General features: G+C 57.7%; 53 protein-coding genes and 2 pseudogenes (1 of these 55 only partly in view). 13 read left to right on the forward strand and 42 right to left on the reverse strand.

The window, feature by feature from the left end:
- Positions 1–30: 30 nt before the first annotated feature.
- From yidD to rpmH, 3 genes are all read right to left on the reverse strand, one after another.
- Entirely contained in the window at positions 31–225 is a 195-nt protein-coding gene (yidD, locus tag GF1_RS12270; protein WP_353740465.1) for a membrane protein insertion efficiency factor YidD, read from the reverse strand.
- 80 nt (positions 226–305) lie between these two features.
- The gene (gene rnpA, locus GF1_RS12275) at positions 306–656 is read right to left on the reverse strand and encodes a ribonuclease P protein component (protein WP_267926838.1); all 351 of its coding nucleotides are present in this window, start codon (positions 654–656) and stop codon (positions 306–308) included.
- Positions 657–661: 5 nt separating this feature from the next.
- Positions 662–799, reverse strand: a complete 138-nt coding sequence (rpmH, locus tag GF1_RS12280) for a 50S ribosomal protein L34 (RefSeq protein ID WP_267926839.1) — start codon at positions 797–799, stop codon at positions 662–664.
- A 308-nt stretch (positions 800–1107) separates the two neighbouring features.
- Between rpmH and GF1_RS12285 the strand changes: the two genes are divergently transcribed.
- The 5 genes from GF1_RS12285 (at position 1108) to lgt (ending at position 7736) form a co-directional block, all read left to right on the forward strand.
- Positions 1108–1941 (forward strand): class I SAM-dependent methyltransferase, encoded by an 834-nt coding sequence (locus GF1_RS12285; protein ID WP_267926840.1) that lies wholly within the window; start codon positions 1108–1110, stop codon positions 1939–1941.
- Between the two features lie 133 nt (positions 1942–2074).
- Complete coding sequence (gene trkA / locus GF1_RS12290) at positions 2075–3418, forward strand: Trk system potassium transporter TrkA (protein WP_267929148.1); 1344 nt, start codon at positions 2075–2077, stop codon at positions 3416–3418.
- Between the two features lie 58 nt (positions 3419–3476).
- Positions 3477–4970 (forward strand): TrkH family potassium uptake protein, encoded by a 1494-nt coding sequence (locus GF1_RS12295; RefSeq protein ID WP_267926841.1) that lies wholly within the window; start codon positions 3477–3479, stop codon positions 4968–4970.
- A 48-nt stretch (positions 4971–5018) separates the two neighbouring features.
- The gene (gene mnmG / locus GF1_RS12300; protein ID WP_267926842.1) at positions 5019–6914 is read left to right on the forward strand and encodes a tRNA uridine-5-carboxymethylaminomethyl(34) synthesis enzyme MnmG; all 1896 of its coding nucleotides are present in this window, start codon (positions 5019–5021) and stop codon (positions 6912–6914) included.
- Between the two features lie 6 nt (positions 6915–6920).
- Positions 6921–7736 (forward strand): prolipoprotein diacylglyceryl transferase, encoded by an 816-nt coding sequence (gene lgt, locus GF1_RS12305; RefSeq protein WP_267926843.1) that lies wholly within the window; start codon positions 6921–6923, stop codon positions 7734–7736.
- A 64-nt stretch (positions 7737–7800) separates the two neighbouring features.
- Here lgt and GF1_RS12310 read toward each other — a convergent pair whose 3' ends face one another.
- The 3 genes from GF1_RS12310 to GF1_RS12320 form a co-directional block, all read right to left on the reverse strand.
- Positions 7801–8073, reverse strand: a complete 273-nt coding sequence (locus tag GF1_RS12310; protein ID WP_267926844.1) for an HU family DNA-binding protein — start codon at positions 8071–8073, stop codon at positions 7801–7803.
- Between the two features lie 190 nt (positions 8074–8263).
- On the reverse strand, positions 8264–8917 hold the full coding sequence (locus GF1_RS12315) for a response regulator (protein ID WP_267926845.1): 654 nt from the start codon (positions 8915–8917) through the stop codon (positions 8264–8266).
- Positions 8918–8994: 77 nt separating this feature from the next.
- Positions 8995–10449, reverse strand: coding sequence for an exodeoxyribonuclease III (locus GF1_RS12320; protein WP_267926846.1), 1455 nt, complete (start codon positions 10447–10449; stop codon positions 8995–8997).
- Between the two features lie 711 nt (positions 10450–11160).
- Here GF1_RS12320 and GF1_RS12325 point away from each other — a divergent pair.
- Entirely contained in the window at positions 11161–11751 is a 591-nt protein-coding gene (locus GF1_RS12325) for a carbonic anhydrase (protein WP_267926847.1), read from the forward strand.
- Here GF1_RS12325 and GF1_RS12330 read toward each other — a convergent pair.
- Positions 11738–12028 carry a hypothetical protein gene (locus GF1_RS12330; protein WP_267926848.1) on the reverse strand — a complete coding sequence of 97 codons (291 nt, stop codon included), beginning with the start codon at positions 12026–12028 and terminating at the stop codon, positions 11738–11740. The genes GF1_RS12325 and GF1_RS12330 overlap by 14 nt on opposite strands.
- 40 nt (positions 12029–12068) lie before the next feature.
- Here GF1_RS12330 and GF1_RS12335 point away from each other — a divergent pair, with 40 nt between their 5' ends.
- Complete coding sequence (locus GF1_RS12335; protein ID WP_267926849.1) at positions 12069–14231, forward strand: SulP family inorganic anion transporter; 2163 nt, start codon at positions 12069–12071, stop codon at positions 14229–14231.
- A gap of 86 nt (positions 14232–14317) precedes the next feature.
- Here GF1_RS12335 and GF1_RS12340 read toward each other — a convergent pair whose 3' ends face one another.
- The 3 genes from GF1_RS12340 to GF1_RS12350 all read right to left on the reverse strand — a co-directional run bounded on the left by GF1_RS12340 (position 14318) and on the right by GF1_RS12350 (position 17835).
- Positions 14318–15031, reverse strand: coding sequence for a CpsD/CapB family tyrosine-protein kinase (locus GF1_RS12340; protein ID WP_267926850.1), 714 nt, complete (start codon positions 15029–15031; stop codon positions 14318–14320).
- A gap of 132 nt (positions 15032–15163) precedes the next feature.
- Positions 15164–16204, reverse strand: coding sequence for an ExeA family protein (locus GF1_RS12345; RefSeq protein WP_267926851.1), 1041 nt, complete (start codon positions 16202–16204; stop codon positions 15164–15166).
- 47 nt (positions 16205–16251) lie between these two features.
- Positions 16252–17835, reverse strand: coding sequence for an XrtA system polysaccharide chain length determinant (locus tag GF1_RS12350; protein WP_267926852.1), 1584 nt, complete (start codon positions 17833–17835; stop codon positions 16252–16254).
- A gap of 62 nt (positions 17836–17897) precedes the next feature.
- Here GF1_RS12350 and GF1_RS12355 point away from each other — a divergent pair, with 62 nt between their 5' ends.
- Positions 17898–18569 (forward strand): metallophosphoesterase family protein, encoded by a 672-nt coding sequence (locus GF1_RS12355; RefSeq protein ID WP_267926853.1) that lies wholly within the window; start codon positions 17898–17900, stop codon positions 18567–18569.
- 38 nt (positions 18570–18607) lie between these two features.
- Here GF1_RS12355 and epmA read toward each other — a convergent pair whose 3' ends face one another.
- Both epmA and efp read right to left on the reverse strand, forming a co-directional pair.
- Complete coding sequence (gene epmA, locus GF1_RS12360) at positions 18608–19525, reverse strand: EF-P lysine aminoacylase EpmA (RefSeq protein ID WP_267926854.1); 918 nt, start codon at positions 19523–19525, stop codon at positions 18608–18610.
- Between the two features lie 2 nt (positions 19526–19527).
- Entirely contained in the window at positions 19528–20091 is a 564-nt protein-coding gene (efp, locus tag GF1_RS12365; protein ID WP_267926855.1) for an elongation factor P, read from the reverse strand.
- A gap of 220 nt (positions 20092–20311) precedes the next feature.
- Between efp and GF1_RS12370 the strand changes: the two genes are divergently transcribed.
- The 4 genes from GF1_RS12370 to GF1_RS12385 all read left to right on the forward strand — a co-directional run bounded on the left by GF1_RS12370 (position 20312) and on the right by GF1_RS12385 (position 26087).
- On the forward strand, positions 20312–20803 hold the full coding sequence (locus GF1_RS12370; protein ID WP_267926856.1) for a metallophosphoesterase family protein: 492 nt from the start codon (positions 20312–20314) through the stop codon (positions 20801–20803).
- Complete coding sequence (locus GF1_RS12375) at positions 20800–21306, forward strand: HIT family protein (RefSeq protein WP_267926857.1); 507 nt, start codon at positions 20800–20802, stop codon at positions 21304–21306. The genes GF1_RS12370 and GF1_RS12375 overlap by 4 nt, the downstream gene beginning before the upstream one ends.
- Positions 21303–23987, forward strand: coding sequence for a DNA mismatch repair protein MutS (gene mutS / locus GF1_RS12380; protein ID WP_267926858.1), 2685 nt, complete (start codon positions 21303–21305; stop codon positions 23985–23987). Before GF1_RS12375 ends, mutS begins: the two co-directional genes overlap by 4 nt.
- A gap of 210 nt (positions 23988–24197) precedes the next feature.
- Entirely contained in the window at positions 24198–26087 is a 1890-nt protein-coding gene (locus tag GF1_RS12385) for an N-acetylmuramoyl-L-alanine amidase (protein WP_267926859.1), read from the forward strand.
- 109 nt (positions 26088–26196) lie between these two features.
- On the opposite strand, the gene GF1_RS12390 is transcribed toward GF1_RS12385, so the two are convergent.
- The 23 genes and pseudogenes from GF1_RS12390 to alaS all read right to left on the reverse strand — a co-directional run bounded on the left by GF1_RS12390 (position 26197) and on the right by alaS (position 48768).
- On the reverse strand, positions 26197–27609 hold the full coding sequence (locus GF1_RS12390) for an NAD(P)-dependent oxidoreductase (protein WP_267926860.1): 1413 nt from the start codon (positions 27607–27609) through the stop codon (positions 26197–26199).
- Between the two features lie 157 nt (positions 27610–27766).
- Entirely contained in the window at positions 27767–28183 is a 417-nt protein-coding gene (locus GF1_RS12395) for a F0F1 ATP synthase subunit epsilon (RefSeq protein WP_267926861.1), read from the reverse strand.
- Positions 28184–28213: 30 nt separating this feature from the next.
- Positions 28214–29635, reverse strand: coding sequence for a F0F1 ATP synthase subunit beta (atpD, locus tag GF1_RS12400; protein ID WP_267926862.1), 1422 nt, complete (start codon positions 29633–29635; stop codon positions 28214–28216).
- A 46-nt stretch (positions 29636–29681) separates the two neighbouring features.
- On the reverse strand, positions 29682–30560 hold the full coding sequence (atpG, locus tag GF1_RS12405; protein ID WP_267926863.1) for an ATP synthase F1 subunit gamma: 879 nt from the start codon (positions 30558–30560) through the stop codon (positions 29682–29684).
- A gap of 21 nt (positions 30561–30581) precedes the next feature.
- Positions 30582–32105, reverse strand: a complete 1524-nt coding sequence (gene atpA / locus GF1_RS12410; RefSeq protein WP_267926864.1) for a F0F1 ATP synthase subunit alpha — start codon at positions 32103–32105, stop codon at positions 30582–30584.
- 4 nt (positions 32106–32109) lie between these two features.
- A complete protein-coding gene (atpH, locus tag GF1_RS12415) occupies positions 32110–32655 on the reverse strand; it encodes an ATP synthase F1 subunit delta (protein ID WP_267926865.1) in 546 nt (181 codons plus the stop codon).
- Positions 32652–33380, reverse strand: coding sequence for a F0F1 ATP synthase subunit B (locus GF1_RS12420; RefSeq protein ID WP_267926866.1), 729 nt, complete (start codon positions 33378–33380; stop codon positions 32652–32654). Before GF1_RS12420 ends, atpH begins: the two co-directional genes overlap by 4 nt.
- 8 nt (positions 33381–33388) lie before the next feature.
- Positions 33389–33820 (reverse strand): F0F1 ATP synthase subunit B, encoded by a 432-nt coding sequence (locus tag GF1_RS12425; protein WP_267926867.1) that lies wholly within the window; start codon positions 33818–33820, stop codon positions 33389–33391.
- Between the two features lie 153 nt (positions 33821–33973).
- A complete protein-coding gene (locus GF1_RS12430; RefSeq protein WP_267926868.1) occupies positions 33974–34225 on the reverse strand; it encodes a Rossmann-fold NAD(P)-binding domain-containing protein in 252 nt (83 codons plus the stop codon).
- Between the two features lie 44 nt (positions 34226–34269).
- Positions 34270–35010 carry an NAD-dependent epimerase/dehydratase family protein gene (locus GF1_RS12435; protein ID WP_267926869.1) on the reverse strand — a complete coding sequence of 247 codons (741 nt, stop codon included), beginning with the start codon at positions 35008–35010 and terminating at the stop codon, positions 34270–34272.
- Positions 35011–35024: 14 nt separating this feature from the next.
- Positions 35025–36680: a fatty acid CoA ligase family protein gene (locus GF1_RS12440; protein WP_267926870.1), complete on the reverse strand. Its 1656-nt coding sequence runs from the start codon at positions 36678–36680 to the stop codon at positions 35025–35027.
- A complete protein-coding gene (locus tag GF1_RS12445) occupies positions 36673–37548 on the reverse strand; it encodes an alpha/beta fold hydrolase (RefSeq protein ID WP_267926871.1) in 876 nt (291 codons plus the stop codon). The genes GF1_RS12440 and GF1_RS12445 overlap by 8 nt, the downstream gene beginning before the upstream one ends.
- Positions 37542–38588, reverse strand: a complete 1047-nt coding sequence (locus GF1_RS12450) for a 3-oxoacyl-ACP synthase III (protein WP_267926872.1) — start codon at positions 38586–38588, stop codon at positions 37542–37544. The genes GF1_RS12445 and GF1_RS12450 overlap by 7 nt, the downstream gene beginning before the upstream one ends.
- Before the next feature lie 30 nt (positions 38589–38618).
- Complete coding sequence (locus GF1_RS12455) at positions 38619–38852, reverse strand: YkvA family protein (protein ID WP_267926873.1); 234 nt, start codon at positions 38850–38852, stop codon at positions 38619–38621.
- 9 nt (positions 38853–38861) lie between these two features.
- A complete protein-coding gene (locus GF1_RS12460) occupies positions 38862–39662 on the reverse strand; it encodes an enoyl-ACP reductase FabI (RefSeq protein ID WP_267926874.1) in 801 nt (266 codons plus the stop codon).
- 5 nt (positions 39663–39667) lie between these two features.
- The gene (gene fabZ, locus GF1_RS12465) at positions 39668–40129 is read right to left on the reverse strand and encodes a 3-hydroxyacyl-ACP dehydratase FabZ (protein WP_267926875.1); all 462 of its coding nucleotides are present in this window, start codon (positions 40127–40129) and stop codon (positions 39668–39670) included.
- Positions 40130–40180: 51 nt separating this feature from the next.
- Complete coding sequence (locus GF1_RS12470) at positions 40181–40525, reverse strand: hypothetical protein (protein WP_267926876.1); 345 nt, start codon at positions 40523–40525, stop codon at positions 40181–40183.
- Between the two features lie 62 nt (positions 40526–40587).
- The gene (fabG, locus tag GF1_RS12475) at positions 40588–41325 is read right to left on the reverse strand and encodes a 3-oxoacyl-ACP reductase FabG (protein WP_267926877.1); all 738 of its coding nucleotides are present in this window, start codon (positions 41323–41325) and stop codon (positions 40588–40590) included.
- A gap of 244 nt (positions 41326–41569) precedes the next feature.
- The gene (locus GF1_RS12480; protein ID WP_267926879.1) at positions 41570–42976 is read right to left on the reverse strand and encodes a phytoene desaturase family protein; all 1407 of its coding nucleotides are present in this window, start codon (positions 42974–42976) and stop codon (positions 41570–41572) included.
- 97 nt (positions 42977–43073) lie between these two features.
- A complete protein-coding gene (locus GF1_RS12485; RefSeq protein ID WP_267926880.1) occupies positions 43074–44528 on the reverse strand; it encodes a phytoene desaturase family protein in 1455 nt (484 codons plus the stop codon).
- Between the two features lie 5 nt (positions 44529–44533).
- Complete coding sequence (locus GF1_RS12490) at positions 44534–44785, reverse strand: acyl carrier protein (protein ID WP_267926881.1); 252 nt, start codon at positions 44783–44785, stop codon at positions 44534–44536.
- A gap of 76 nt (positions 44786–44861) precedes the next feature.
- Positions 44862–46111 (reverse strand): annotated as a pseudogene (locus tag GF1_RS16525) (beta-ketoacyl-[acyl-carrier-protein] synthase family protein).
- Entirely contained in the window at positions 46108–48768 is a 2661-nt protein-coding gene (alaS, locus tag GF1_RS12505; protein ID WP_267926884.1) for an alanine--tRNA ligase, read from the reverse strand. The pseudogene GF1_RS16525 and the gene alaS overlap by 4 nt, the downstream one beginning before the upstream one ends.
- Positions 48769–48932: 164 nt before the next feature.
- Between alaS and GF1_RS12510 the strand changes: the two genes are divergently transcribed.
- A complete protein-coding gene (locus GF1_RS12510; protein ID WP_267926293.1) occupies positions 48933–49829 on the forward strand; it encodes an IS1595 family transposase in 897 nt (298 codons plus the stop codon).
- A 145-nt stretch (positions 49830–49974) separates the two neighbouring features.
- Here GF1_RS12510 and GF1_RS12515 read toward each other — a convergent pair whose 3' ends face one another.
- From GF1_RS12515 to GF1_RS12545, 7 genes and pseudogenes are all read right to left on the reverse strand, one after another.
- Positions 49975–50490 carry an isochorismatase family protein gene (locus GF1_RS12515; RefSeq protein ID WP_267926885.1) on the reverse strand — a complete coding sequence of 172 codons (516 nt, stop codon included), beginning with the start codon at positions 50488–50490 and terminating at the stop codon, positions 49975–49977.
- Positions 50491–50829: 339 nt separating this feature from the next.
- Positions 50830–52098 carry a group II intron reverse transcriptase/maturase gene (gene ltrA, locus GF1_RS12520; protein ID WP_267926322.1) on the reverse strand — a complete coding sequence of 423 codons (1269 nt, stop codon included), beginning with the start codon at positions 52096–52098 and terminating at the stop codon, positions 50830–50832.
- 813 nt (positions 52099–52911) lie between these two features.
- Positions 52912–54681: a sodium:solute symporter family protein gene (locus GF1_RS12525; protein ID WP_267926886.1), complete on the reverse strand. Its 1770-nt coding sequence runs from the start codon at positions 54679–54681 to the stop codon at positions 52912–52914.
- Positions 54682–54696: 15 nt separating this feature from the next.
- Positions 54697–54954, reverse strand: coding sequence for a DUF4212 domain-containing protein (locus GF1_RS12530; protein WP_267926887.1), 258 nt, complete (start codon positions 54952–54954; stop codon positions 54697–54699).
- A gap of 331 nt (positions 54955–55285) precedes the next feature.
- Complete coding sequence (locus GF1_RS12535) at positions 55286–55996, reverse strand: 3'-5' exonuclease (protein WP_267926888.1); 711 nt, start codon at positions 55994–55996, stop codon at positions 55286–55288.
- A gap of 69 nt (positions 55997–56065) precedes the next feature.
- Positions 56066–57445 (reverse strand): DUF294 nucleotidyltransferase-like domain-containing protein, encoded by a 1380-nt coding sequence (locus GF1_RS12540; RefSeq protein WP_267926889.1) that lies wholly within the window; start codon positions 57443–57445, stop codon positions 56066–56068.
- A gap of 221 nt (positions 57446–57666) precedes the next feature.
- A pseudogene (locus tag GF1_RS12545) lies at positions 57667–57671 on the reverse strand (Crp/Fnr family transcriptional regulator) (its annotated part continues 328 nt past the right edge of the window); the annotation flags it as partial.

Below are 57671 nucleotides of genomic sequence, written 5' to 3' on the forward strand. Positions count from 1 at the left end.
ATACACCCCGTATGCCATCCTGGGTCAAGATCATCGCACCGGGTCGTACCCGCCGCGGGCAAAGGGATGGCAGCGCAGAATACGCCAGAGGGCGAGGATCGATCCCCGGATCACGCCGTGGCGGCGCACGGCCTCAATGGCATATTCGGAACACGTCGGGGTGTACCTGCAGCTTGGCGGGAAGAGGGGAGAGATGAAATACTGGTATCCACGGAAGCATCCGATACAGAACCGGGCCGCGATTCCGGGCCGTTTCCCGGCCCCTTCCCGGTCCTGCCTTGAACGCATTGCACGAGCCATGGTGCCTATTCCCGTGCCTTGCCGGACGCCATCATGGCGGCCACGGTGGAGGTGACATCATGGGCACTGTCAAGACCGAAGTCGGGCCGGACAGTGACAACGATATCGCTGTTCAGGGGATAGAGATCCCTGTTGCAGCGAAAACTTTCCCTGATAATCCGTTTAATGCGGTTACGCCGAACCGCTCCGCCAGTCTTTCTGTGCACGCTGATACCCAGCCGGTTGTATGGCAGGTCGTTGGGCCTGAAGATGATCTGCATCCCGTGGCCACGCATCCTCCTGCCCTGCCGGTATACCCGGTCAAACTCCCGTGACTTCCGCAGAAGATGGGCCTTCGGGAGCCGGAACCGTTCCACCCGGGTCAGACGGCCAGGCGTCTGCGCCCCTTGGCCCGACGGCTCTTGATCACCGCCTGTCCCGCACGGGTGCGCATCCGGACACGAAATCCATGGGTACGTTTACGTCTGGTATTGCTGGGCTGATACGTTCTCTTGCTCATGACTTTTTCCTTGTGATCTTTTCTGGTCCAGGCAGGTCGTTGCCGCTCCCTTAATCCGTCTGTTATCGTGCATTCCGCGATGAATATATGGTGCGTTCTCCAGCCTCCCGGCACATGTCAGTACCGGAAATCTGCCGACGACCTGTCCGGAGATGTGGTTGCGTTGTGACAACAGGAGTGCAGCCATCTCCGTGCCTTTCGGAATGGGCGAGCGAACAGCGAGCTTGCCATTTACTTTATGAAAATTTTATATTTTAATCACAGCCGACCATCTCTGTCAAATTATTTCCGTCACAAACGGTGTTTCAATGAACATTACCTCTTTCGAAGACATAGACTGGAACGCGCTCTGGCACCTGGCCAGGAAAAAGAAATCATGGCGCTCCAAGGGAGCGGCGGACTGGGACAGGAGGGCGCCTTCCTTTGCCCGTCGTACGGCCAGCTCCATCTACACTGAAAAATTCCTCCAGCTGCTCCAGCCCGACCCGGGCTGGTCTGTGCTGGATGTGGGTTGCGGACCGGGCAGCCTCACCCTGCCCCTTGCCAGAAAGGTCCTCAGGGTCACGGCCCTGGATTTTTCCCAGGCCATGCTGGACATCCTTGAACGGGATGCGGTCCGGCAGGGTATCGACAACATAACTCCAGTCCATCTCTCCTGGACCGACGACTGGGCCTCCCACGGTCTCAAGCCCCACGACCTGGCCATCGCCTCCCGCTCCATGTCTGTCCCTGACCTGCGCGAGGCCCTGGAAAAACTCAACGCCTTTGCCACCAGGCGGGTCTGCTTGACCGACCGGGTGGCCCACGGTCCCATGGATCCCGATGCCTTCGCCGCCCTAGGGCGCAAGCTTGAATCCGGACCCGACTACATATATACGATCAACCTCCTCTACCAGCTGGGGCATCGCGCCTCGGTGAATTTCATCGAGCTGGAAAAAGAACTCCACTACAGCTCCTTTGCCGAGGCCATGGAAAGCTACACCTGGATGTTCAGGGACCTGACCGCCGGGGAGCGGCAGCGACTGGAGGACTACGTCCGCTCCATCGCCACTTTCCACGGGGACGGCTCGGTCACCACCCGGCGCCAGCACCCGCCCATCTGGGCCTTTATCAGCTGGAAACCACGCCAGGAGCGCAACTGAGGGTTTTCTTGCAAAGATTGTCACTTGGGCATATAATCCACCCCTGTCTGTGGGAACACGCTCCTGCTGCCCCGTAAGAGGCGGTTCCTGTACGACATTCGATACTCTCAAGGAGAAATTCCACGTGCGGATCATGATTGTCGGTGCCGGCCTGGTAGGCCAGTACCTGTGCGAAAAGTTTTCCTCAGAAGGTCAGGAGGTTATCCTCATTGACCGGGACAAGGAAAAACTGCAGCGCCTGGAGCGGGAACTCAATATTCTCGTGGTGCATGGCTCCGGCGCCTCAGCCCGGGTCCTGGCGGAAGCCGGTATTTCCAAAACCGACCTGTTCATTGCGGTCACCGACAGCGACGAGGTCAACCTGGTGGCCTGTTTCATGTCCCGCCAGTACGATGTGACCACCCGGATTGCCCGGGTCAAGAGTGAAGACCTGCTCATGCCCGGCTCGGCTCTGAACGAAGACGCTCTGGGCATTGATCTGATCATCAGTCCGGACTGGGCCATGGCCGAGGAAATCATCAAGCTCATCCATGTTTCCGAGGCCTTTGACACCGCCGAGTTCGCCGAGGGTCAGGTCATGCTGCTCGGCTACACCGTGCACGAGGACCATCCCTTCATCGGGTTGTCCCTTTTCGAGCTCGGCCGCAAGCATGGCACCCAGCAGTATGTAATGACCGCCATCATCCGCGACGGCGAGACCATCATTCCCCGGGGCGAGGACGTGATCCAGGCCGGAGATAAGATCTATCTCATGGTTCTGCGGCGCGACATGGCCCGGGTGGAACAGCTGTTCCATTTTGCCAGCCGACTGCCCAGCCGAGTCTTTATCATCGGTGGCGGCGATATCGGCTACATGGTGGCCCGTCAGCTCGAGGAGCTGCATATCGATATCAAGATCGTCGAGGTTGACGAGGAACGATGCGAGTTTCTGTCCGAGAACCTGGCCCACTCCATTGTCCTCAACATGGACGGGCTCGAGGCCCACGATCTGCTGGAGGAAGGGATTGACCGGGCCGACCTGGTCATCGCGGTGACCGATTCGGCCACCACCAATATCCTGGCCTCCCTGCTGACCAAGTACCATGGCACCAAACGGTGCATCACCAAGATAACCCGCCACGATTTCATCCCCATGCTGGACAAGCTCGGCATCGACGTGGCCCTCAGCCCGCGCCAGGTTGCGGCGGACATGATCCTGCGCTATGTTCGCCGGGCGGATATCATCTCGGTGGCCACTATCCTGGACACCGATGCCGAGGTCATGGAAGTAACAGTGCCGGACCGCAAGCGGTTCGACAACGTTCCACTCAAGGACCTGGGCTGCCCCCGCGGCTCCGTGGTCGGCGCCATTGTCCGGGACCGGGAGGTTTTCATCCCCTCGGGTGACAGTATCATCCGGCCCGGGGACAACCTGGTCATCTTTTTCACCAAGGACGCGGCCAGGGACGTGGAGAAATTCTTCAATCCCGATGCCTGAAACATCCTTTTCCTCCCAGATCCTTTCCAGGCACAAGGACAACTGAGACGTACCTGTTATGCGAATCGGTGGTGTACTCAATCTCCTGGGCAAGCTGCTCATCATCCTGTCGCTGATGCTGCTCACCCCGGTGCCTTTTTCCATCTATTACCAGGATGGAATGATGGCCACCTTTCTGGCCTGTTCCGGCCTGGGACTGGTGGCCGGCACCATCCTGGTGGCCATCTTCCTGCCGGAAAAGGAGCTGGGCTACAAGGACGGTTTTGCCATTGTCGCCTTCAGCTGGCTGGCCCTGGCCCTGCTCGGTGCCCTGCCCTATCATATTTCCGGCCACGTGGGCTCGTTTATCGACGCCTTCTTCGAGTCCATGTCCGGCTTCACCACCACCGGCTCGACCATCCTCAGCGACATCGAAATTCTCCCCAAGAGTCTTTTGTTCTGGCGCACCATGACCCACTGGCTGGGCGGCATGGGTATTATCGTCCTGACCCTGGCCATCCTGCCCCTGCTGGGGATTGGCGGCATGCAGCTCTTCCAGGCCGAAGTACCCGGCCCCACCAAGGACCGGCTGGCACCGCGCATCCAGGACACGGCCCGCATCCTCTGGTCGGTCTATCTGCTGATGACCGTCATGGAGACCGTACTTCTGATGCTGGGCGGAGTGGACTTTTTCAACGCCCTGACCCATTCGTTCGCCACCCTGGCCACCGGTGGTTTTTCCAACCACAACGCCTCCATCGCCCAGTACCAGTCGCTCTACATCCAGTCGGTGATTATCCTGTTCATGTTCCTGGCCGGGGCCAACTTTTCCCTCCATTTCCTCGTCCTGCGGGGCGATTTCAAAGCTTATTGGAAAAACGAGGAGTTCCGCCTCTACCTGTCGATTATCCTGATCGCCACCCTGCTGATCTTTACGGTCAATCACTTCTCCGGCCTCTACGTCGAAGCCGGCCGCAACCTGCGCGACGTCCTCTTTCAGGTGGTCTCGATCATGACCACCACCGGCTTTGGCACCGCTGATTTCGATACCTGGCCGCCCTTTTCCCGTATCATGCTGGTCACCCTGATGTTTGTCGGCGGCTGTGCCGGCTCCACCGGCGGGGGAATCAAGGTGGTCCGCTTTCTCCTCTTCTTCAAGTACGCCCGCTCCCAGCTGCATAAGCTGGTCCATCCCCGCCAGGTGGAAACCATCAAGCTGGGCAACACCCGGGTGCCCCAGGACGTGATGATCGCTATTTTAAGCTTCTTTGCCATCTACCTGGCCGTGTTTCTCATCGCCAGCCTGATCATCACCGCTCTCGGGGTGGACATCATCACCGGGCCAAGCGCGGTGATCGCCACCCTCAACAATATCGGTCCCGGGTTACACCTGGTGGGTCCGACCCAGAATTTCGGCCACCTGCCGGGCCTGGCCAAGCTGGTACTCATCTTCTGCATGCTGGCCGGCCGCCTGGAACTCTACACCATCGCCATCCTGCTCACGCCCTGTTACTGGGAGATGACCCGGCGGCCGAAGCTGCGCTGGCAGAAACGAACCACCGAACACAAATAAAAACAACGAGCTGTCCATTCCCATATCCAGAGAGACAAGAAAATTTCCATGCCATCCACTGACAACCAGTACGATATCTGTGTCATCGGCGCCGGTCATGCCGGATGCGAGGCAGCCCTGGCCGCTGCCCGCATGGGCTGCCGGACCCTGGTCTGCATCATCAATGCCGACACCATCGGTGCCATGTCCTGCAATCCGGCCATCGGCGGCCTGGCCAAGGGACACCTGGTCAAGGAAATCGATGCCCTGGGCGGCGAGATGGCAAAAAACATCGATGCCACCGGTATCCAGTTTCGCCGCCTCAATACCTCGAAAGGACCGGCGGTCCGTTCTTCCAGGGCCCAGGCCGACCGACTGCTCTACCGGCTGCGAATGAAAAACGTCCTGGAAAACCAGGCGAACCTGGAAATCCGCCAGACCGTCGTCGACGAGATCCTGCTCCGGGACAACGAGGTCACCGGGGTGCTGACCTCACTGGACGAGATCATCCCGGTCCGGGCGGTGGTGGTAGCCACGGGCACCTTTTTAAATGGTCTCATTCACATCGGCCTGAAAAACTTTCCGGCCGGCCGGATGGGAGATGTACCCTCCACCAGCCTGGCCCGCTGGTTTGCCCATGTCGGTTTCCGCATGGGGCGGATGAAAACCGGAACCGTTCCCAGGCTGGACGGCACCACCATCGACTACGCCAACCTGGAACCCCAGTACTCCGACGATCCGCCGGCCCTGTTCTCCTTTTCCAGCACCGGCAGCCCTCCCCTGCCCCAGCTGCCCTGTCACATCACCTACACCAACCACCGCACCCATGAGATCATCCGGGCATCCATTGACCAGTCCCCCATGTACGCCGGCATCATCGAGGGTGTCGGGGCCCGTTACTGTCCGTCCATCGAGGACAAGGTCATGCGCTTTCCGGACAAGGAACGCCACCAGATTTTCCTGGAACCGGAAGGGCTCGATACGGTGGAAGTGTACCCCAACGGCATCCCCACCAGCCTGCCGCTCCAGGCCCAGATCGACATGGTCCACTCCATCCCGGGGCTTGAGAAAGCCCGGATCATCCGGCCCGGTTATGCCATCGAATACGACTTTATCGATCCCCTGGAGCTTCGCCCCACCCTGGAAACCAAGCGGATCCGGGGGTTGTTTCTTGCCGGACAGATCAACGGCACCTCCGGGTACGAGGAAGCAGCGGCCCAGGGCCTGATGGCCTCCATCAACGCGGTCCAGTACGTGCGCGACGACAAGCCGGTGATTCTGGACCGGTCCCAGGCCTACACCGGAGTGCTCATCGATGACCTGATTACGCTCGGCACCCGGGAACCCTACCGGCTGTTCACCTCCAGGGCGGAATACCGGCTCCTGCTGCGCGAAGATAACGCTGACCTGCGGCTGCGGGAAATCGGTTACCGGCTTGGCCTGGTGGATAGGGAGACCTGGGACAAGTTCCAGGAAAAGAAACGCTCCATCGAAGAAGCGGCGCGACTGCTGCGCAGCACCCGACTGACGCCTCTGCCCACGGTCAATGAGCTGCTCGGCCAGCTCGGCTCAGCCCCCACGACCCAGCCCCTGAGCCTGGCCGATCTTCTCCGCCGCCCCGAAATCCACCTGGGTCATATCCAGGCCCTGGCCCGAAGGGCGGGAATCGAGCTGCCCTTTGATCTGGCTGAGCTGCCCTTTCGCGATGAAATAGAAATTGAAACCAAGTATGAGGGCTACATTCGACGCCAGGAAGAGCAGGTGGAACGGTTCAAGAAACTGGAGCATATCCTCTTGCCGGAAGACATGCCCTACGAGACCCTGCCCGGTCTCTCCAACGAAGTGGTGGAAAAGCTATCCACTGTCCAGCCCCGTTCCCTGGGGCAGGCCTCGCGGATTTCCGGGGTTACGCCGGCGGCCATTTCGGTGCTCCAGGTCCATCTGAAAAAAATGGGGAGGCTGTAGAGCGGTATGCTGCCCTATCCAGATATCGATCCGGTGCTTATCCACCTGGGCCCGCTCCAGGTCCGCTGGTACGGCCTCATGTACGTGCTGGGCTTTATCGCCACCTATTTACTGGTGGGCTTTCAGACAAGAAAATTTCACTGGCGGGAACTGGAGCAACGGCTCGAGAACCTCAACCTGGTCCTCATCCTCGGCGTGATCCTGGGCGGCCGTCTGGGCTATGTGCTCTTCTACAACCCCTCCTACTACCTGAGCCATCCCCTCCAGATCCTCGCCACCTGGCAGGGGGGCATGTCGTTTCACGGCGGCTGCATCGGAGTGATTATCGCCGGGGCGATCTATTGTCATCGGCACCGGCTCGACTTCTGGAAAACCGCGGATCTCTACGTGGTCACGGTCCCTGTCGGCCTCGGCCTCGGCCGGATCGGCAATTTTCTCAACGGCGAACTGTTTGGCCGGGTCACCGATGTGCCCTGGGCCATGGTATTCCCCGGCGGCGGCCCGGTGCCCAGGCATCCTTCCCAGCTCTACGAGGCCTTTCTGGAAGGAGTGGTCCTGTTTCTCGTTCTCTGGAGCCTGAAGAGCAGACCATGGCGGGAACAGTCCCCGTACTGGCCCCATGGATCCATGATGGCCCTTTTTCTCATCCTCTATGCGCTCGTGCGCATCTTTGTCGAACAATTCCGCGAACCGGACCCGCAGCTGGGAACCGTTGCCCTGGGGATGACCATGGGACAGCTCCTGAGTGTCTTCATGCTGATCGGCGGTACCGTACTCTGGCTTGTGCGGATACAAACAAAAAAAGCGGCCCGGATATCCTGAGCAGATATCCGGGCCGCTTCTTCTGGAGAAAACAGGTATCTGTACTGATGCAGATACCGGAAGCTTACTGAATCTTCTGAACCAGCTCCTTACCGGGCCGGAACTTCACCGCCCGGCGGGGAGGTATACGTACCGCTTCGCCTGTTTTAGGATTGCGACCGATACGGGGCGCCCGGTCGACGATGGAAAAGCTGCCAAAGCCCACCAAGGTAACCCTCTCTCCCTCTTCCATGGCCCTTGACATGGAAGCCAGCATTCCGTTAAGTCCCCTCTCTGCCGCCACCTTGCTGATATTGGCTGCACTGGCTATTGACTCGATAAGATCACTCTTGTTCATAACTCGTCCCTCCTATCGTGGTTTTCTTGACAGGCAATGCCTGTATCCACTCTTGCCCAGTCCTTTTGTTGATTTAATTAAACAGCGACGGGCTAAAAAAACAATTGTGGGAGTTACCCATTCTTCACTAGGTAAATATACCTATAAAGCACTGGAGCAGAAGAGATAGGGAGGAATGTGAAACAGAAAATCAGTCGGGGACGACTATGGAGTTACGGACCACGTAATTGACCAGATCGATAGTGTTTTTCATTTTGAACTTGCGCAGAAGGTTGGCCCGGTGATGGTCGATGGTCCGGGGGCTGAGACAGAGCAGCTCGGCCATCTTCTTGGAGGTATACCCCTTGACCACCAGGTGCAGCACCTGTTTTTCCCGGTCGGTCAGCGGCACCGGCTGGACATCCCTTTTTTCCCGGAAGGCGGTGATCATCTCGTTGGTTACCTCCTGGGCAAGCTGGGGGGACATATAGATCCTGCCCTCCTGAACCGTGCGGATGGCGTTCAAAAGCTCGGTATCAGAATCATCCTTCATCAGGTAGCCGTGGGCCCCTGCCGAGATGGTATGATAGAAATACTGGCTGTTGCGATGCATGGTCAGGATGAGAATCCTGATTTCAGGATACAGCTCCCGCAGCTTTCCCAGGACCTCGAGCCCGTTGAGCCTGGGCATGGAGATATCGAGAATGATCATATCCGGCTGGTCCTGTTCCAGCAGTTTGAGCAACTCGTGGCCGTCGGCCGCTTCGCCCATGACCTCGAAGCTGGATTCCTGCATGATGATCGACTTGATACCCTGTCGGATCAACCCATGGTCGTCGGCCAGTATGATGCGATAGGATTTCATGACTGAGAGCTCGAGATCGGTTTGTTTTCCATGAAATTTTCTTTCCTGGACAGCTCCATACATGCAGCCATCGGTTTTCAGGTAAACGTCAGGCTGACCGGACAGTGATCCGAGCCGGCCACCTCGTCGTGGATCGCTGCCCCCCGTATCCGATCCCGGCTGGCGGGATCGACCAGAAAATAATCGATCCGCCAGCCGATGTTCCTTGCCCGGGCATTGAAACGGTAACTCCACCAGGTATAACAGCCGGGATCCTGGTTGAACTGGCGAAAGGTATCCACGTAGCCGGCGCCGATCACCTCGTCCATCCAGGCCCGTTCCTCAGGGGTGAAACCTGGATTTTTCACGTTGGAATCCGGATTGGCCAGGTCGATCTCCCGGTGGGCAACGTTGAAATCCCCACCCACCACCACACTTTTGTGCTCGCAGAGCAGGTCCAGATGCTGTCGTACAGCCCGGTTGAAGGCCATCTTGTAGTCCAGCCGCTTGAGACCGTGCTGGGCATTGGGGAAATAGATATTGACGAAATAGAACGAATCAAATTCCAGGGTCAGTACCCGGCCCTCGTGATCAAACTCTTCCCGGCCAAGTCCGTACACAACATCCAGGGGCTCACTCCGGGTGTAGATCGCGGTGCCGGAATAGCCCTTTTTTTCGGCCGGATACCAGAAGGAATGGTATCCCTTGATTTCTCTCAGCTTTTCCGGGAGCTGTTCCGGCATGGCCTTGATCTCCTGGATGGCGAAAATGTCTGCATCCAGCTCGTGGAAGCTGTCCAGAAAACCTTTTTTGTAGGCAGCCCTGAGCCCGTTGACATTCCAGGAAACAAATCGTTTACCCACCCTTTTGCCCTCTTTTTTGCGTGGCCCGCCCGCCACCACGTTCCTCGGCGTGATGCCGATCCTGGGGCAGTAACGGGCCACAACGCATCGATCACAATGGGGCAACCTCGGCTTGCAGGTTCCCTGGCCAAAAGCCACCAGGATGGAGTTGACCTTGAGCCAGTATTCGGGCGGCAGCTTCTCTCTCAGGGCCATTTCGGTCTGCAGTGGAGTGGAGGTGGCAACATAGCCCCAGATGTTCATGATCCGGTGCACATGGGTGTCCACACAGATGGCCGGTTTGCCGAAAGCGACCGCCACCACCAGGTTGGCGGTTTTGCGGCCGACTCCGGGCAGCCTGACAAGATCCTCCACCCGGTCGGGTATCCGGCCATCGAACATAGTGGCCAGGGCCGACGGCAGCTCACGCAGGTACCGCGCCTTGTTACGAAAAAAACCCACCGGATAGATGAGCTTCTCCAGATCCTCCACGGACAGCCGGGCCAGCTCCCCGGATGTCGAGGCCCGGGCAAAAAGCCGTCTGCTCGCTGCGGCTGTCACCTCGTCCTTGGTCCGGGCGGAAAGAATGGTCGCCACCAGGACCTTGAACGGATCCCTGGTCTGGGCGGCGATAAGGTCCACCACCGGAACCTGGTAGTCCCTGACCTCCTCTTCAAGAAGAGAGAGAACCTTGTCAATGGGAAAGGTCATTCTCCGCCTGCCTTCCGTCAAAAATCAGTCCTCCAAGGGGCCGGTAGTTACCAAAACCTTCCAGTTACACGCCTTGATCCGCAGCTGACTGGACAAATCAAATCGCCCTATTTTACCAGAGCCCTCGTCCTGCAACAACCATCTTTCTCTGCAAGCCACCGGGTCTCGGACCGCTCTTGAGAACCAGATTACTGAGGATCCATTCATTTTTCGTCCGTTTCCCCTTGACTTTGTCGGCAACAATGCTATGACTTAAGGCGGTTTGCAAGGTTTTTTAAATTTCTCCCTCAACGATACAACAGTACAACAACGTTCTCCGGTCCATTGTCCTTCCTGCGGCAGTGTGAGCGGCAGTGTATACCTGTGCCCTGTGTGCAACCAAGCGGTATACGGTAGCGGAAATCAGAATGTAGAATGCGGCTGAACCAGCGATGGAGCGTGGGTGCCACTGCGTTCCCGGTTCGAAAACCCTCTGAGTCTCCTGGACTCGTTTGCCCGCCAGCCATTCTCTTCTTTGAAACCCAGAGCCAAGACCCGGGATCGAGGTCCGCTTAGGTACGATTTCTCGCCATACCTGTATCAACTGGCTGCCCATGGGCTCAAGAACCTTTTAAGGATCCGGTCCAGGTCTATACTGTCCGCCCGGCGGGCATGGGTTGCATAGTGGTATCTTTGAGGTCCCTGTTCTATTTCATCAAGGAGGAGAAATACATGGAGATTCAACAAAACATCAGTGCTGACGAAGCGATTGAACGGCTGCTGGAGGGAAACCGCCGCTTTGTGACTGCTGAGCTTACCCACCCACACCAGGATCCAACCTGTCGCATTGCCCTGAACCAGGGGCAGGCTCCGTTTGCCGCCGTGCTGGCCTGTGCCGATTCCCGGGTTCCGCCCGAGGTAGTATTCGACCAGGGCCTGGGAGATCTTTTCGTGGTCCGGGTAGCCGGCAACATTGTCAACGATCAGATACTGGGCAGCCTGGAATATGCCTGCGGTCATCTGGCCACCTCCCTGATCATGGTCATGGCCCACTCGCGCTGCGGGGCTATCGGCGCAGTTGCCAGCGAAGCAGAACTGGAGGGCCACATCGCCAGTCTGGCCCCGGAAATTCAGCCGGCCGTGGAGCGGGTCAAGGGACAGCCCGGCGACCTCACAGACAATGCGGCCAGGGAAGTGGCCCGTATGACAGCGGAAAAGCTCAAAAACTCGGAGCCGGTTCTTAAAAAGCTGGCGGCCGACGGCAAGATCAAGGTCGTGCCGGCTTTTTACGAGTTGGAATCGGGCGAACTCAACCTGCTCTAACCGGCATGGCCGGACCATATTTCAGCACTGCCCAGCCACAACAGACCATGAAAATCACCCTGGCAACACCAGGCCCAGGGGCGATTTTCGGATAAACCAGCATGGCTGGACCATATTTCGATACGTCCCAGCCACAACAACCTATGAAAATCACGATGGAATTATCAAAACTTGCGGTGATTTTCGGATAAACCTGCGAGAACCTGTTGCAGAAAGTCCTGCCATAGCCGCGGGGGCGCACCGGACGACGGTGCAGGACGGGCTGAAACAAAAACATCCCACATGCATCCAATATTAAACGGTAAGGAAGACAGCCAATGATATTTAAGATTTTCCCGTTTCTTCTCTGGTTCAAGGGTTACAAACCCAGCGACTTCAAACTGGACCTGGTGGCCGGTGTCACGGTAGCGCTGGTGCTCATTCCCCAGTCCATGGCCTATGCCCAGCTTGCCGGGCTGCCGGCCTACTACGGCCTGTACGCCGCCTTTCTGCCACCCATGGTCGCCGCCCTGTTCGGGTCCAGCCGACAGCTGGCCACCGGACCGGTGGCCGTGGTATCACTGATGTCCGCGGCCTCCCTGGAGCCCCTGGCCACCGCAGGGTCTCCGGAATTTATCGCCTATTCGGTGGTGCTTGCCCTGGTGGTTGGTATCTTCCAGTTTTCCCTGGGCGTCCTGCGGCTGGGCCTGGTGGTCAACTTCCTCTCCCATCCCGTTGTCAACGGCTTCTCCAATGCGGCCGCGATCATCATTGCCTCGTCCCAGTTTTCCAAGTTTTTCGGCGTCTATGTCGACAAGGCACCGCATCATTATGACACCATGATCCGGGTGGCCAAGGCGGCCATGGACTACACCCACATCCCCACCCTGCTCTACGGTATCAGTGCGGTGGTCATCATGGTGGTGCTGAAAAAAATCAATCCCCGCATTCCCAATGTGCTGGTGGCGGTCCTGATCACCACCGTTATCTCCTACTTCACCGGTTTCAATCATGATGCAGTGGTCGACGTATCGACAATCCGGCACCCTGAAATCAAAGAAATTATCCTGAAATTCAACCAGACGGCGGAGGAGATCAAGGCCATTGGCAACGAACGGGCGGCTCTGGGGCTCAAGCTCGACGAACTGAAAAAGGAACTAAAGGATTCAGGAGGACACGGAACTCCCATTGAACTCATCAAGCTGGAGAGTGAAATAGAAATTCTCACCGCCATGATGGAAGAGGCCAAGCAGCATGCCCATGAACTGCGCTATCACCTGCGGCACCTGAAATTCGCCGGGGTCCAGGAAGGAGACCGGCTGGTCTTCTACCCCAAGGACAAGGTACCGCCCGGGATGACCGCCGACGGCCGGACCTGGCGGATCAAGATCAAGAACAACCCCCTGGATCTGACCAGGCTGACCATGATGGGCGGCGGGGCCGTGGTCGGCAAGATCCCCGAAGGTCTGCCCACCTTTGCCGTTCCCGACCTGACCGTGAAAACATTTTTCAAGCTGCTGCCCACGGCGGTCATCATCTCCCTGCTGGGCTTCATGGAGGCCATTGCCATTGCCAAGGCCATGGCCGCCAAAACCGGTCAGAAACTGGACCCGAACCAGGAACTCATAGGCCAGGGGTTGGCCAACATAGTCGGCTCCATGGGTCAGAGTTACGCGGTTTCCGGCTCCTTTTCCCGCTCGGCTGTCAACCTGCAGGCCGGAGCTGTTTCCGGCATCTCTTCCGTTGTCACCTCCCTGATGGTGGTCATCACCCTGCTGTTCCTGACTCCACTGCTCTACCACCTGCCCCAGGCGGTACTGGCTGCGGTTATCATGATGGCGGTCATCGGCCTGGTCAACACCAAGGGCTTTGTCCATGCCTGGAAGGCCCAGTGGTATGACGGCGCCATCTCTATCATCACCTTCATCGTCACCCTGGTCTATGCCCCGCACCTGGACAAGGGCATCATGGTCGGGGTGGCCCTGTCCATGGCTGTTTTTCTCTACAAGTCCATGCGTCCGGTGGTGGCAGAGCTGTCCATGCATGAGGACAAGGTTCTCAAGAGTGCGGAGCATTACCGGCTCAAGGGCTGTCGCCACATATCGGTCGTCCGCTTCGACGGCGCGCTATTCTTTGCCAATGCCAGCTACCTGGACGAGCAGGTGGCCAAGTTCCGGACCGAGCACCCGGATCTGCGCTACATTCTGCTGGATGCCAGAGGGATAAACGACATGGATGCCTCGGGTGAAGAGGCTCTGGCCCTGCTGGTGGAACGGATCCGCGCCGCCGGTCTCGGGTTTGCCATGTCCGGGGTCAAGGGCCAGGTTATGGCGGTCATGGAACGGACCGGTCTGCTGGGCAAGATCGGGCGGGAAAATCTCTATCCGGATACGGAGAGCGCTGTTTCCGACCTCATCGACAAAGTCCATACCGAGATGGGAGTGGACGAAGACGCGTGCAAGGACTGCCCCCTGACCCACTACGTGCCCCGGACGACCTGATCCGGCAGACCGGACTTCAGCACATAAAAAAAAGCGGGCCCGACAGCCCGCTTTTTTTTATGCATCTTATGCATCAGAAGAGCAGGTCACCGCCCGTGGGCATAATAGTATTTCTGCTGGTACTCATAGGAACCAAACATCTTGGCTTCCAGGGCATTGGTCTTGTAGGCATTGAAGACCAGCCCGACAATCTTGTCCCGGCCGATGAGATCCACCAAGTCCTGGACATATTCCCTCCGGCTCCCGCCCCAGCGGACCACCAGAATCACACCGTCCACATGCTGGGCCAGGATGGCGGTTTCTGAGGCAGCCCGCATGGGCGGACTGTCAAAGAGGATTATCCGGTCGTCATAGCGGGAAACCAGTTCATCGACCAGCCGGCCCATGGTTACGGAGCCGAGCAGTTCCGATGGATTGAGCGGCGGAGGCCCGGCAGGGATGAGTGAGAGTTTGTCCACCCCGGCCTTGAGAATGGTCTCGCCCACATCGTCCCGGTCACGGAGAAAATTGACCAGCCCCCGGTCATTGGGAAGTCCGAACAGGCTGTGGAGAGTGGGCTTGCGTAGATCACAGTCCACCATCAGGGCATACTGATCCACTCCCTGGGCTAGAACCACTCCGAGGTTGGCACAGACAAAGCTCTTTCCTTCACCCGGGGAGGCACTGGTGATCAGAAGGCTGCGCGGCGGATCCCCCTCGAAAGGATGGAGGATCCTGGTCCGCAGGGTACGAAAACTTTCCGCCACCGGGGCATTGGTTATGGAGGCGTTGACCAGCCGCTCGTCCCAGTTCCCGGCCACAGGCCTGGGCACCTCCCTGGCCGGTCGTTTTGCCTGTTTTTTTCTTTTTCTACCGGATTTCGGTCCCTCGGGGCTGAAGGAGTGGGCCTTGAGCGGGACAATTCTTCCGCCGATCCGGCCTTTTCCAGTGCATCAAAAACCTTTCCCATGCAAGCCTCCAGCTAAACGGTCTAAAAATAAATGGATAGTATCCCGCCACTGGGGCGGCAGGATGAACTGCAGCGGCGAATAGGGCCTGAGCGGAGGAACAGCTTCCACCACCGCAAACCCGAGCAGCAGAAGAAGAAGCACTGTCAGACCACGGCCGACGAGCCCCCTGTTCCCTGAATCTTTTTTTTTCTGAACCGGCAGGGGCAGGGGAGTTTCTTCACCGGGAAAATGCAGCTCACCAATACACTCCCGGATAATGGATCCATCTATGACCGGTTTTTCCATGGCAAACCCGGTGAGCAGGGCATGATCACAGAGGATATTGATCAACCGCGGGGTACCCTTGCTCGCCTGGTAGATCAGATCCATGGCCTCGCCGGTGAACAGATCAAGATGCTGGCCACCGGCCCGGCGCAGACGAAAGAGAATATACTGCCGAGCCTCCTCGGAGTTGAACGGCTGGAGATGAAATCGCATCCCGATTCGCTGACGCAGGGGCAGCAGCCGGTCATCGGACATCCGAACATTCAGTTCCGGCTGGCCAACCAGAAAAACCGACAGGACCTCCTGTCCCTGCCGGTCCTGATTGGACAACAACCGGATCTCTTCCAGAAGTTCCACCGGCAGGACGTGGGCCTCGTCCACGATCAACAAGACCTTTTCCTCCCGTTCCTGGCACCCCTTGAGAAAATCGGCAAAAGCGAGAAGAAAGGCGGCTTTGTTACCCTGAAAGGTCAGGCCGAAATAGTGGCCGATATAGGTGAAAAACTCCTCCCGCTCCAGAACCGGGTTGTTGAGCAGGCAGAGATGGACCCGGTTGTCCAGCGAAGCCACCAAGGCCTGGAGCAGGGTGGTCTTGCCGGTTCCCACATCACCTGTCAGGACCAGGAACCCCTTGCCGGACATCACCCCGTATCGCAGGATGGCCAGAGCCTCCTGATGGGTCTCGCTCATGTAGACCACCTCGGGATCCGGTGAAAGTTCAAAGGGTTTTCTGGATAATCCGTAATATTGTCGATACATGGAAACAGTTGCCAGCTCAGGTTCGGCGCCCCGGTCCCCTGGCCGAATCAGATGATTATCATGCCCTTTTTCCAGAAATAGACCATGGCCCCGAGCAGAGCAGCGGTGTAGGAAAAGAGCAATATGCCCCACAAGGTGGAGACCAGCCGCTGCCGGCGGATCTCTGCCCGGGTGGGAAGATAGGGCACGGTACAGGAGACTGTGACCCCCAGGGTGTTTTCCAGGTCTTCCACGTCCTTGAACGAGGTATCGATAAAATCCAGCCCGAAAGCCAGCCCCACGCCCAGGCCAAGCCCACCAGCCAGGGCCATAAGGATCAGCTTCTTGAAATCAGGCTTGAATGGTTTTTCCGGATAGCGGGCCGGATCGACAATCTTGAATTTACTGCCCTTCTGCTTCCGCTCCAGATGCTCCACCGAGGCCGCCTGCAGGTTCTGGGCCACCAGGTAGTCGTAGTGACGACGCAGCTCGTTGTAGTCCCGAGTGAGGGCGGCCCACTCCGCTTCCCGTATGGGAGCGGCGGCGATCCATTTCTTGTACTTTTCGATTTCCGCCCGGATCTTGACCTGGTCTTCCCGTAATTTCTTGATATTGAGGTTGATTTCCCTGAGCTGCAGCTTTAACTGCAGCAGCTGCGGATCCTGCATCCTGGCGGCGAGATCACTTTGCCCCGTACTCTCCTTATCCGGGGCTGCCTGGTCCGGCTGTTCGAGATCTTTTTCCAGCTTGGCGATCAGCTGCTTTATGCGCCGGACTTCCGGATGTTTGTCCGTGTACTTGAGCAGCAGAGTATCCAGCCGGCTGCGCAGTTCCTGCAGTCGCTCAAAAGGGGTTGCCGGGCCCGGGGGCGCAGCAGGGGCCTGGCCCACAGGGCCGAGCGTAGATGCTCCGGCGGCCAGCTGTTTTCTCAGGGCAATCTGCTCCTGGACCATGACCTTGGTCCGCTCCAGGTCCTGGATCGAATCCTGAATATTCTGATACTGCTCCTGGAGAGCGGTCAGACGCTGCATGTTGCCCTGCCGCTGATCCGGCATTTCGTTATAGTATTTGAGCTTGTAATCGCGCATGGCCTGTTCCTTGCGATCCAGGACTTCCTTGGCCATGTTGAGCTCATCCTGAGTGTACCTGGAGGTCTCGGTGGCCCGCTCTTCGCGGTACTTCAGGTTCTCTTCGATGAATTTGGCCGCCAGGGCATTGGTCACCTTCATCACCTTGTCCGGATACCGACCCTGAAAAGTGACCGTAAAAGTATCCCCACGGGATGATGGTGATATTTTAATATTTTTCCTCATCAGCTCGATCACATCCTCGATGGGCAGCTGCTGGCGGGCCTCGGGATAGAGATTGAACTGCTTGATCACCTGTTCCAGGTTGTTACGGCTGGTGACGATATCGGTCAGGGTGCTCACGGTGTCCCGGAGCCGCCGGGTGGCCTCGGGCGCCATCCTGGCCGGATTGATACGCTGCTGTTCGTAGCTGAGCAGCGCCGAGGCCTGGTAGAGCTTGGGCATCCGCATATACATCCCCAGCCCCAGGGTCAGGGCAATCAGGGTGAACACGGTGATCATCTTCCAGCGAAAGACCAGAAGATCCACATATTTCTTTACCTGTTGACGCTGCTGGTTTTCCATGATTTACTTTGTGACATTCAAAGGCTAAGCTTTATCTCTCCAACGACCCGACGGGTTTCCATATGCTCCGTACCTGTGTCATCGGTGATATCCACGGCTGTATCCACTCTTTTTCCATGCTGCTGGAACAGGTCAGGGACAGAGCTGATACCATTGTTCTGCTCGGAGATTATATCGACCGGGGTCCTGCCTCACGCCAGGTGGTCGACCGCATCCTGGAATTGAAGAAAGAACATCCCCAGGTCATCACCCTCCAGGGCAACCATGAGCTGATGCTGCTCAACTACCTGGAAGGCCTGGACCAGACCGTCTTTCTCCGGGTTGGCGGCCTGCAGACCCTGCGAAGCTATGGTCTGGATCCGACCAGAGAACCCGTGACCAAAGAGTCCCTTCCCGAGGAACACCTGGCCTTTTTCACCAGTCTGCCGCTCTTCTGGGAAGACAACCATGGGATCTATGTCCATGCCGGTCTGGAACCGGGGTGCCACCTGAGCTGGCAGACACCGGACTGGTGTCTCTGGGTTCGGGATAAGTTTATTCACTCCAGCTTTGATTTCGGCAAACCGGTTATTTTCGGCCACACCGTATTCAAAAAACCACTGGTGGAGCCCAACAAAATCGGCATCGATACCGGCGCGGTCTACGGCGGCCGACTCACGGCCCTGCTACTGCCGGAACGGGAATTTATCAGTGTTCCCGGGGAAACAACCCATCCCTTTCCGACCTCATTGTAACATCGTATATCATCTGATTATAAATTACAAACAAGGGGTTACATATTTTGTGGGGAAAAAGCGACCACCTGAGAAATTTCTTCCACCCCGGCAAACAGCATGAGCAGTCGGTCAAACCCAAGGGCAATACCGGCGGCCGCGTCCAGGGTATCCAGGTCGGCAAGAAACTGTTCCGGCATGGTGAGCTGGAGCCCGACGGCCGCGGCCCGGGCAATCTCTTTGGCAAACCGCTGCCGCTGCTCCCGGCCATCCACCAGTTCTGAAAAACCGTTGGCCAGCTCGATTCCGCCAATGTAGAGCTCAAAACGCTCGGCAACCTGGGCCCCGGGTTTTTTCCTGGCCAGGGAGGCCAGCTCCAGAGGGTAGTCATGGAGAAAGACCGGTCGGGGCCACCCGAGATGGGGCTCGACCCGGGTTACCAGGATCTCGTCAAACCGGTCCGATGCCACCGCTTCCGCCGCGCTCATCCCCCCATAGCGATAAAAGGCCTCGGCCACGGTCAGGCGATCAAACGTCGATTCCAGGTCGATGTGGCGGCCCTGGCATGCCAGTACTCCAGGCCGGACAAGTCCGGGAAAATCACTGCATTCCCGGGCCACCGCCCGGATGAAACTTTCGCACTCAGCCATCAGATCATTGTAATCCCAGCCCAGCTGGTACCACTCCAGCATGGTGAACTCGGGCAGATGCAGACGGCCAGACTCACCGCTGCGAAAACAGTGACAAATCTGAAAGATCCTTGGCCAACCCCGGGCCAGAAGCCGCTTCATGCACAGTTCAGGCGAGGTCTGCAGCAGCCAGCCATCGGAGGCGACGGGCTCTATCTGGGACTCGGGGATGAGGGTGGGAAGGCGTACAGGAGTGTCGACCTCGATATAGTCGCGGGTGAGAAAAAAACCACGGACCGCCTGCAGCAGCCTGGATCGCAGCTGCAGGCATCCGGAAGGGACGTTCATGGTTATTCTTTCACGCGGGTGATATACTCGCCACTGCGGGTGTCTATCTGAATTTTATCGCCCTTTTCCACAAAGGGCGGCACCTGCAAAACGTATCCGGTTTCTACGGTCACCGGCTTGGAATCAGAACCAGAGGTGTCTCCCTTGACCCAGGGATCCGCCTTGACCACCTCCAGGTTGACGAAGATCGGCAGGTTGAGATCAATGGGTCGGTCGCCGAAGAAAAGGACATGGACCTCCATGTTGTCGACCAGAAAATTGATATTATCCCCGATCTGGTCACGACTGAGAACATACTGTTCATAGGAGTTGAGATCCATGAAATGGTATTCGTCGCCCTGGGAATAGAGAAACTGCATTTTCCGCTCCTCGAGATCCGGTTTTTCAAACTTGTCGTTGGAGCGGTAGGTCTGGGTAAACTGGTTGCCGGTGATCATGTTACGCATCTTGGTCCGGTAGAGGGCCTGGCCCTTGCCAGGCTTTGAGAACTCAAAATCCGTAATGATATATGGCTCACCATCTATCTGAATCTTCAATCCTTTTCTAAGATCAGAGGCACTATACATTGTTCATTCCCATGCTTGTTGTTAGATTGATTTTTTCGTCGTGCATGTTACGGGATAGACACCTTTTTTGCAACCGCTTCCTCTTCTTTTCTTGTTTTCAACCTCTTTCTCTTTTACACTGTTGAGGCTGTGCACCTGCCGGCAACGGCAACACTGTCTCCATACCTGAGCAACACCGTACCCACAGGACAACACCCCGACGCAGACAGGTACAAAGAGCATGATCAAGGCAGGCATTCTTTCCGACACCCATCTCTTTGCCCCGGACAGGACCTTTGCCAGCCAGGCTGCCCGGGCCTTTGGAGACTGCGAAATAATCATCCACGCCGGAGACCTGACCGAAATCGGCGTCCTGGATATCTTCCGGGACAAAAAGATCTATGCGGTGCATGGCAACATGTGCAGCCGCGTCACCCGGGAGCGTCTTCCGAGCCAGCTGCGTTTTGAAGTGGGAAACTTTTCCTTTGGCCTGATCCACGGCGCCGGCCTTGGTTTTGATATCGAATCCGCTCTCTGGGATATCTTTCCCGAGGCCGATTGCGTAATCTACGGCCATACCCACCAGGCCGCCTGCCACCGGCAGAGCGACAAACTGTTCATAAATCCAGGCAGTTTCCGCTCCACCGGCCACTACGGCGCCCCGGGTACATACGCTCTGCTGTCCATTGGCGAGACCCTGGAGGTCGCCATCCACGAGGTGGCGCCCCGATGAAGACCCTGTGGACACCCTGGCGCATGGAACATGTTCTGGGCAGGGCTCCGAAAGTTCAGGGCTGCCTCTTCGAACCGCCCGGGGACAGTTCCCGGGACCGGGCCCACCTGCTGCTCTACCGGGACCGGAACGTGGTTGTCCTGCTCAACCGCTTCCCCTATGCCAACGGCCACCTGCTGCTGGCCCCCCGGCGCCACGTGGCCGACATCACCGACCTGGACCGGGAGGAAAACAGCGCGCTGATGGAAATGCTCCAGGACTGCTGCCTCATCCTGAGAAACCACCTGCGGCCCGACGGACTCAATATCGGCTGCAACCTTGGCCAGGCCGCTGGAGCCGGCATTGCCGACCATCTCCATTTCCACATCATTCCCCGCTGGGAGGGGGACCATAACTTTCTCACAGTGACCGCCGAAATCCGCACCATCCCCCAGCATATCGATCAGACCTTTGATCTCCTGGTACCTGATTTTCAAAACCTGCTCTCTACCCGGATGTCATGACAAAACCCGTTAAAATGACCCCCATGCTCCGCCAGTACCTGGAAATAAAGGAGCAGTACAAGGACACCATTCTCTTCTATCGCATGGGTGATTTCTACGAGATGTTTTTTGACGATGCCATCACCGCATCTCGGGTCCTGGGGATCACCCTGACCTCCCGCAGCGCAAAGGATGACACCAACAAGGTGCCTATGTGCGGAGTACCCTACCATGCGGTTTCCTCCTATCTTGGCAAAATGGTCCGGGCCGGATACCGGGTCGCCATCTGCGAACAGACAGAAGACCCCAGGCAGGCCAGGGGCATTGTCAAGCGGGAGGTGGTTCGGGTGGTTACCCCGGGAGTAACCACCGAAGAGCAGATTCTCGATGAAAAGAGCAACTGTTATGTCTGCGGACTTGTCCTTGACAAACAGAAGAAGTCAAAGGTCGCCGGTCTGAGCTTTCTCGACGTCTCCACCGGGGAGTTTCTTGTCTGCGAACACCAGGTGGACCAGGAATACAGCCAGGTCACCGACGAACTGACCCGGATGATGCCAGCCGAGCTTCTCCTGCCGGAATCACTGGAAGAACCGCTGGCACCGCTGCTGGACACCCTGACGACTCTGCTGCCCGGACTCTGCATCACCTGGCGGGCGGATCTGCAGTTCGACCGCGACACCGCCCACACCTGCCTGACCGAACATTTCAAGACCAGTGGCCTGGAGGGGTTTGGCTGCAGCGACCTGCACACCGGTATCCGGGCCGCCGGTGGATTGCTGCTCTATATCCAGGAAACCCAGAAGACCGACCTCTCCCATATTCGCCGTATCGCCTCCCTCAGCCGTGGGGAACACCTGATCATCGACGATGCCTCCCGCCGGAACCTGGAGCTGACAGAGACCATCATCGGTGGCAAGAGAGAAGGGAGCCTGCTGTCGGTACTGGACCTGACCCGTACCCCCATGGGTGCCCGCCTCCTGCGCCAGCGGCTTCTCTTTCCCCTCCAGGACCGCAGCCGAATCCAGGCTCGACTGGACGCCATCCAGCAACTCCTGGTCGATCCCGGCATCCGCAGGAGACTGCGCGAAATTCTCGATTCCATCTATGACCTGGAACGGCTCTGCAGCCGTCTGAGTCTTGGCCAGGGCAACGCCCGGGATATGACCAGCCTGAAGATATCCCTTGCCAGGCTGCCGGAGATGAAAGAAATTCTCCTGGAACTTGGTTCCGGGCTGCTCTTTGCTATCGGCACCGAACTGGACCTGCTCACCGACCTGTACGAGCTCATCCACCGGGCCATCCGTGAGGACGCCCCGGTGAGCCTGCGCGAGGGCAACCTGATCCGGGAAGGATACCACGACGAACTCGACGAACTCCTGGTCCTGGTGCGCGACGGCAAACAGCTGATCCTTGCCCTGGAAGAGAAAGAACGGCAGCGGACCGGGATCCCCAAGCTGAAAGTGGGCTACAACAAAGTCTTTGGCTATTTTTTCGAGATCTCGAAAATCCATGCCGACAAGGTCCCGGAGGACTTTATCCGCAAACAGACCCTGGTCAATGCCGAGCGCTTCATCACCCCGGATCTCAAGGAACTGGAAAACAGGATCAGCACGGCCCAGGAACGGCGCCTGGAACTGGAATACGAGCTCTTCCTTGAGATACGCCGCCAGATAGCCAGCCACTCGGGTCGGCTGCTGGCCACTGCCTCGGGGATTGCCCGGGTGGACGTCCTGTGCAGCCTGGCCGAGGCCAGCCACCGGTACCACTGGATCAAGCCAAAACTTACCGCCGGCAGCGCCATCACCATCATCGAGGGGCGCCATCCGGTCATCGAGCGAAGCCTGGAACCGGGCCGCTTTGTGCCAAACGATGTCCATCTCGACCAGGAGACAAACGAACTGCTGATCATCACCGGCCCCAATATGGCAGGTAAGTCCACGGTCCTGCGGCAAACCGCGCTCCTGGTGCTCATGGCCCATATCGGCTGTTTCGTGCCCGCCGACCGGGCCGAGATCTGCCTGGTGGATCGTATCTTCACCCGGGTGGGAGCCATGGATGACCTGCGCCGCGGCCAGTCCACCTTCATGGTCGAGATGAACGAAACAGCCAATATTCTCAACAATGCCACGGACCGCAGCCTGGTGATTCTGGATGAGATCGGCCGCGGGACCTCGACCTATGACGGCCTGGCCATAGCCTGGGCTGTGGCCGAAGAACTGGCCGACAAGAATGGCCGCGGGGTCAAGACCCTTTTTGCCACCCATTACCACGAACTCACCGAGCTGGCCCGCACCCATACGCGAATCCAGAACTATTCCATAGCTGTACGGGAGTGGAACGATTCCATCATCTTTCTTCACAAACTGGTCAAGGGGGCGACCAACCGCAGTTACGGCATCCAGGTGGCGGGACTGGCCGGCGTTCCAGCCCACGTGGTCAAACGGGCTCACGAGATACTCAAAGACATTGAAGAAGGCGAGTGGCAAAAGAGCCGGCAGAAGGTGCGGGACCGGAAAAAACAGCCGGCGGAAAAAGAAAACTCCACCACTTCCCAACCCTGCCAGCTCCCACTGTTCGCTCCCGGAGAGGATAAACTGCACCGGTTCCTGAAAGAGATCGATCCGGACGAACTCACTCCCAGGGAGGCCCTGAACCTCCTTTATGAGGCCAGAAAGCTTTTGAGTGAAAGAGGGCGCAACTGAACCCGGGCCGGGACAAAGTATTTTACCTCTACCCTGCAATGCAGTATACTTCCCGGCAGGATGCCTGCCACGAGCCATACCGGTAACGAACAGCGGTCCAGCCAGGTATTGTCTCTGGTTGTGGCCTGTAGCCTGTTTTCCGGATAGGTTGAATCGTGCCGGGCAGATACAGCAATTACCGCTCCCTGGTTCCGAGCCACTGCGCATCTGATGCCATTTCGCCCCGATACCCTGTCATACCCCTGCATTGATGCCGGGAAGAGACTGCTGCTCTACCTGCTCATCCTCCTGGTGCTGCCCACCTGGCTCCATGGTGGACAGGCCACCGGCCAGGAGGCCACGGCCACCAAACAGAACTCCCTGGAGAGGCAGTACAAGAAAGCCAAGGACCACTATTTACGCCTCGAGCGGGATCCTGGAATCGGCCGGGAGCGTGATAACTGGCTCACCGGGGTACGAAATTTTCGCCGCATCTACCTGGCCGCGCCCAAGGGACCGCTGGCCCCTTCCTGCCTGTATATGATGGCCCGCATGCACCTGCGCATGTACCATCGGTTCCAGAAGAACAGCGATCTCGACGATGCGATTTCCTACTACAACGACGTGGTCACCATTTTCCCTGACAACCGGCTGGCCGATGACGCCCTGTTCGCCATGGCCGAAATCCAGCGCCGGGACAGGAAAAATCCGCAGCAGGCGGTCCGCCTCTACGAAAAGCTCGTCAAGCAGTTTGCAGAAGGCGACAAGTACGCCCCGGCACTCAGTCGACTGCAGGAACTCTCGGAAAAATATAACATCCAGGTGCCAGAGCGACTGAGCCGCACCAACCTGCAGAACCTGGTTCATGTCCTGCCGGTCAAGTACTGGTCCTCCAGCGACTATACCCGCATCGTCATCCGGGCCAACAAACCGGTCCACTATACGGCCAGGCTGCTTGAAAAGGACGGTGACAAGCCCAGGCGGCTCTACATTGATTTCAGCCAGAGTTATATCCCGCCCCGATTTCGCTCTCCCATCCCTATCCAGGACGGGCTGCTCAAGCAGGTGCGCACCGGCCAGTTCGATCCCACCACGGTCCGGGTGGTTCTCGATATCGAGTCGATTTCCGACTATAAGATATTCAGCCTCAACGACCCTTTCCGGGTGATTGTCGACGTCCATGGCCAGAACGAAAACCGTGCCGCAGAGGCCGCCGCCGATAATGCAACAGAGCCGAAGCCGAGGGATAGAGAAACCTCCAAACCGGCAACCGATCCGAAGGAGGTGGACAGTGGAATCAAACAACCATCCCCTTCTTCACCATCACGGTTATCCTCCATCATCACCCTGACGGATAGCAAGAAGAAAAAGCCGCCGGCCAGGCGACAGGACACCTCTTTCTCCAGCCTCTCCCTGGCCCAGCAGCTGGGTCTGGGGGTTCGGCGGATCGTCATCGATCCCGGACACGGGGGCAAGGATCCTGGCGCCATGGCCCATGGTCTCAAGGAAAAGGACATCGTCCTCAAGGTGGCCCGCAAGGTGAGGGAGATCCTCAGGGAAAAGTATGGCTACGAGGTACTCCTGACCCGCGACCGCGACATATTCCTGCCCCTGGAGGAACGGACCGCCATCGCCAACACCAGCAATGGAGACCTCTTCCTCTCCATCCATGTCAATGCCCATCCCAAAAAATCGGCCAGGGGCATCGAGACCTTTTACCTCAACCTGGCGACCAACACCGAAGCCATGCGGGTGGCGGCGCTGGAGAATGCTACCTCGACCCATAACATCTCGGATCTGCAGGATATTTTGTCGGACCTGATGAAAAACTCAAAGATCGAAGAGTCCTCACGGCTGGCAAGATACGTCCAGAACAGCCTGGTCAATGGTCTGAATAAACAGCAGCACAAGGTAAAGAACCTTGGGGTGAAACAGGCCCCGTTCTATGTCCTGATCGGGGCCGAGATGCCGGCCATCCTGGCGGAGATTTCCTTTATCACCAATCCGCAGGAGGCCCGATTACTTAAGCAGGACAACTACCTGGAAGAGATAGCCCGCCAGATTGCCGCCGGCGTGGCCCGGTACGTGGATCACCACACCACCGCAGCCCTCCAGCTGTGAACTGAAGCTTGCCCATCAACAAAAAAAGGCGCTCGAATCCGGAAGCGGAATTCGGGCGCCTTTTTACTTTTTCAGCCGGAACCGACCTTGCGGCTCCCAGAACCACCTGTCAGCTCAGATAGTTGACAAACTTCCGTCCTTCATAGAGGTCCTTGCCCTGCATGTACCGGTCCATGGATTCGGCTGCAACCTTGCCCTGGAAGACGGCCTTGGCCACGGTCTGGGGGCCAAGCACATCATCGCCACCGGCGAAGATCCATTCAATATTGGTCTGCAGGGTCTGCGGATCAACCTCATAGGTTCCCCAGCGACTCAGTTTAAGATCGACTCCGGAGTCCGCTGTGTGATCCACCTTCTGGCTGATGGCCGGAATAATGGAATCGGCCTCGATGATAAAGTTGGAGCCCTCGATGGGGACCGGGCGCCGACGGCCGGACTCGTCCGGCTCACCCAGTTCCATGCGGATACATTCCACCCCGGTCAGCCGTCCGTTCTCAGCATGAATCTTCACCGGCGCGGCCAGGATTTCCACCCGCACACCCTCTTCTTCCAGGTGATGGATCTCGGCCCTGGAAGCTGGCATCTCCTCCTTGGTCCGGCGATAGAGGATAAAGACGTCCTCGGAACCGGTACGCAGGGCGGTACGGGCCACGTCGATGGCCACGTTGCCGCCGCCAACCACCACGACCTTCTTGCCGATATCGATATCCTCGCCGGTGAGCACCTTGCGCAGGTAATCCACCCCGTGGAGCACGCCTTCGGTGGAGTCCTCGCCCTCGATACCGAGCTTTCTCGACTCGTGGGCCCCAACCCCGAGAAAGACGGCGTCAAAGCCCTCGTCCCTTAGGTCCTGCAGGGAGCGGTTACGTCCGATGGTGACCCCGAACTCGATGGTCACTCCGCAATGCTTAAGGGCATAGAGTTCAGCGCCGATAATGTCTCTTGGCAGCCTGTAGGGCGGGATTCCGACAGCCAGCATACCACCGAAAACCGGCAATGCCTCGAATATGGTACAATCATAGCCCATATGGGCCAGATAATAGGCCACCGACATGCCGGCCGGTCCGGAGCCGACAATGGCAACCTTTTTGCCATTGGCCATGGCGCATTCCTGGAACAGGTTTTTGTTGTTGGCCACCATCCAGTCGGTCAGATAGCGTTCCAGCATCCCGATGGCCACCGGTTCCCCTTTCTTGCCCCGAACACAATGGCCCTCACACTGAAACTCGTGGGGACACACCCGGGAACAGACCGCCGGCATGGTGGATGTCTCCCGGACCTTCCAGTAGGCCTCTTCAAACTTCTTTTCCCTGAGCAGGCCTATGAAGGCTGGAATGTCGTTACGGATGGGACAGCCATCCACGCAGCCGGGCTTCTTGCACTGCAGGCACCGGTTGGCCTCCAGGATGGCGGTTTCTTCATCATAACCAAAGGTCACCTCGTCAAAACTGGTGATCCGTTCTTTCGGGTCGAGTTCCCTGGGTTTCTGGCGCGGGATGGCCATACGTTCTTTTACTTTCATCCTACCTCCTGTTCATCAAGCTTCTATAAAAATATTAGCAGCAAAAAGTATCAGAATATTGGCATTTTGGCAAGGAACACGAGCAAGTGGCAGGAATTTCGGGCAAAAAAAAAGCCGTCCGGAATGGACGGCTTTTCTTAGAGAGACGATGTGGTACTTACTGCTTGGCCATTTCGGCGGTTCTCAGCCGGGCAAGGGCACGGCGCAACGCAGCTTCGGCACGGGCCCGGTTGATTTTTTCAGACTGAGACTGGGCCTGGGCAAGACGCTTTTCAGCACGTTCCTTGGCGCGCATGGCGCGTTCCACATCTATGTCGTATCCATACTCAGCACTTTCAACAAGGAAAGTGATCTTGTTGTTGGACACTTCGGCAAAGCCGCCGCTGACCATCAGGTAGCTGGTCTGCTTGTCCTTTTTATAGCTGAGCGTTCCGATTTTTATGGTGCTGAGAAAGGGTGCATGGTTTGCCAGCACACCGAACTCTCCACCATAACCGGGAGCGGTAACGATATCCACATCATCGCTGATTACCGGTCCCGTGGGGGTCACTACTTCGAGATGAATCTGTGCCATCGGTTATACCTCTGCGCGTCCTGCGGACGATTAAGCCTCTGCCTTTTCACCGGCTGCCTTCTCGACAGCTTCATCAATGGTACCGACCATGTAGAAAGCGGTTTCCGGCAGATCATCATGCTTTCCTTCCAGGATCTCCTTGAAGCCCCGGACCGTGTCCTCAACCTTGACATACTTGCCGTCCATACCGGTGAATACCTCGGCTACATGGAAGGGCTGGGACAGGAAACGCTGGATCTTACGGGCACGCTGTACGGTGAGCTGATCTTCCTCGGAAAGCTCGTCCATACCGAGGATGGCGATGATATCCTGCAGATCCTTGTATTTCTGCAGTGAAACCTGGACGCCCCGGGCAACCTTGTAATGCTCTTCGCCAACAACGTTGGGATCGAGGATACGGGAGGTGGAGTCCAGCGGGTCAACGGCCGGGTAGATACCGAGCTCGGCGATCTGCCGGGAAAGAACAACCGTACCGTCGAGATGGGCAAAGGTTGTTGCCGGAGCAGGGTCAGTCAGGTCATCGGCAGGTACGTATACACACTGTACCGCGGTGATGGAACCCTTGGTGGTTGAGGTAATACGCTCCTGCAGGGCACCGAGGTCGGTGGCCAGGGTCGGCTGGTAACCAACCGCCGAGGGGATACGACCAAGAAGGGCGGAAACCTCGGAACCGGCCTGGGTGAACCGGAAGATATTATCTACGAAGAAGAGTACGTCCTGACCTTCCTCATCACGGAAATACTCGGCAGCGGTCAGACCGGTCAGGGCCACCCGGGAACGGGCTCCCGGAGGCTCAGTCATCTGCCCGTACACCAGGGCGGCCTTGGGCAGTACGCCGGATTCCTTCATCTCCATGTAGAGGTCGTTTCCTTCACGGGTCCGCTCGCCGACGCCGCAGAATACGGAAATACCACCATGCTGCATGGCGATGTTGTTGACCATCTCCATCATGATAACCGTCTTGCCGCAACCGGCACCGCCGAACAGCCCCATCTTACCACCACGGGGAAACGGTACCAGCAGATCGATAACCTTGATGCCGGTCTCGAGCACGTTTACCTCGGTGTCCTGCTCGGTGAATGCCGGAGCGGGACGATGGATAGGCATTTTCTTGTCCGAGTTGATCGGACCCTTACCATCAACCGGACGGCCGACAACGTTCATGATCCGGCCAAGGGCCGGCTCACCGACCGGGATCTCGATGGGAGCACCAGTGTCCCGGCATTCCATGCCGCGAACAAGACCATCGGTCTGGTCCATGGCTACACAACGGACAACATTGTCACCAAGATGCTGAGCAACCTCAATAACCAGGTTCTCGGGCTCGTCACTAATAGCCGGATTGGTCACCATCAATGCATTCAGAATTTCCGGCAGCTCTCCGTCGGCAAACTCGACGTCAACAACCGGGCCAATAACCTGTATAATCTTACCAACTCGTGAATCACCCATTTGAAATGGCCTCCTCTAATAATCAAAAATACTCTTCCGTATGGAATTATCCCTTCAACGCCTCGGCTCCGCCGACGATATCCATGAGTTCGCCAGTAATAGCAGCCTGACGAGCCTTGTTGTAAAGCAGCGTAAGTTCGTTAACAATATCTTTACAGGCGTTGGTAGCATTATCCATGGCAGTCATCCGGGCGGCATGTTCACTGGCGCCAACCTCGAGCATGGCATGGTACACCTGGACATTAAGATACATGGGCAGCAGCACTTCCATGATCTCGCCCGGCTCCGGCTCAAAGATATAGGCACCGCTCGTGCCGCCGGATGCGTCCCCGCCTTCTTCCTGCTCAACCGGCTTGATCGGCAGAAGCAACTCTGTCTCAGGTTTCTGTACTGCCACTGAGTGAAACTTGCCGTAAACTATCTTTACCTCGTCACTCTCACCGGAGATAAAAGCATCGGCGATGGTCTGGGAAATTTCACGGGCATTGAACATCTGAAAGGTGCCCATGATGTCCTTGTACTCAACCCGAACCTTACCTGTTTTCCTGAAGTACTGGCAGGCCTTGTTACCCACACATATGAAGCTTACTTTCTTTCCTTCGCTTTCATAATGGTGTGCCAGTTTCTCAGCTGCGGTGAGAATATTCGAGTTGAAGGATCCACAGAGGCCTCTATCGGAAGTTACAACGACAAGCTCCACTGACTTGACGTCACGTACCTCCATCAGCGGTTGACTGCTGGCTTCCATCCCGGAAGACAGATTCTGCATGGCCTGGGCAAACTTCCCGGCATAGGGCCGAAAAGATTCCATCTTCTCCTGGGCGCCCCGCAATTTGGCAGAGGCGACCATGTTCATCGCCTTGGTGATCTGCGAGGTTTTGGTAACACCCTCTATCTTTGTTTTGACATCCTTTAATCCAGGCATGGGATTGTTTCCCCTCTTCTCTTAGTTCAGGCCCTTTGTTGCCTTGAAGGTCTCACCGAAGGCTGTCAACGTCTTCTTCATCTTCTCTTCCAGGGCAGCATCGATCTCCTGCTTCTCCCGGAGGTCGGAAAAGATTGAGGGCTCGTTCGTCTCGATATAGGTGTAGAGTTCCTGTTCGTAGTCGGCCAGGGTATTGACCGGCAGCTCATCGAGGAAGCCATTGGCACCGGCGAAAAGAATGGTGACCTGCTTCTCCATGGGCAGCGGCTGATACTGTGGCTGCTTGAGAATTTCAACCAGACGCTCTCCACGGGTCAGCTGGGCCTGAGTTGCAGCGTCAAGATCGGAACCAAACGATGCAAAGGCAGCCAGCTCACGATACTGGGCCAGATCCAGACGCAGGGTACCGGCGACCTGTTTCATGGCCTTTACCTGGGCAGCACCACCAACACGGGATACCGACAGACCAACGTTAATGGCAGGACGGACACCGGCAAAGAACAGGTTCGGCTCCAGGTACACCTGGCCGTCGGTAATGGAGATAACGTTGGTCGGAATGTAGGCGGAAACGTCACCGGCCTGGGTCTCGATGATCGGCAGAGCAGTCAGCGACCCGGCTCCCAGCTCGTCGGAAACCTTGGCGGCCCGCTCGAGCAGACGGGAGTGGTTGAAGAAAATATCACCGGGATATGCCTCACGTCCTGGCGGACGCCGCAACAGCAGGGAAAGCTCACGATAGGCAACGGCCTGTTTGGAAAGGTCATCGTAGATGATCAGCGCATGCTGGCCATTGTCGCGGAAGTACTCGCCCATGGCGCAGCCGGCGAAGGCGGATACATACTGCATCGGCGCCGGGTCCGAGGCGCAGGCGGCGACAACCGTGGTATACTCCATGGCGCCGTGTTTGCGCAGTGCCTCTACCACCAGGGCGACCGTGGACTTTTTCTGGCCGATGGCCACGTAGATGCAGTGGACATCGGTGTCTTTCTGGGCAATGATGGCATCGACGCAGAGGGCGGTCTTGCCGATCTGGCGGTCACCGATGACCAGCTCACGCTGTCCGCGCCCAACCGGAGTCATGGCGTCAACGGCCTTGGCACCCGTGTAGCAGGGCTCGTGCACCGACTTACGCTCGATAACACCAGGGGCCAGAACCTCGATCTTGCGGGTCTCCTTGGCATTGATCGGCCCCTTGCCATCGATGGGCTGGCCGATACCGTCGACTACACGGCCTTCCATTTCCGGGCCAACCGGCACCTCGGCGATTCTCCCGGTCCGCTTGACGATATCACCTTCCTTGATATGGCGGACGTCACCAAGAACAGCGCAACCTACGTTATCCTCTTCAAGGTTGAGGGCAAGACCGTAAATTCCGCCGGGGAACTCGAGCAGCTCCATGGCCTGGCAGTTCTCAACGCCATAGACACGGGCAATACCGTCACCGACAGAGAGGACGGTTCCTGTTTCCTTCAGGTCGACATCGCTCTCGTAGCCAGCGATTTGATCCTTTATGATCTGACTGATTTCTTCGGCTTTGATCTGCATTTGACTATTCTCTCCCCTTGATAGATTCTTTTAATCCATTAAGTTGCGTCTTTATACTTCCGTCCAACACCAGATCGCCAACCTTGGCAATTATTCCGCCGATAATCGATGGATCAACCTGGGTTTCGAGAATCACCTTGGTTCCTGTTATCTTCTCAAGCGTGGCCTGAATCTTCTCCAGGAGCGATGCATCCAGCTGGATGGCGGAGATCAGTGAACCGTGGCTGATGCCCTGCTCCCGGTCGACCATTGCCTTCATCTCGAGCGCGATGTCAGGAAGGATACCAGCTCTTTTCTTCTCAACCAGAAGGTCGAGAAACCGGGTCAAAATAGCATCGGCACCTGCGCTCTCCGCTATCTTGGCCATGACTTTCTGCCGGGCCTCGAGGGGGTAGAGAGGGTTGGTCAACGCATCGGCAACCCCTTCCGCCTCTTCGAACAACGCGGCAATCTCGCTGAGCTTTTCCGCGTACTCCTCAGCCTTCCCCTGCTCTTTTCCCAAAGAAAAAAGCGCCTTGGTATACCGTCGTGCTAAGATTGTCTGTTTCACTGTACCGCACCTACCCTGTCAAGATACTGCTCGGTAATCCGGACCTGATCCTCGGGGGTCAGATTCTTCACGATCAATTCCTCTGCCATGGCCGTGGCCTTTTCTGCCACTTCGTCCTGCAACTCGCGCCGGGCCTTGACGATCTCGGCCTGGATGGCGGCCTCGGCCTGACGCTTGATATCTTCAGCCTGGCGCTCGGCATCGGCAAGGATCTTCTCCTTCTCCGCCTCGGCCTGCTTCACGGCTCGCTCGACAACAATCTCCATTTCTTTTTCCATGCCGGCCAGCCGGGCCTCGAATTCCTTGTAGGAACGCTCGGCCTCGTCGCGCCTGGTCTGCAGCTCTTCAAGCTCTTCCTTAATCTGCTGCCGACGTCCGGCAAGACCCGAACCGATAGGCTTGGCGAGAAACTTGACCAGAATGATAACCAGGGCGATAAAGTTCACCGTCCGCCAGAAGAGATCCTTGAGCTTCTCGGGGGTAAACATGGGTGCCGCATGACCTCCACCGCCCCCATGTCCGTCCACGGCCTCGTGACCAGCAGCAGCCTCATGGCCGGTGGCGGCAACGTGGGTGGCTCCAGTGGCCTCCGGCGCCGCATGGCTCACTGTTGCCTCATGGATCCCGGCTGCAGCAGGTTCCGCCTCATGCGCCGACGATGCCAGCGCCACCGATGCCAGGCTCAAGCAGAGCGCAAAAAGCACCGGAAGTACACATTTTGTCATTCGCGATCTCATGCTTCCAGACTCCTTCCAAGTATCTTCCCAGCCATTTCTGTGGCAAATTCCGACGTCTTCTCCTGCAGCGTCTTCCGGGCCGACTCGATCTGAGCGCGGATCTCGGCGAGCTGTTTTTCCTTCGCAGTATCCGCTTCCTGCCGAATCGCGGCGAGCTTTTCAGCCCCGGCGGCCTGGGCCTCCGCCCTGGCACTGTCCAGCGCCTTCTTGGCCCGGCTGCTGGCCTCACGCATCTTCTTGTCCACCTCGGCCTGCCTGCGCCGGGCGTTCTGCTCGAACTGCTCGACATCCTTACCAAGGGACTCCATGGTCTCTTCACGCTTGGCCAGGATACCCAGGACAGGCTTGTAGAGAATGGCGTTCAGGACGACCATCAACACAATCATGTTGATGATGTGAATTACCAGGGTAATGTCAATTGTGATCATTCCAACCGCTCCTGATTGTTCAAAAAAATAATGTTTTGACCCCTGCGAAGTGAATGGTGGTTCAGCTCACTGATGAGATAAGTACTGAAAAAACCTTTAGCTGTCAAATCTTTTTTTGTTGCACTTTTTGATCATTACCATTTATGGAAGCCTTCAGCAGACCACGGCAGCGCTGCTTTTGCCTGTGGTTTTCCCAAGCCAGGCCAACAGGTTTGCGGTACCACCTTTGGTGGTATGTTCCGGTTCATACCCCAGCAACTCTCTAGCCGAATCAATACTGAACCAGTGGTCCCTGGCCAGCTGCTCAGCCACAAACCTGGTCATTTTCGGCTCCCGCTCAAGACCGGCGAGCGCATGGACCGTTTCCAACAGCGAACCGGCAATCCAGGCCAGCCTGAAGGGCACCCTGGCCGTCACCGGCCTGATGCCGCAGGCGGAAAAAACGTCGTTTATCCAGGGCCAGAGCCGGACCGGGGTACCGTCCGAGACAAAAAACGATCGGCCAGCCCCCTGCCGGGCCCCATCAGGTCCCTGGCCGCCAGCAGGTGAGCCTGTACCACATTGTCTATATAAGTAAGGTCCACCCGGTTTTCTCCGGAACCGACAATCTTCAGGCTCCCTTCCCGGCCCCGGGCCAGCAGTCTCGGGATCAGGTTGGTGTCGCCGGGGCCGTAAACCAGATGTGGCCGGATAGCGATGGTTCGCAGCCCCCTGTTGTTCATGGCCAGCACTTCCCGTTCGGCAATGATCTTGGTGGTCGCATAGGCGCACAGGGGTCTGGAGGCATAGGGCAGTGATTCGTCGGCGCCTCGCAGATCATGGCCGTCAAACACCACCGACGGAGTGGAAGTGTAGACCAGTTGGCGGACCCGGTTCCGGAGGCAGGCCGCCAGCACATTGAGGGTCCCGGTGACGTTAATGGAATAGTACTCGTGGAAAGGGCCCCAGACCCCGGCCAGGGCCGCGACATGGAAGACCACCTCCTGGCCGCACATGGCCCGGTTCACAAAATCGAGGTCGCGGATATCACCGACCAGGGACTTCGCGCCCAGGGCCAGTACTTCCGGATAGGCATGCCGTCCCAGTACCGTGACCCTGACCCCGGCCTGGAGCAGGGCTCTGGTCAGAGCCAGCCCGACAAACCCACCCCCGCCGGTGACCAGGGCGCTTTTCATGTTCATGGTCCCCATGAGCCTCTCTCCTATCAGAGTCCGTCCCGCCGGCTACACGGACCGGACTGGAGCTTCCTCCCGGCCCACTCGGCCAGCCGTTCCCGAAATATTTTGGCATTGTGACGTATATCCACTGGAAATTCCGGATGAACGAGAAAGGTCTCTATCTCACGGGTCAGATCATTGGCCCCTGCCAGGGCCCGGAGCTCGCCCACAAGCTCCTTCCTGTCGATCTTTTTATCCTTCAGCTCAACCACCAGCACCGGGCGCTGCTTTCCTGGTTCGCCCACCCCCACCAGCGCGGAACGGAACACCGACGGATGCTCATTGAAGATGGCCTCGCAACAGACCGAGTAGAGCACCCCCTGCTCTGTCAGGACCCGATGGGCCTTGCGACCGCAAAACCAGAGTCGCCCCTGGTCGTCCAGGTAGCCCATATCCCCCATCCGGTGCCAGAAACCGTCCCGGTCCGGGATCTTGGCCTGCCTGTTCTCCTCTTCGTTGCCGTCATAGGCCCGGGTGACCACCGGCCCGCGGACCATGATCTCGCCGATCTTCCCCGGCGCCATCTCCCGTACAACCCTGAAATCACCGACAGGCCCATCCACGGGTTCCATGATCCGGATATCAATACCGGGCAGGGGCCGTCCCACGCAGGTGCCCTTGCCCTTTCGGGTCTGCGGCCAGGTCTCGGCAAGTATTTCCCGGCCGGTGATCGAGGCCACGGGCAGACTCTCGGTGGCCCCGTAGGGGGTATGGATCTCCCCTCCCGGCGCCATGATCTTCGCCACCCGGGCAATGAGCTCCCCGGAAACCGGTGCTCCGGCCATGAGTATCTTTTGCACCGGCAGGCGAATTCCCCGCTCCAGGCAATACCGGCTGACCACGTTCCAGATGGCCGGCGAGCCAAAGGAATAGGTGACCCCCTGATCCAGGATGGAGCGGATAAACCGGGCCGGATCCACCCGGGCCGGCCGGGTGGGGTCCATGTCGGGAATCACCGCCCGGGCCCCCAGGGCAACGGAAAACAGTCCGAAAAGCGGAAATCCCGGCTGATCCACATCCCCCGGCCGGATACCGTAGTAATCGCGGATGAGGCGAAGCTGGGCGTGGAAAACCCCGTGGCTGTATCGAACCCCCTTGGGCGGCCCGGTGGAACCAGTGGTGAAGATGATGGCGGCCGAATCCTCGCTGGCGGCGTGAACAAAGATATCCCCGGCTGGAGCACCAGGGGTGATGGCAGCCAGACTGTGACCAAATATGTGCAGAGGAGACGACCCGACGCAGATGCGTGAACGCACGGTGACAAAGGGGCCGGGAAAGAGCCGGGCCAGCAGCTGAGCCCGGGGGATGCCGACAAGAACCGCCGGCCGGACCGAACCGATGCAGCGAAGCAGGTTCTTCCAGCCCATACCCGGATCAATGAGAATCACCACCGCACCCAGGCGAAAGAGGGCAAAGGTGAGGCAGACAAACTCCATGGACGGCCGAACCATGAGCATGACCCGGTCACCCTGCCCCACCCCGACATCTCTGAGTCCGGCAGCAAACCGACGGGCGGTCTGCTCCAACTCACCGAAACTCCAGCTCCGGTACGAACCGTTCCCCTGCGGGACCACAAGGCCGATCTCGTCTCCCCGGTCCGCCGCGACCCGGACCAGGGCACCGGCTATGTTGTACTCAGTCATGACAGGACATCAGAAAGTATTGGACCAGGGGAATGATCTCTTCCCCGGCATCTTCAAGCACGTAATGACCCGCCTCGGGAAAATAACGGGCCCGGGCGGCGGGAAAGCGGCGACACCACTCCTTGTAAAAAAAGCGGTTGAAACAGAAATCCCGCCCACCCCAGCATATCTGCATGGGTTTGTCGACCAGCCTGAACAACCCCTGCTCCACGGCCACCAGGGTCTCCCAGGATGGGTGGCGGGGATGCATGGGGATATCCTGGACAAAGCGAAGTATTGCCACCCGGCTCTGCCAGTTGTCATAGGGATAGAGAAAACCCTTTTGCACCGCCGGCTGCATCTTCCGGCGAACCGCCATGAAGGTGGCCGGCCAGGCAAAGCCGTTCAGGCCGCGGACAATGAGCGGTCCCAGCAGCGGCATGCGGCAAAGACTGATCCGCAGGGGGATACGCCTGGCGAGAAAGGCTGCCGTATTGAGGACCACCACCCCCTTCACCCGGTCCGCATGACGCCCGGCCCAGCCCAGGCCGATGGCCCCACCCCAGTCATGCACCACCAGCACGCAGCTCCGGACATCCAGGTGATCGAGCAGGGCTTCCAGGTTGTCGATGTGCTGGCTGAGCCGGTATGGGTAATTCTGGGGCTTGTCGGACAGACCACAACCGATATGATCCGGGGCGATACAGCGGTACTGCGGCGCCAGGGCAGAGATCAGATCCCGGTAGAGATACGACCAGGAAGGATTGCCATGGACCATGACCACAACCTCTCCCTGTCCCTCGTCCACGTAGGACATGGCAGCGCCATCCCGGAGCTGATATCTTTTCGGCCGAAAAGGATACCCGGCCAGTTCCAGCGTTGCTACCATTGCACCCCCAGCATGAGCGAGTTGATCCCGGAACCGATCCCCAGCAGGGCGGCCCGCTGCCCGGCCGAGAGAATACCCTCTTCCACCCCCCTGGCCATGGTGATCGGGGCCGAAACCGAGCCCACGTTGCCAAGGACCGGCAGGGTCTCAAAATTCTTTGCCGGATCCAGCCCCAGACGGCCAAACAGCAGCTGGGCATGGGCCCGGCCCACCTGATGACAGAAAAACCGGTCGATGGTGTCCGGTTCCCACTCCAGCTGGGCGAGAAAATCCTCCCAGCAGCCGGCGGCGGTTTCCACGCCCTTTTCCAGCAGCAGTTCGGAATTCGTGGACATGAGCACCCCCTGCTCGCTGTTCTGGCCGCCCTGGCAGAGATCGTTATGGTCGGTGTTGGCCCGAATCGCTCCGCCGACCAGGTAGTGGCCTGTATCGACAAGACGCCGGTCACCAAGGACCATGGCCACGGCTCCGGAACCGATGGTCAGGGAGGCAAAGGCCGGCTTGATGGAACGGCGGGTCAAGTCCTGATCGCTGAGCAGATGATTGATGGTGGACTCCACCAGGTCCTCGGCGGTCTCGCTGGCCACCACCAGCCCGGCCCGGATCTGGCCCAGCTCTATCATGTTGGCCACCATGACCATGCCATTGAGGAAACCAAGGCAGGCGTTGCTGAGATCAAAGAGCTGGCAGGAGGAGGGTAGCGCGAGGCTCCGGTGGACGAAAGAGGCGGTGGCCGGCTCCATCATGTCCCGGCTCACCGAGGTGAAGACCAGGCAGCCTATCTCCTGCCGCTCCACAGCGGCCGCAGCCAGGGCTTTTTCTCCGGCCAGAGCAGCGCCCTGGCTGGGGCGGGTACCGGGATTCCAGAACCGGCGGCTGCGGATCCCGCTCATCAGTTCAAGTCGTCCCGCAGGCAGCTTAAGCCGCCGGTACACCGGGCCAAGCCGCTCTTCCAGGGCGGCCGAAGTCACAACGTTTGGCGGCAGGGCGTAGCCGAAGTCGTGCAGGCAGACATTGTTATAGGATATTGTACAGTTCACTCTCTGTTGTCAGCCACTGTATGTCAGGTGTTACTTTGAATCAATGCGAAAGCTGGAAGCCCAGGTGATCAAAAGGGCCATCAGGGCAAGGTCGTCGAGCATACCGAACACCGGCACCCACTCTGGTATGAGGTCCCAGGGCGAGATAACATAGACAAGCCCACTGGCCAGCAGCAGTTTGACCGGCAGCGGCGTCTCAGGAGCCCGGAACACGGCCACCGCGTGGCGGGTCATTTCCAGGATCCTGGACAGTGTGGTCAACATGGTTCGCCCTCAGCCCACTGTTTTGGAAACAATTTCCCGGTCAAAATAGTTCATCCCCATACCGGCATCCACCACCAGGCACTGGCCGTTGATTCCTGAAGAACGGGGTGAGAGAAGAAACGCCGCCACATTGGCGGCCTCGCTGGTCTTGAGCGCCTGCTTGCGGGGAATGACCTTTTCGGCAAAGAGATAACTGTCGATATAGCCCGGAATGCCGGCCGAAGCCGAGGTTTTGAGCAGGCTCGGGCAGACGGCGTTGAACCGGACCCGGGAGAAGGCGGAAAAGGATTTGGCCAGGAAACAGAGCGATGACTCCAGGGCGGCCTTGACCGGGGCCATGTAGCCGTAATTCTCAGCCGCCATCCTGGTAGTGGATATGGAAATGGTGACCACCGAGCCGTCCCTGTCCAGCAGCTCCCTGAAATGGTTGGCAATGCTGATAAGGGAAAAACAGGAAATATCCATGGCCTGGAGGAAATCCCTCTTCAGGGTCTCGTGAAAGGGCTTGAGTCCCTCCGAGTAGTTGGCAAAGGCAATGGAGTGCACGATTCCGGCCAGCGGCCCGTCGACCATGGCCGCGATCTCGTCGCGAACCCGGATGATATTGGCCTCCTCCTCCACGTCACAGCAGAAAACCGGGCAATCGGGAAAGAGCCTGCGCGCGGTCCGGGCCCGCTCTTCACTGCGCACCACATGGATCACCCGGGCACCGTTTTCAACCAGCACCCCGGCAATAGCGCAGGCCAGGGATTTCCTGTTGGCCAGACCGAAGAGGACAATGTTCTTATTCTGAAGCTGTAAAAAATCCACGCCTGTTATTCCTTGAGGGCGCAGGAAAAACGTACCTGCACCGCCACCTTGCCGCCCACCCTGACCGATCCTTTCAGAAACCAGGCCTGGCCCACCTGCTCCACCAGGGTGGCACGGATTGAAATAGTGTCCCCCGGCCGTACCTCGCGCTTGAACCTGGCGCCCTGAATCCTGGTCAGCACCGGCACCCCATCCACCTTTTTTCCTTCCTTTTCCAGCAGGATCCCTACGAGCAGGGCCCCGGCCTGGAACACGGCCTCGCAGAGCAGAACCCCGGGCATGAGCGGATGGTCCGGATAGTGGCCTCGGAACAGATCCAGATCCGCGGGTATATCCTTTTCCGCCACAATATCATGTGCGCCAAGCTCCACCACCCGGTCAAGCCAGAGAAAGGGTGGCCGGTGGGGAATCCGTTCCAGTATGTATCGCCTGTCGTGCATCAGCTTGCCTGGTCTCGAGGGTACCATCTCATCTGTCCCTGGCCGGTTTCGCGGCCTGTTTTCTTATCCGCGCAGCCTTCAGCTTGGAATCAACCCGGCCTTGACCGCAAACAGCCACCCTGCCAGGATAATGATAACCGGACTCCAGTACTGCAGGGGAATCCAGAACAGGGAATGGCTCTTGCGCAGTTCAACCTTTTCGTTGCTTTCCGGATCAATGAAGACCTTGCCCGGCCTGTTGTTGAGCCTTTTTCCCGTCACGAACACGAAAACCGCCGACAATGCCAGCGCCAGGGGCATCGGCCAGCTGGCTTCCATGTACCACCCGGCCCCCATGATGGCATCGATGATGAATTGCGCTCCCAGGGAGCAGAGCAGCGGAATGACAATGGCCAGTATGCCCCAGCCCTTCCAGATAATCATGATTGCGCGTACAACCTCCTGCTGACGTGGTGTGTCCTTACCGGCACTCCGGCCGGCCCCCTTTACAGTCCGCCGGTGATGTCGAGAACCGAGCCGGTGATATAGGCCGCCTTCCTGCCGGCCAGGAACAGGACCGCTTCGGCCACCTCTTCCGGCCGGCCGAAGCGGCGCACCGGAACCATTCTTTTATACTGCTTGATCTGGTCCACCGTGAGGTCCTCGATGAGCTCCGTGGCTATAAAGCCGGGCGACACGCAGTTGACAGTGATTCCCCGTTTGGCCACCTCCTTGGAAAGAGACTTCATCAGGCCGACCTGACCAGCCTTGGAGGCAGCGTAATTGGCCTGGCCCGGGAAGCCCAGATGGGCCATGGGCGAGGTGATGAACAGGATCCGGCCATATTTCTGCTTCATCATAAGCGGAATCACGAACCGGGACATGTTGAAGCCACCGGTCAGGTTGATGTCCAGGACCCGGCGCCAGTTCTCCTCCTTCATCATGGCCACCACCGCATCACGGCGGATACCGGCATTGTTGACCAGGATATCGATGGTGTCGAACTGTTCTTCCATGACCGCATAAAAGGACTGCGCCGCCTGGTAATCGCTGACATCCACCTTGTGGAGGAACAGCCGGTCAACTCCCTGGCCGCATTCCTGCCTGAATCTCTCCGCAGCCTCATCGTTGCCCCCGTACACACCGATAACCACGGCGCCCCTGGCCAGCAGGGCCTCGGCAATGGCCCGACCTATGCCACGGGTAGCCCCAGTTACAATGGCCTTCTGCCCGGTAAAATCCATCTCGTTCACACCTTCTTTGTAATGATGGCCCCATAAAAAATCCATCACACTTTAAAAATGGCTAAGCACAGATAGCGAGCGAAGCGAGACCTTCGAAAGTTCGATATACAGGCAAGCAAGCAGAGTGAGACTCCGAGGCGTAGCGGTGTCGGCCAAGTGGAGGCGTACATGTGGCACACCCTGCATTGGCCGCACCTGCTACCACGCTGCAGGTCGAACTTTTTGCGATGCCATCTGTACTGTATTAACTGCGCAGATACGCATCCACATCGTTGGCCACGATCACCCCGTAGTTGATCGCCCCCAGCCAGCCGGACATGATAATCCCCACCGAACCGACATGGAACAGCCCCGGCACGACCTTGAAGATGGAGCGGGAGATATCGAGTCCCTCAAACTTGGTCCCGAAGGATGTTCCCCGGGTATGCAGGGTGTAGCGATGAAAGGTCTTCGGGGTGGCGGTCTCCACCGTATCTATTTTTTCCCTAATTCCGGGTATATAGCGCTCCAGATCCTTCAGGCACCGCTCTGCCATCTCCTCCTTGGCCTTCCGATACCTGTCCCCCTCCAAACCGGCCCAGTCATCGTAGTTGGCATTCATGGAGGCGACCACCGTGTAATCGGGTCGCTGGGGCCGGGTCTTGGGATAGTAGACCGAAAAGGTCCGGCTCCTGGTATCCAGGCGCCGCATCTCCTCGGAAGAAAACTCAGGCGCGGTGGAGGTGAAGAGCAGGTCACCCACATCGGGAAACGATTCGCCCTTGCGGACCCCGAAATAGACCTGGCAGCTGGAGTTATTGACCCGCACCTGCCGGAACTGGTCCCGGAAAGCACCGGGCAGCTGGTCGGGGCCAAGCAGCTCATCGATGGTGTTGGTGATCCCAGCGTTGGAGACCACGCAACCGGCGCCGATCACCCGGTCGCCCACCTCCACACCGCGTACCCGACCGCCATCGAGGACGATCCTGTCCACCCTGGCCCGGGTGCAGATGGTCACCCCGTTTTTCACCAGTTCCGAAGCCATCATCCCGATCAGCCGGTCGGTCCCGCCCTCAAAGGTGAAGACCCCTTTGTTCATGAAATTGGAAAACACGATGCCATAGGTGATGGCCGGCTCATCCAGAGTCGAACCGTTGGCATAGGTGATCGGCTCCATGAGCAGCCGGTGGACATCGCTGCGGCCGGGGAAGAACTTCTCAAAGAGTTCCCTCGTGGTCATGGACCGGTCATCGTAGAAGTTCATCTTTCCCACGGTGGTGAAAAAATCCTCTATCACCGTCCTCGGGATCCGGAACTTCGTCTCCAGGATATTAGTGAAATCCCGGCGGTCAAAGGTGGTGGTCAGGGAGAACTGGGGATTGTCGAAAACGATGTTCTTCAACTGGACAATGGAGTCCATGATCGCCCGGTTCCAGTACTTGCGGCAGGTCTTGACCATGCCGTAGGGGAATCCGTGCAGGGAGACATCAAAGATGTGACCGCCCCGTTTGAACCAGGCGGCCAGCCCGCCGAGCTGGTGGTGATGCTCCAGGAGCAGCACCCGGTGACCGGCCCTGGCCAGCCGGTTGGCGCTGGTCAGGCCGCCGAGCCCGGAGCCGACCACCACAACGTCATAGGAGTCTTTGATCTTGTCAAGGGGAGTAAACTGCATGAAACTTTCTGTCAGTGAAGTAGAGGTTCTGCACGTGCCGTCCGACCGGGCCGATGTCCTGTACCATCTCCGGCCTGAAAATTCCAGGCAACGGCTATCATCGGCGCAGCAGATGCTGATTGACGATACTCACGCCGGAGAGCATGGAGCCCACAATACCAAGGTAGCCCTGGTCGGTGCCGGCCAGGAACAGATTGGCAAAGGGCGTCCGCCCGTCCTTGATCTTGACAGGGCTGCCATAGACTGCGCCGGCGGCCTTTCCGGTGAACCGCTCGATGGTCACCGGCGTGAAGCTATCCTGATATACAACGTCCTGCGTGTAATTCCCAATGATTTTCCGGACCGATACCGCCGATTCCCGGGCCCATTTTTCCTTCATCTGCAGGTAGCTTTCCCGGTCCGCCTCTTTCCAGAGATCGAAATTGGCCGCATTGGTCACCCGGATCTGAAACAGCTCACCCGGTTCCAACCCCTGAAAATTCTCCGGGAAACAGATCACGCCCCAGGAGGGATCCAGGGGCGCCCCGGGCCTGCGGTAGTTCAGGGTATCCTCCATATTGTAGAAGATAATGGTCCGGTCGCTTTTAAGAGAACCGCGCGCGGCCGCGGGCAGCAGGGAAATAGTCTCCATGAAGGACATCCGGCCGATGTACCTGGATCGCTCCAGGTCCCAACCGGAAATTTTTGCCGTCCCGGGAATACCCACCGTGGACAGGACCGCCTCGCAGGCCAGTTCCTCCCCGTCTTCCAGCACCACAGCACGTATGGTTCCTCCTTTGCGGATCAGTTTCTGTACCCTGGTCCGGAAACGGATTTCGCCGCCGAACCGTCGGTACTGTGCCAGCAGGCTGTGCAGGAATTCCCGGATGGTATGCTCGGGCCGGAAAAAACCCTCGAGAAACAGGGCCCGGAACATGATGGCGAACTGGGCCAGGTCCATGTCCTGCTCCTCGGCATTGCCGTAGACCATGAGCGGCAGCAGGAGCATGTCTTCGAGCAGGGGATGGTTCAGTTTCTCCCTGAGAAAGGCGCGGGTCGAGCGCCAGGGCGCCGGTGCAAAGGGATCAAAGCTCTCCACCCAGCGGACAAGATCGAAAAATCTGTCTCTTGCCTCGGGAAAGACGCGCTCGATTTCTCCGGCAAGCAGAGAAAGATCATTGGAAAAGCACAGCGTTACCCCGGGAAAAACGATCTCGGAACCCAGCTGTTCCCTGGTGACAAATTTTTTCCGGGAGAGTTTGAGCTGGCGGAGGAGGCGGTTGAGGGGGGCCTGTTTGTTTCCGGGCCGGGCAAAATTGGTCATGGCATGCAGACCTGTCTCCAGGAGCACACCATTGCGGAAATAATAGGAGTTGAGCCCGCCGGGGATGGCGTGCTGCTCAACGATCAGAACCCGGCCACCGAAACGGGCAAAACGAATTCCGGCGGCGAGCCCGGACAGGCCGCCGCCGATAATGACAAGCTGATACGATGTGGTGGTGCCTTTTCTGGTCGACGCCGGCAGATCCATGCCCGCACCGTCGACCTGGTGGTTTGTCTGAAGGTCAGCCACCAGGCTCAGGCGTCTTTCAGTTTCGGTTCAAGGTAGTTGACACAGCTGTTTAATGTATTGAGTTCAGGATATTCTTCCTCTGGAATCTGCAGCTGGTATCGTTTGCGGAGTTCCATCACAATATCGAGAAAATCCATGGAGTCCAGATCCAGCTGGTCCCGGAGCGGTTTGTCCGGATCAAGATCATCGAACTCGGCATCTTCATCAATATCTTCAATGATCTCCAGGATCATATCCTTAATTTCATCACGGGTCATACCAGTCCTCTAACGTTATATCTCAAAAAAAATCCATTTTCTCTGCTTTCGGGCTGACACAGGGTCTGGACCCCGGTCAGGGATCAAACCGGCGGACAATGACCACCGAGTTGATTCCCACCATGCCGAAGGAGTTATTCAAAATTGTCTCCACCTTGTCAAGCTGTTTCGGCTTCCCCGTAACAATGGTGGGCAGGTCGCACTCCGGATCAAGACGGTCCAGGTTGATGGTCGGGTGCACCATGTGATCGGAAAAGGCAGGCAGGTTACCGGCCAGCTCCAGCACCCCGGCCGCACCCATGGCGTGCCCGATGAGCGACTTGGTATTGTTGATCCAGGTGGTCTCAAGGTCGCCAAACAGTGCGCGGATCGCCTTACATTCCTCGATATCACCCTGTCTGGTGCCGGTGGCATGGGTATTTATGATGGTAATATCCTCAGGCACGAGCCCGGCCCGCTGCAGGGCCAGTTCCATGCACTGGGCCTGGCGCTCACCATAGGGGAGCACAAAATCACGGGCATCTGAATTCATGGCATAACCGGCAATTTCCCCGTAAATCCGTGCGCCCCGGGCCAGTGCCCGGTCCAGCCGCTCCAGGACAAAGATACACCCCCCTCGGATATGACAATGCCGTTGCGATCCTGGTCAAAGGGCCGGGAGGCCTTTTGCGGATCTTCGTGTTCTGCCAGTGCTCCCTGGGCCCGAAAACTGGCAAAGATGCCAAACGAACCGGTACACTCGGAAATACCGCCGCAAAGGGCCATATCCACCTCGCCCAACCGCAGCATCTGCGTGCCCTGGATCAGGGCGGCGTTACCGGCGGCGCAGGCGGCACCGACGGAGTAGTGGGGCCCGGTGATCCCGAGGTTCATGGTGATCTCACCGGCTGGATTATTGAGGACCGTGCGCGGATTATGATGATGGGTCCAGTAGTCCACATTGTAGTCAAAGCGGGAGATGTTGTAGACTTCGTTTTCCGTCTCCACCGTCCCATGCTCGGTCAGCCCGATGTAGACGCCGGTCCTGGCCTTGTCGTATACAGAGAAATCGATCCCGGCATCAGCAAGGGCCTCACCGGCGCAGAACACCCCGATACAGCCGGCACGGGTGCCGCGCTTGTTCTCCTTCTTCTTGCGATAGCGGGTCTCGGGGAAAGTGCAGAGACCGGCCGGAGCCCGGTCCATGTAGCGCAGATCGATGGTCGAAATCCCACTCTCACCGGCCAGCAGTCGGCGGCGGAACTCCGATAGATCATTGGCCCCGCCCGGTGCGGTCAGCCCGACACCGGTGATAACTATCCGTTGCGCGTCCTGAAGATCCGTCATTTTTCTTCACCCAGCAACCTGGCAACAATGTCTGGCACCGCCTTCATGGCCTCGGGCAGCTTATCGGGCATGGGTCCTCCGGCCTGGGCCATGTCCGGCCGGCCGCCTCCCTTACCGCCGACGATAGCGGCAACCTCGCGGACCAGGTCCCCGGCCCTGATCCGGCCGGTGAGATCCTTACTGACCAGGGCCAGCAGAGCGGCCTTGCCGCCGAATTCCCCACCGAGGACAGCCACACCGGACCCCATTTTTTCGCGCAGCTTATCGCCGATTTCCCGCAGGGTTTTCGGCGAATCCAGCTTGACCTGACCGCCGATCACCCTGATGCCGTCGACCTCGACAGCCGAGTTCAGCAGGGAATCGAGATCGGAAAGGGCGAGCCGGGCGGTCAGTTGCGCGACCTCCTTTTCCAGCTCCTTTTGGCGCTTCAGCAGAGATTCGATCTTTTCCGCCGCCTGATCCAGGGGCCCGGAAACCAGCGCGGAGATGGCCGCGGCCTGGCTGGCCAGGTCCTGAACCCAGGCCAGGGCCCGGTCGCCGGTCACTGCCTCGATACGCCGAATGCCGGCCGCGATCCCGGTTTCACTGATGATCTTGAAAAATCCTATGTCACCGGTGGCCTGCACATGGGTCCCACCGCACAGCTCCTTGCTGAAATCACCCATGGAAACCACCCGCACCTCGTCACCATACTTCTCGCCGAACAGGGCAGTAGCCCCTTCCTTTATGGCTTCATCGCGCTTGAGCAGTGAGGTCTGCACCGGGATATTTTGCCGGATCTGACTATTTACCAGCTGCTCAATGGCCTGGATCTCCTCCGGGGTAACCGGAGAGAAATGGGTGAAATCGAACCTGAGCCGATCGTGTTCGACCAGGGAGCCGGCCTGTTTGACATGGTCGCCCAGCACCCGTTTCATAGCGGCGTGGAGGAGATGGGTCGCACTGTGGTTGCAGGCAGTGGCCACCCGCCTGTCCCCGGCAACGGCCAAGGTCACGGCCTGCCCGCTCTGGAGCTCACCCTTGGTGATAACCCCTTCGTGCAGGGTTATTCCTTCCACCGGGGACCGGGTAGTCTCCACTTCCATCTCGCCGCCGTCCCAGATGATCGCTCCCCGGTCGCCGGCTTGGCCACCGGATTCAGCGTAAAAGGGGGTACGGGGGCTGAAAACCTGAACCCGCTCCCCTTCTCCGGCCCGCTCCACCAGTTCACCGCGCTCATTGATAATACCCTCGACGGTACAGTGAATCTCCCGATTGGAGTAGCCGACAAACTGACTCTGTCTCCCCTGTTCCAGAAGCTCCAGCACACCCTGGTCAAGGTGATCCACATCAGTGCCCTTCCACGATTTACGCGACTGTTCCCGCTGCTGCTCCATGGCCGCGTTGAACCCGGCCTCGTCAAAGGCAATACCCTTTTCCAGGGCCACGTCCCGGACAATGTCCACTGGAAAACCGTACGTGTCGTAGAGTTTGAAGATAAACTGCCCATCGATGCAGGCCCTGTCACCCTGTTCTTTCTGCAGCCGCTCTATCTCCGAAGCCAGCATGGCCAGCCCCTTGTCCAGGGTCTCACCGAAACGGTTTTCCTCGTTGTTGACCACCTTGTCCAGCAGCTGGCGGGCATCCCGCAGATGGGGATAGGCCTCTTCCATCAAGTCCGCCACCAGGGCGCAGACCCCGGCAAAGAATGGCCCGGACAGTCCCAGGGCCCGGCCAAAGCGGATGGCCCGGCGCATGATCCGGCGCAGGACATAACCACGCCCCTCGTTGGAGGGCAGTACCCCGTCGGAGACCAGGAAGGTTGTGGCCCGGGCGTGATCGGCAATAACCCGCATGGAGACGTTGTCGTTGCTGTCCGCCTTGTACCTGCGGCCGGAAATCTTTTCAATATGGTCGATGATGGGCGTGAACAGGTCGGAATCGAAATTGTTCAATTTACCCTGGAGGACTGCTGCCACCCGTTCAAGCCCCATACCGGTATCTATGGACGGCTTGGGCAGGGGGGTCATCTTGCCGGATTCATCCCGATAGTACTGCATGAAAACCAGATTCCACAGCTCGAGAAACCGGTCACAGTCGCAGCCCACCGCGCATTCCGGCCTGCCACAGCCTGCCTCCACACCCTGATCGATGTGGATCTCCGAACAGGGCCCGCAGGGACCGGTATCACCCATGGCCCAGAAATTATCGGCTTCACCGAGCCGAACGATCCTTCCCTTGGGGAGATCCTCGATCTGTTCCCAGAGTTCATAGGCCTCGTCATCGTCCCGGAACACCGAAACCCAGAGCTGCTCAGGATCCAGACCCAGCTCCCGGGTCAGAAACTCCCAGGCATACTCAATGGCTTCCTTCTTGAAATAGTCGCCAAAGGAAAAATTGCCCAGCATTTCGAAAAAGGTATGGTGCCGAGCCGTATGACCGACATTCTCCAGGTCATTATGCTTACCACCGGCCCGGACACACCGCTGGCAGGTGGTGGCCCGCACATAGTCTCGCTGCTCCTCACCCATGAACACCCGCTTGAACTGGACCATGCCGGCATTGGTGAACAGCAGGGTCGGATCGTCATGGGGAACCAGGGAGGAACTTTCCACAATGGTATGGCCCTTTTGTTTAAAGTACTCGAGGAACCGTGTACGTATTTCGTTACCAGTCATATTTGAGTTGTGAGTTCTTGGAAGTGAGTTGTGAGTTGAGTTATGAGTCAATTCATGAAGTTACATCAGCATATTTATTATTTATTATGGCTCTTAACATTTTTCAGCTAATGCTTATATTTATAACAAGATCAAGCAGATACCGGCTTGAAGGAGGTCTTGTTATGAAGATGCCAGCAGTCTCCTTGTTGGAGTGGCAGAAAAAATTTGGCAGTGAAGAAGCGTGTGCGGCCGAGTTGGCAAAAGTGCGATGGCCGGATGGCTTTTTCTGCCCAAGATGCGGCAGCCGAAAAGCAAGCTATATTTCCACCAGACATCTCTACCAATGCTCCAAGTGTCGCCACCAAGTGTCCATCACCGCTGGTACAATTTTTCATGCCACAAAAATTTCACTCGTCAAATGGTTCTGGGCAATTTATCTCACCGCCTCCGATAAGGGTGGCATTTCTGCTCTGCGTCTTGCCAAGCACCTGGGTGTTTCCTGGCTGACCGCATACCGAATGTTGCGAAAAATCCGGATGGCCATGGCTCATCGCGATTCCATATACCGCCTTAAAGGGTTTATTGAACTCGATGATACTTATGTAGGTGGCAAACGATCCGGCAAGCGAGGGCGAGGTGCAGAAGGTAAAAAGCCTGTACTGGTGGCGGTTGAAATGCACCCGGATAAAGGTGCCGGCTTTACGGCTATGAAGGCTGTGGAGACAATTTCCCATGATACGGTGCAGTCTTTCCTTACCAGAAAGCTGCTTACCGGGCAAAAGGTTAAAACCGATGCTTTGCCGGCTCTGACTGTGGTTGGAACGAGCCAGCAGCATGAGAAAAAGATTACACCACCAGAGGAAGCCGCCAAATGGTTGCCTATGGTCCATGTGATCATCGGTAATATGAAAGCCTTTCTTACGGGCACCTTTCATGGGGTAAGCCTCAAGTATCTGCAAGAATATCTGGACGAATTCTGTTACCGATTCAATCGAAGATTCTGGGAGCCGGAATTGCCCATGCGTTTGCTCAACGCTTGCTTGGCCCATGTTCCGGTGACTAAAGCTGAATTTGGTTAAGAGCCATATTATTTATAATACGCGAAGAGCACGACTAACTTAAAAGGGGGAAAATTTCGTGTCCCGGGCGATGCTGTTTTTCCGTCGGCCAACCCCACCTGGGCCTGTCTTGCCGCCGGGCGCCATGACACCCTTACCAGGCCCCTTACTTCAAATAGGGCAGCATGGCCTTGAACTCCGGAGTCCCGGCCTTGCGCAGTAACTCGTAAATGATCATTTCCGCCGGTGCCAGCACCGCTCCCAGTTCCCGGAGCCGTTGCTGTCCCAGATGATCGTTTGCCGGTGTGCGCGAAGAGATGCCATCGGCCACGACCCGGACCTGATACCCGGCCTGCAGCGCGCCGATGGTGGTCTGGTAGATACAGATATGGGTTTCCACTCCACAGAGCAGCAGCGTATCCACTTCGGGCTCCAGCCCGGCCAGGATCTGGCCGACATCGGGATTGGCCAACCCGTTGAACTCCACCTTATCCGGGCATGGCACATCCTGCAACAGCTCGGCAAGTTCCGGGACAATGGGACCGATCCCCTTCCGGTACTGGGTGTTGGCGACAATGGGTATTTCGAGCACCCGGGCCAGATGGATCATGAGGCCAATATTTTTCACCACCCGGTCGGCCCCGTGGATATGGGCCATCAGCCGTTCCTGGGGATCAACCACGTACAGGCAGCACTGTTCTGGACGTAAAAACACCGGTTTCATAGCATACCAACGGACGTAACCTGCATACTGGATTTATTGTTCAAACTACGGATCGCGTAGAATACCGGCTTTTTTAGTGGCAGTGCCAGGAATTTGCAACAGAAAAACAGGAGAATATACGATTAAGGGATAATTTTTCCAGCCGCGATCCTCTTGGCAGCCCCGATCCCGGGCAGCCACCGGGGAACGGATGGCAGGCCCAAATCGAGTAGGGTGAGGCAAGTTAATTACGCTTGCCTCATCCCTCTCACAGAACCGTACGTACGGGTCTCGTATACGGCTCCTGTTTATTTTCCTTCATATTGAAACAGAGATTCCAGTAGATACAGCACCAAGATCAAAGAGACCCAAGCCCCGGTGTAAATATCCGTTGGGCAGGGCATAATGGCTCAAAGGACTTGCCGCATTGGCCCAGGAGTTCATTTTGATCGCATCAAACTTCCCCCTGTATCCAAGCTGCCTCAGCCTGCGGTGAAGCCGATTGGGCTTCTTCCACAATTTCAGCTGGATGGCTCGCAGTCTTCTCCGAATCCATCTCATCAGCCTTGAAAATTCTCCTGTGCAGTTCGCTATCCGGAAGTAGTTGGCAAATCCCCTCAAGAGCGGATTGAGATCTGCAATCACTTTCTCAAGATTCACCGGGGAATTACGCCGGGTCATTGCCTTGACCTTTGCCTTGAAAGACTTAATCTTGCCTCGCTGGATTTGCGTATACTGAGAGCATACGGATACTCCCAGAAAGTTTACGCCCCGACTGCTGTGGCAGATATGGGTCTTTTCACGGTTGACAGTCAGCAGCAATTCTCCTTCAAGATAGTGCCGTGCCTGCTCAAGAGCATTCTCGGCCGCTTTCTTTGATTGGCACAGAATCAGGATATCGTCCGCATAGCGGACTATTCGGTGGCCACGATTCTTCATGAATTGATCAAAAGAATCGAGATACACATTGGCTATCAGAGGGCTGATCACGCCGCCCTGTGGACTGCCGATCTCGCTAGCCGTAAATCCCGAATCCGTCATTACACCGCTCTTCAGAAACTTCTCCAGGAGACCGAGGATACTCCCGTCCCTGATCCGGCGACGAAAGGCGCTGAGGATGAGATCATGGTCCAAGGTGTCAAAGCATTTGGACAGATCCATATCAACTACCCACTTTCGATCGTAGTCACGGATAAACATCGTCGCCTTGGATATCGCCTGATGACAACTGCGGCCTGGGCGATAGCCATAGCTCGACGGGTGGAAATCCCGATCGAATATCGGCAGGAGAATGTCGAGCAGTGCCTGCTGCACTACACGGTCACGGACTGCTGGAATACCGAGCAACCGAACTCCTCCGGTTGGCTTGGGTATCTCTACCCGGCGCACGGCCAGTGGCTGGTAACTCTTTTCCCACAGTTCCTTCAGGAGACAGTCGATGTTGGCTTCGGCTGATGCGGCAAAGTCCTTGATGGACTGGCCGTCTATTCCGGCAGCTCCCTTCGCAGACCTCACCTTCCCAAACGCCTTGTGCAGAGCGTCCCTGCTCAGCATCCGGTCATACAGACTGTACCAAACGTCAACCATGCTCCTGTCCTGCGTCCCCATCCCTCCACTTCTGCCTGGAATCCCCGGGTCTTCACCCAAATGAGAGCGCCTTCTATCCCAATGGGCAATGTACGCTCAACTGTTCAGGTTACTCCGATGAACGGCCAAAATCAGCAGACGGCCTCTCACAGCATACCGCCGAAAATGTGCCCCGCCCCGTCGGGCAGCTTGTGTTCTGACTCCAGACCTCCATGATCTTCAGGGAACCTTCAAATAAACTTCATCCCTTCGCAACTGATACCGCTTTTGGCAAATACCAGCCCCTGTCAAACAACGCTGACAGGTCATCCCGGTTTTATCCTCCACGCTGTTACCAGGCTTCTCCGGCCGGGATTTCATCACTACTACGGAATCATCTGCCACCTCCCACCGCTTCGGTAGGCCTTGGATCTCTCCTTGAACCTTCCTTAACTCTCGTACTGCAAGTACGCTAGGAGGCTTCCCCGGTTAAGGCGAACTCCCGGTGAGCAATCCCATCCTCAATCACGCCAAAGGTCTGACCAGGTATCGGGCTTCACGCTATTGTGCACGCTTACCCACCTATGACGCCGAATCAGGTTCACTTACGCTATGTACCGCTCACTTCCTATCGCTTCCTTCAGACCCTGCCGTTGCCAGCAACGCCCTTGCGATTCGGATTGTCTTCCCCCTGGTCGGGGTGACGCCTGCGTTCCGCAGGCTGGGTTTGCCCGCCATGCCGGGCAAACACAACAAGCGCCCCGGCTCCGAAGAGCCGGGGCGCTATGATCCACCGGTTGTCTTCAGGGGCCGGAACCCCTGAAAGAACGCCTTTTACTTGGAAAAAGATCCAGGTACGCGGATATCCTCGATCAGGGCCTGAATATGCTCGGGCGGCTCCTTGGTCATGTTGGAGACCACCAGGGCGACAACAAAGTTGATCAGGGCACCAACGGCACCGAAGGCCTCGGGAGAGATTCCGAACAGCCAGTTATCCGGAGTGTTGGGCAGCATGGCGGTTCCCTTGATGAAGAACCAGCCCTTGAACCAGAAGATGTAGACCAGGGTCACACCAAGTCCGGAGAGCATCCCCAGAACCGCACCGGTGTTATTGACCCGCTTGGAGAAAATACCCATCATGATGGCCGGGAAAATCGAGGAGGCGGCCAGACCAAAGGCCAGGGCCACAACCTGGGCCGCAAACCCGGGAGGATTGAGTCCCAGGTACCCGGCAACCAGGATGGCACCAGCCATGGAGATACGGGAGGCCAGCAACTCATTCTTCTCCGTCATGTCAGGAACAAAGACACCCTTGAGCAGGTCGTGGGAAACGGACGAGGAGATCGCCAGCAGCAGCCCGGCAGCCGTTGACAGAGCTGCGGCGATACCACCGGCGGCAACCAGGGCGATAACCCAGTTGGGCAGGTTGGCGATTTCCGGATTGGCCAGAACCATGATATCCCGGTCCACCTTGGTCATCTCGTTGCCCTTCCAGCCCCAGGCTTCGGCCTTGGCTGCAAATTCCTTGTTCTTGTCGTTGTAGTACTGAATGCGGCCGTCGTTGTTTTTGTCCTCATGCTTGAGCAGGCCGGTCTTTTCCCAGTTGACAAACCAGGAAGGGACATCGGAGATCTTCAGATTGCCGTCCGGGGAGCCGACTTCACCGATCTGGATGGTGTTCATCAGGTTCAGCCGGGCCATGGCACCGACAGCCGGAGCCGTGGTGTAGAGAATGGCGATGAAGACCAGTGCCCAGCCGGCGGAGGAACGGGCATCCCTAACCCGGGGCACGGTGAAGAACCGGGTGATGACATGGGGCAGGCCGGCGGTACCGATCATCAGGGACAGGGTCAGGAGAAACATGTTGATGGTTGTCCCCTTCTGGATCGTATAGGCCTTGAACCCGAGATCAACGAGCACCTGATCGAGCTTATCAAGCAGATAGACTCCGGAACCGTCGGCCATGGTGGAACCCAGGCCGATCTGCGGGACCGGATTTCCGGTGAGCTGGAGGGAAATAAAGATGGCCGGCACGGTATAGGCAAAGATGAGTACGCAGTACTGGGCGATCTGGGTGTAGGTGATACCCTTCATGCCACCGAGAACCGCATAGACAAAAACAATGGCCATACCCACCAGCAGGCCGGTGGCAAACGGAACCTCAAGAAAACGGGAAAAGGCCACGCCGATACCCTTCATCTGGCCGATAACATAGGTCAGCGAAGCGGTGATAAGACAGATAACCGCCACGATCCGGGCCGTATTGGAGTAGTAGCGGTCACCGATGAACTCGGGCACGGTGAATTTTCCATACTTGCGAAGATAGGGGGCCAGCAGCATGGCAAGCAGGCAGTAGCCGCCGGTCCAGCCCATGAGATAGACAGAGGCGTCAAAGCCCTTGAAGGCAATGAGACCGGCCATGGAGATAAAGGAGGCCGCGGACATCCAGTCTGCACCGGTGGCCATGCCGTTGAGCACCGGATGGACACCCTTACCGGCGACGTAGAACTCACCGGTGGTGGAGGCCCGGGCCTTGATCGCGATGAAGACATAAAGGGCAAAAGTCGCCCCGACAACAAGATAGGTCATTAATTGCAGGCTCATGATTTACTCCCCTCCTCAATCTTCATGGACGTTAAATTTGCGGTCAAGCTGATTCATACGCCAGGCGTAGAAAAAGATGAGGGCAACAAAGGTGTAGATTGAGCCCTGCTGAGCAAACCAGAACCCGAGCTGATATCCGCCGAGCCGAATCGCATTGAGCGGCCCGGCCAGCAGTATACCGCATCCGTAGGACACGATAAACCAGACGATGAGACATCCGATGACGAGTCGGATATTCGCCTTCCAGTAGGCGATAGAGTCATCTGTACGCATACTTTCTCCTCCTTTTCTTTGTTATGAGATAAACGGGCAATGGAATTTCCCCTGTCTTGAAACCGAACCACTGAGCAGTGGCCCGACTATCGACTGCGGACTCCCCGACCGCAGCGCGACTCCCGGACGAGAAACCTGATTGGCTGTTTGCGCACTGTCTGTTCTGCGGCAACACCTTCTGGCTGATAATCCGGGAAACTGGAATGTATCCTTTTTTCATCTTACCTGTCAAGAAAATAGGCCATTATACGTCCAGAACCCTGACTGCTGGCCGGATTTCATCAAACAGAAATCTTCTGCCACCCCGGCCCGACAGCCAACCGGTGTCGCTTCACGATACCAGCCCCAGGGTGCGTCCGGAGCGGTAGAGATCCTTCAGGGTACGTATGCCGCCATCTTTAAGCTTTTTCACCAGAAAAAGAAAAAGATAGGCCGTCTGCAAGGCATCTTCCAGGGCATCATGGGGTTTGAAACGGGGCAGGTTGAACTCCCGGCTCAAATCATCCAGGTTATATGAAGTGGACGTATCGCATCGGCCATAAAAATCTCTGCAGCAGGCCTCCTTGTAGCCCCGCGCCAGGCGCATGGTATCCACGCTGGGGTTGGACAGGGTACCGCCCAGGGTCCGACGGCAGGCCTTGTTCAGAAAATGCATGTCAATGCCGACAAAATGACCCACCAGAAGGGCATCACCGAGAAACTCCACAAACCTGGGCAGCACTTCTTCCATGGGTGGCGCCGCGACAAGCTGCTGGGGCGTTATCCGGTGCACCAGGGTGGCCTCGTTGGGATCAATGTTTTCAGGCCTTATGTACTCATGAAAGGTCTGGCTCAGCTCGATCTGCAGGTTGACGATCCGTACCGCGCCGATGGAGATGATCTCGTCGCGACGCCGGTTCAGTCCGGTCAGCTCGGTATCACAGACCACAAAGGTATACTCTCCAAGCGGCCGGGCCTGGCTGAACTCGGCAAAGAGCTCCCGGTTGCGCTGGATGACAGGATGGGGTTTGCGCAGCCATGGGATTTTTTCAAAGAGCTTCATCTAATCGCAGAACTCTCCCCGTCCTGATTCAGGTACCCGCGGCTTGACTGTTTGCTGCTTGCATCACCGTCAGCTGACCGGGAAGATATTTTTCAGGACGGAGTGGAGCTGGTCGATAACCTGAAAGGCGTTTTTCAGCATCCGTTTCTCCAGATCCGACAGTTGGGCTGGATCGATATGGTTATCCGGCAGCACCCCGTCTTCTATCTGATGGAGCTGGTGAATGAGACGCAGGTGCATCTGGATCTCGTAGGCTTCGCTGGCCTCGGCCCACAGGTCCCGGGAGATATGGCCTTCGTCGGCCAGGACATGGAGCCGGGCCAGGGTATTTGTTTCCCGCACCCCATACTTGAGAGCCATGACCCGGGCAAAGTTGACAAACGGGGTCAGGCCGCTGCGCTTGATATCAAGCTTGTTCTTATGCTCGCCGTTTTTCTCGACAATGAAATTCTTGAAAAAAGAAAGCGGGGCCCGGGCAGCCAGGCATTCCCTTGCCAGGTGCAGCAGGTAGATCTCCTGACGGCGGGTGATCTCGCCGAGATACTGCCGCAGGTCCTCGGCCAGAGCCGCGGCCCCGTATCCGGCCCGGAAATCGAAGAAAATGGTCACATTGAGGAGTTCCTCTGGCTCTGGTGCCGCCACCCAGTGGCTGAAATATTCCTTCCAGACCGACAGTGGCTGACACCACCTTGGATTGGTGGCCATGATATCGCCGGGACAGAGGGGATAGCCGCAGTTGACCAGGTGATCAATGGCTTTTGCGGCAAAACGGGTGAAATAATCCTGTGCCTCCTGACGCTGTTTATCATTGTTCGGGTCGGCATAGACGATGGCGTTATCCTGATCGGTACGGAAGGTCTGCTCCCGGCGTCCCTCGCTACCCATGAGCAGCCAGCAGTACTCCACCGGCGGCGGCCCGAGCTCGTCTTCCAGCAGGGTGAGCAGCCGCTCGAGGATCTGATCGTTTAGAATGGAGATCATCCGGGTGATATTGCCGGCCTTGGCCCCTTCCTTGATGAGGTTGCGGATCACATCGGGAATCTTCTGGGACAGGGGGTAGAGGCCCTGGATCTCCTGCTGCTTGCGGACCTCCTTGAAAAGCGCGTAGGGTGAATTGCCCTGGAGAAGCAGGATATCGTGGGAGGTCACCACCCCGATGATGCGTCCCTTGCGTTCCACGGCCAGGTGATGCACTCCGGTGGACATCATCTTCATCAGGGCATCAAAGCAGATGGACTGGGACAGCACCGTGACCACGGGAGAGGACATGATCTTTTCCACCGGCACCCGGAAATCCAGCCCGGCGGCGATCACCTTGTTGCGCAGATCCCGGTCAGTGACGATACCGACAATCTCATCTTCATTTTCAGCGGCATGGACCAGGAGCGAGCCGATACGGTAGTCGGCCATGGCCCGGGCCGCATCCTGCACCGAGGTGCCGACAGCCACCTTGCGGGGATCCTGCTTGACGATATCCCCAACCTGGATGGAGAAAAGATACAGATCTTCCTCCCCCGACGGGTCATCTTGTGACGCCGAAGCTCAGAATAGGCGGTGTGGACGACTTTTTCGGAAAAGCTCTTGAGATAATACTGGGCAAACCCGGGCTGACTGTGGAGAAGCTCGAGAAACACCTCCCGGGGCAAAAGGAAGCAGAAGGTGTCTTCCACGGTTT

Origin of the sequence: Desulfolithobacter dissulfuricans (assembly GCF_025998535.1) — a bacterium.
Lineage (GTDB): Bacteria > Desulfobacterota > Desulfobulbia > Desulfobulbales > Desulfobulbaceae > Desulfolithobacter > Desulfolithobacter dissulfuricans.

Excerpts from the sequence above, each read along its gene's own strand:
- rpmH (WP_267926839.1), bottom strand. The coding sequence starts at position 799 with ATGAGCAAGAGAACGTATCAGCCCAGCAATACCAGACGTAAACGTACC.
- GF1_RS12285 (WP_267926840.1), top strand. The coding sequence starts at position 1,108 with ATGAACATTACCTCTTTCGAAGACATAGACTGGAACGCGCTCTGGCAC.
- trkA (WP_267929148.1), top strand. The coding sequence starts at position 2,075 with ATGATTGTCGGTGCCGGCCTGGTAGGCCAGTACCTGTGCGAAAAGTTT.
- GF1_RS12295 (WP_267926841.1), top strand. The coding sequence starts at position 3,477 with ATGCGAATCGGTGGTGTACTCAATCTCCTGGGCAAGCTGCTCATCATC.
- mnmG (WP_267926842.1), top strand. The coding sequence starts at position 5,019 with ATGCCATCCACTGACAACCAGTACGATATCTGTGTCATCGGCGCCGGT.
- lgt (WP_267926843.1), top strand. The coding sequence starts at position 6,921 with ATGCTGCCCTATCCAGATATCGATCCGGTGCTTATCCACCTGGGCCCG.
- GF1_RS12310 (WP_267926844.1), bottom strand. The coding sequence starts at position 8,073 with ATGAACAAGAGTGATCTTATCGAGTCAATAGCCAGTGCAGCCAATATC.
- GF1_RS12315 (WP_267926845.1), bottom strand. The coding sequence starts at position 8,917 with ATGAAATCCTATCGCATCATACTGGCCGACGACCATGGGTTGATCCGA.
- GF1_RS12320 (WP_267926846.1), bottom strand. The coding sequence starts at position 10,449 with ATGACCTTTCCCATTGACAAGGTTCTCTCTCTTCTTGAAGAGGAGGTC.
- GF1_RS12325 (WP_267926847.1), top strand. The coding sequence starts at position 11,161 with ATGGAGATTCAACAAAACATCAGTGCTGACGAAGCGATTGAACGGCTG.
- GF1_RS12330 (WP_267926848.1), bottom strand. The coding sequence starts at position 12,028 with ATGTTTTTGTTTCAGCCCGTCCTGCACCGTCGTCCGGTGCGCCCCCGC.
- GF1_RS12335 (WP_267926849.1), top strand. The coding sequence starts at position 12,069 with ATGATATTTAAGATTTTCCCGTTTCTTCTCTGGTTCAAGGGTTACAAA.
- GF1_RS12345 (WP_267926851.1), bottom strand. The coding sequence starts at position 16,204 with ATGTATCGACAATATTACGGATTATCCAGAAAACCCTTTGAACTTTCA.
- GF1_RS12350 (WP_267926852.1), bottom strand. The coding sequence starts at position 17,835 with ATGGAAAACCAGCAGCGTCAACAGGTAAAGAAATATGTGGATCTTCTG.
- GF1_RS12355 (WP_267926853.1), top strand. The coding sequence starts at position 17,898 with ATGCTCCGTACCTGTGTCATCGGTGATATCCACGGCTGTATCCACTCT.
- epmA (WP_267926854.1), bottom strand. The coding sequence starts at position 19,525 with ATGAACGTCCCTTCCGGATGCCTGCAGCTGCGATCCAGGCTGCTGCAG.
- efp (WP_267926855.1), bottom strand. The coding sequence starts at position 20,091 with ATGTATAGTGCCTCTGATCTTAGAAAAGGATTGAAGATTCAGATAGAT.
- GF1_RS12370 (WP_267926856.1), top strand. The coding sequence starts at position 20,312 with ATGATCAAGGCAGGCATTCTTTCCGACACCCATCTCTTTGCCCCGGAC.
- GF1_RS12375 (WP_267926857.1), top strand. The coding sequence starts at position 20,800 with ATGAAGACCCTGTGGACACCCTGGCGCATGGAACATGTTCTGGGCAGG.
- mutS (WP_267926858.1), top strand. The coding sequence starts at position 21,303 with ATGACAAAACCCGTTAAAATGACCCCCATGCTCCGCCAGTACCTGGAA.
- GF1_RS12385 (WP_267926859.1), top strand. The coding sequence starts at position 24,198 with ATGCCATTTCGCCCCGATACCCTGTCATACCCCTGCATTGATGCCGGG.
- GF1_RS12390 (WP_267926860.1), bottom strand. The coding sequence starts at position 27,609 with ATGAAAGTAAAAGAACGTATGGCCATCCCGCGCCAGAAACCCAGGGAA.
- GF1_RS12395 (WP_267926861.1), bottom strand. The coding sequence starts at position 28,183 with ATGGCACAGATTCATCTCGAAGTAGTGACCCCCACGGGACCGGTAATC.
- atpD (WP_267926862.1), bottom strand. The coding sequence starts at position 29,635 with ATGGGTGATTCACGAGTTGGTAAGATTATACAGGTTATTGGCCCGGTT.
- atpG (WP_267926863.1), bottom strand. The coding sequence starts at position 30,560 with ATGCCTGGATTAAAGGATGTCAAAACAAAGATAGAGGGTGTTACCAAA.
- atpA (WP_267926864.1), bottom strand. The coding sequence starts at position 32,105 with ATGCAGATCAAAGCCGAAGAAATCAGTCAGATCATAAAGGATCAAATC.
- GF1_RS12420 (WP_267926866.1), bottom strand. The coding sequence starts at position 33,380 with ATGACAAAATGTGTACTTCCGGTGCTTTTTGCGCTCTGCTTGAGCCTG.
- GF1_RS12425 (WP_267926867.1), bottom strand. The coding sequence starts at position 33,820 with ATGATCACAATTGACATTACCCTGGTAATTCACATCATCAACATGATT.
- GF1_RS12435 (WP_267926869.1), bottom strand. The coding sequence starts at position 35,010 with ATGGGGACCATGAACATGAAAAGCGCCCTGGTCACCGGCGGGGGTGGG.
- GF1_RS12440 (WP_267926870.1), bottom strand. The coding sequence starts at position 36,680 with ATGACTGAGTACAACATAGCCGGTGCCCTGGTCCGGGTCGCGGCGGAC.
- GF1_RS12445 (WP_267926871.1), bottom strand. The coding sequence starts at position 37,548 with ATGGTAGCAACGCTGGAACTGGCCGGGTATCCTTTTCGGCCGAAAAGA.
- GF1_RS12455 (WP_267926873.1), bottom strand. The coding sequence starts at position 38,852 with ATGTTGACCACACTGTCCAGGATCCTGGAAATGACCCGCCACGCGGTG.
- fabZ (WP_267926875.1), bottom strand. The coding sequence starts at position 40,129 with ATGGTACCCTCGAGACCAGGCAAGCTGATGCACGACAGGCGATACATA.
- GF1_RS12470 (WP_267926876.1), bottom strand. The coding sequence starts at position 40,525 with ATGATTATCTGGAAGGGCTGGGGCATACTGGCCATTGTCATTCCGCTG.
- fabG (WP_267926877.1), bottom strand. The coding sequence starts at position 41,325 with ATGGATTTTACCGGGCAGAAGGCCATTGTAACTGGGGCTACCCGTGGC.
- GF1_RS12480 (WP_267926879.1), bottom strand. The coding sequence starts at position 42,976 with ATGCAGTTTACTCCCCTTGACAAGATCAAAGACTCCTATGACGTTGTG.
- GF1_RS12490 (WP_267926881.1), bottom strand. The coding sequence starts at position 44,785 with ATGACCCGTGATGAAATTAAGGATATGATCCTGGAGATCATTGAAGAT.
- alaS (WP_267926884.1), bottom strand. The coding sequence starts at position 48,768 with ATGACTGGTAACGAAATACGTACACGGTTCCTCGAGTACTTTAAACAA.
- GF1_RS12510 (WP_267926293.1), top strand. The coding sequence starts at position 48,933 with ATGAAGATGCCAGCAGTCTCCTTGTTGGAGTGGCAGAAAAAATTTGGC.
- ltrA (WP_267926322.1), bottom strand. The coding sequence starts at position 52,098 with ATGGTTGACGTTTGGTACAGTCTGTATGACCGGATGCTGAGCAGGGAC.
- GF1_RS12525 (WP_267926886.1), bottom strand. The coding sequence starts at position 54,681 with ATGAGCCTGCAATTAATGACCTATCTTGTTGTCGGGGCGACTTTTGCC.
- GF1_RS12530 (WP_267926887.1), bottom strand. The coding sequence starts at position 54,954 with ATGCGTACAGATGACTCTATCGCCTACTGGAAGGCGAATATCCGACTC.
- GF1_RS12535 (WP_267926888.1), bottom strand. The coding sequence starts at position 55,996 with ATGAAGCTCTTTGAAAAAATCCCATGGCTGCGCAAACCCCATCCTGTC.